Raw genomic sequence first — 56,090 nt, forward strand, 5'->3', positions numbered from 1 at the left:
CTCCCCCTCCAGGGATCGGTACCTGGAGGCATGCTGAGGGCCCGCGACAGGCCGGCGGTGCCGGGGTGCTGGGTGACAGACAGCACTTCGGAAAAACGGATGCTGGGTGAGAGCCGGCATCGCGGAAACCGCGGAGAAGCCGCTAGGGCTTTTCCTTCGGCCCGGCAAAGACCACCCCCTTCATTGGGTGCAGCCGGGGCGGAAGAAAGACCCGAGTGACCGGCCAATGTCGGGACAGCGGCCGGCGGGGCGCGTGGGACGCGCCACGATTAACTAACAGAGAGGCACGGATCACGCGCCCCGCTTCCCACCTTCTTCAATGGCCAGACGGCGATAGCCGGGCGAGGCGGCGATGACGCATGCCCTCCGACTACCCGGCCAAAATCTCCACCCAGCTGGGGATGCGGCCGGTGGGGATCGTATGGCGCTTGTCGAGCCCCCCGGTCCCAGGATCGATGGCGAAAACGTCCATGAGCCCGCTCGCCTCGCCGAGCGCCAGGAGGAAGCGTCCATGCGGATCGAGGTTGAAAGAACGCGGCCAGGGCGCGGCAAAGGTGATTTGCCTCCGCTCGATAAGTCCCGTCGCCCCGTCCACGGCAAAGCCGGCGATCGAGTTCGCGCTGCGGTCGGACGCGTAGAGGAAGCGCCCGTCCGGCGTGATCCGGATATCCGCCGCCCAGCACTTTCCGCGCCAGTTGTCGGGCATGATCGAGAGCGACTGCAGCGGCTCGCGCGTCAGGGACTTCCCGTCGAAGCCGAAGACACCCACCGTCGAGGCCTTTTCCGTGAGCAGGTAGCCGAACCGCATCGACGGGTGGAAGACGAAATGCCTTGGCCCGCTGCCCGCGGCCGACCCGGCACGCTCCGGCTCGAGCGTCAGCTTTCCGGCCGCATCGAAGCGGTATTTCAGGATGAGGTCGCTGCCGAGGCTGGTCGCGAAGAACGCATCCGTGCCGGGGAGGGGAACCACGCAATGCATGTTGGGCTCGGCCTGGAGCGTATCGCTCGGCCCCTGCGCCACGCCGTCCGCCGCGATCGGGTTTATGCTGACCTTGCCGCCGCTATAGGAGGCCGAGAGAAGAAACCGGCCGCCTTCATCCGTCGCGATATGCGCCATGTTGTCCGCAAGCGGGCTCTTGCCGAGGAACTCGACCGATCGTCCTGCCGCATCCACCGCATAGGTGAGCACGGCGGGCGCGGCGCCGCGATAGGCGACATAAAGCTTGCTCCGGTCCGGGCCGAGCGTCATCGGATAGGAGCCCTTGGACTCCTCGAGGCCCGGAAGGTCGGCGTCCCGCAGGTGCGACAGCGCACCGGACCCGTCCAGTTCGTAAAGGCCAAGGCGGTTGTCGGCGGCGTTGCAGACAATCACGAAGCAGGAACTGGGCATGTCTTCCTCGGTCGGGCAGGAGCGTCTCCTGCCGGCAGTCTATGCGGGAACGCTGCGGGCCGCCATCTCGGCTGCGTGGAGTTCGCGCGCCGCGGCCCTGATGTCCTCGTGCTCCCCGGCGGCAGGCGGGCTCAGGAGGGGCAGCATCGGCCCGAGATCCGCGACGCCCGAATAGGTGACGGCCTGGTGGAGCACACGGATCGCGCTGGAGCGCTCGCGCAGCGCTTCGAGCCTGAGGAAAGGCTGGAGCAGCTTTTGCGCGCCAGCCCGGTCGCCGGCCTGCAGCGCCTTGAGGTAGCGCATCGACAGCGTCGGGGCGATGCAGACGCATCCCGCCGTGAAGCCGGCGAGCCCGAAATCGAGCAGATGCGGGAGGGCGGGCGGCTCGCCGAAGCCGCTGACGATTTTCTCCCGTCCGATCGCCGCGATCAGCTCGTCGAGATAGGGATCGACCAGGGGATCCTTGCGCGGCACGGCGTATTTTATGCCGAACACCACCCCCTCTTCATGAAGGCGCGCGATCGCCTTGGCAGGCACATAGCCGTCCGTCTTGATATAGACGATGAGCGGCACGCCCGACCGTCCGGAGAATTCCTCCAGCCCGCGCACCACGCCCTCGGGCGTCTGCGGCGCGATCAGCGGCAGAGCCATCGCGACCGGGAGTTTCCGGTGCTTCAGCACGGCGGCCATGTCCAGGAGCTTGCCCCAATCAGGGCCCACCGAGGGGATCAGCCAGCTGTCCGCCCCGGCGCTCTCCTCGAGGACGTCCAGCCATTCGTCGAATTTGGAGACCTGCCAGTTGTGCACATTGGCATTGCCGCCATAAAGCAGCGTCGTCACGCCGCCGGCTTCCAGATGCCGGATTTGCGCGGCATTGGCGGCGCGGTTGATCTCGAGGTCGGGCGTGAGCGCCAGCGGCGGCACGGCCAGGACGGATCGGGCCAACGCTGAATATGTCACCTTGGTTAACATGGCTGGCTTCCGTGCTGCCCCGACTGCGGGCGTATCTGGCCCGTTATCCAGCGTGAGTAGCGCTCCGAGGGCGACATTGTCAATCAACTTATCAAATCTGTTGCGGCGAGCGTCCTATTATGGTTGTAGTTTCAGAGCGGCCGCATGGCGGGTTTGGCGGAAGCATGCCCGGCCGTTGGACGCTAAAAACGTCGGTTCAGGTACCAAATGGCTCCGCCGCCGGCGGCTGGGCAGAGGGAGAAGCAGGATGGCTGAAGCAAGGCGGCGTTATGCGCTGGTCGGCACCGGCAACCGGGGCACCAAGATGTGGGGCAGGGACCTTTTGGCGGGATGGTCCGATTTCGTCGAACTGGTGGCGATCTGCGAGACCAATCCGCTGCGCGGCGAGCGCGCCCGTGCGATCATGGGATCGACGGCCCCGATCTATGCGGATTTCGACCACCTGCTGGCGGAGGCGAAGCCCGACCTGGTAATCGTCTGCACGCCGGACTACACCCATGACGACATCATCGTGAAGGCGCTGGATTTCGGCTGCGACGTCATTGCGGAAAAGCCGATGACCACGACTCCGGAGAAAATCCGGCGCATCATGGAGGCGGAGAAGCGGTCCGGCCGGAAGGTCGACGTCTCCTTCAACTACCGGTTTGCGCCTACCTCCGCCAAGATCAAGGAGCTTTTGAGCGCGGGCGCCATCGGCACCGTCACATCGGTCGATTTCCACTGGTATCTGGATACGCGGCACGGCGCCGACTATTTCCGCCGCTGGCATGCCTATCGGAAGAATTCGGGCAGCCTCTTCGTCCACAAGTCGACGCACCACTTCGATCTCCTCAACTGGTATCTCGATACGGAGCCGGAAGCCGTCAGCGCCTTCGGCGAGTTGCGCAACTATGGCAAGGCTGGGCCGTTCCGCTGGGTGCGCTGCAAGACCTGCCCTTACAAGGCCGAGTGCAACTACTATTTCGATCTCGCCTCCGATCCCTTCCTGGACGCGCTCTATGAGGAGCCGTCACAGCATGACGGCTATTTCCGCGATGCCTGCGTCTATCGCGAGGACATCGACATTCCCGACACGATGACGGCGACGATCCGCTACCGCAACCAGGTGACCGCCTCCTATTCCGTGAGCACCTATATGCCGATCGAGGGGCATTTCATCGCCTTCAACGGCACGATGGGCCGGCTGGAACTGCGCCAGTACGAGGACCAGCCGTGGGAGACGCCCCCGAGTGACGAGATCCTGCTGATCCGCAATTTCGGCGGCGGCGTTGAGCACATCTTCGTGCCGCATCAGCCGGGCGGTCACTATGGCGGCGATGACCGCATGCGCAACATGATCTTCAAGCCGGGCATGGAGGACGCGCTGAAGCAGCGTGCGGACTCGCGCGCCGGCGCCATGTCCGTGCTCTGCGGTGTTGCGGCCATGGAGAGCGTGCGCGCTGGCCGCATGGTCCGGATCGGCGACCTCATGCCCGAACTCGCCGGATGAACGCGTAGGATGTAGATACCCTATTTGCAAGACTTATTGACAAATTCCAGGGTGAAGTCTAACCTTTGAAGATCGAGAAGGGCGCCGCGTGGGATGCGGGGCGCATCAGGCTTCGCTCGGGAGGCGCTGCCATTCTCGGGACGGTAGACCGGAACAGAGCGCCGTCTTTGACTCGATCTCGGATCGACGGATCGCAAGGGAGGAATTCGACATGGCTCATTCATTCACACGCCGGACATTCCTGCACATGGCGGGAGCGGCCACCGCGCTGACGGCGGTGCCGGCTTTCGGGCAGGAGCGTCGCCTGCGCGCCTTCTGGTGGGGCGGGCAGGACCGTCTGAAGCGCACGCAGCAGGCGATCGCCGATTTCGTGGCGCAGAATCCGGGGCTCACCGTCGACAGCGAGTCGGTCGGCTTCGATGACTATATCACCCGGGTGTCGACGCAAATCGCCGGCGGCAACGGCCCCGACCTGTTCCAGATGGACTATCGCTATATCAGCGAATACGCCCAGCGCGGCGCGCTGGAGCCGCTGGACGACTATGTCGGCGAGCTGCTCGACCTTTCAGACTGGCCGGCGCCGACGGTGGACAGCCTGCGCGTCGACGGCAAGCTCTATGGCGTTAATCTCGGCAACAACACCAACGCGCTCTTCTTCGACAAGGAAGCGTACGGTAAGGTGGGGATCACCGAGATCCCGATCGGCACCACCTGGGAGCAGTTCCTCGACATGGCGCTGCAGGTCACCAAGGCGCATGACGGAAAATATTTCGGCTGCAACGATCCGAGCGGCAAGGCGGCTGCCTTCGACAACTACATGCGCCAGAAGGAGTTTGCCTCCTATGATGGCCAGTCGATCGGCACGCCGGTGGATGCGGTCACCGAATGGTTCGAGATGTGGGCCAAGGCCCGCGCCGACGGCGCTTCGCCGCCCGCCGACGTCGCCGCCCTCGACAAGGACACCGTGGATGCGAACCTGATCACCCAGGGCTATGCGGGCGCCGCCTTCGTTCACTCGAACGGCCTGGTAGGGTACCAGAAGACGACGCCGAAGCCGCTGGGCATCACCGCCTATCCGCAGGGTGCCGGACCGAAGAACGGCCAGTACCTGAAGCCGTCGAACTTCTGGAGCATCTATTCGGGCTCCAAGCTGAAGGAGGATGCCATCAAGCTGGCCAACTACACGGTCATGAACCCGGAAGGCGTCAAGGTTCTGGGCCTGGAGCGAGGCGTCCCTTGCTCGCCGAGGATGCAGGAGGTCGTCGCCCCGACCCTCGACGAGGTGAACAAGGCGTCCCTCGATTTCGTGATCGAGGCGACCAAGGTGGTGAGCCCCATTCCGCCGCCGCCTCCGCGCGGCGCAACGGAAGTCGAAGCCCTGCTTCGGGAAGTGAGCCAGCAGGTCGCCTTCGAGCAGATGACGCCCAAGGAGGGTGCCCAGCGTTATGTCGACGAGGGCAATGCGATTCTCGAGCGTGCCTGACCTTCCCAAGCAGAAGCGAAACTCAAAGGCCTGCATTGCGGGCCTTCTTTTTTGAGGGGCGGCAAATGGCAGGGCGGATTTTCCGCGCCGCGGCGATCGGCGACACCGGGCATTTCGACAAGGCGGGACGCTATCTCGGCTTTGCCGGCGGCCATGGCCTGCATCTTCCCTACCAGCATCTTCCGCAGGTGGAGATGGTGGCCGTCGCCGATGCCGATCCAAAAGCACGGGAGGAAGGCAGGATCGCGGCCGGTGCCGCGCGCGCCTATGCCGACTATCGCGAGATGCTGGAGAAGGAGCGGCCGGACATCGTTTCCATCTGCTCCCGCCATGCCGAGCGGCACGAGGCGGTGATCTCTGCCGCGGCGGAGGCGGGTGTGCACATTTATGTCGACAAGCCGATGGCGCCGGACCTCGAAAGCGCCGACCGGATGATCTCCGCTTGCGAAAGACGGGGCGTGCGCCTCGGCGTCGCGCATCAGAGCCGATATGTCGAGCCGTTCCTCACGGCCAAGCGCATGCTCGACGCAGGCGAGATCGGCACGCTTCTTTCGATGATCGGCCGCGGCAAGGAGGATCATCGCGGCGGCGGGGAGGATCTCATGTGCTGCGGCGTGCATACGCTCGACGCCATGCGCTTCTTTGCCGGCGATCCGCTCTGGGTCCAGGGCAGCTGCACCGTCGGCGGAAGGCCGATGGCGCGGCAGGCCGCCTATGAAGGAAAGGACTGCAACGGGCCGGTGGGCGGCGATTCGGTCTGGGGCATGTTCGGCTTCGCTGGCGGCGTGATCGGCCATGCGGTGAGCGTGCGCAACCAGCACCTTCACGGCGACCGATGGGGCCTGACGCTGATCGGCACGAGGGGCGTGCTTTCACTGCGCTACGGCGATTTCGAGCGCCGCACGACGCTGAAGATCTCGAAGGCGCCGTGCGTGCCGGAGGAGGCGGTCCTAGAGCACGTCGAGGCGCCCTTCGAGCCGGTCGTGCCCGGTTCGGAGGAATTGGGAAGCGTGCATATGCCGACGCGCGGCAACCGGCTCGCCGTCTGGGATATCCTCACATCGGAGCAGCCGCGGTCGAGCGGCCATGACGGGCGCTGGACGATCGAAATGGTGCACGGCATCTATGCTTCGCATCTGACAGGGCGTCGCCTGACTTTCCCTCTCGCCGACCGGCGCCATCCGCTCGCCTTCGGCTGCGAATACTGATTGCAGCCTGGCAGGCCAGAGTAGATCAATTTGTCTAGAAACTTTGCAAATCGGGTTGACAACTTCGTTAGGAGGCCTAAACCTTTGGCCGGCACTATGCGGCGGCTCCTGGCTGAGGCGCCTGCAGCGCTGCCGGCGGCTCGCCGGCTGACGTGGAGGAGCGGCGCCGGCGAGCCGGACGCGCTCAGGGAGTTTTCTGGACAGCGGCCGTCGCCCGTCTGCCCTCGGCTGCCCGCGCAAGGCGGCGGCCCAAGACCGGGATTGGAATCTCATGCCGAAGAAGATTTATCGCGCAGCTGCCATCGGGCACACCGGCTATGGCGAATATGGCCATCAGCTGCACATGCCCTATCAGTTCCTGCCTTTCACCAAGATGGTGGCGATCGCCGACCCGCACGAGGAGGGCCGCGCCACGGCCATGGCCGAGGCGAAGGCCGAGCGCTCCTATGCCGATTATCGCGAGATGCTGGAGAAAGAGGAGTTGGACATCGTCAGCGTCTGCCCGCGCCAGTCCTTCGAGCACGAGGAGATGATCACCGCAGCGATAGAGGCCGGCTGCCACGTCTATACCGACAAGCCGCTCGCCACGAGCCCGGAGGAATGCGACCGCATCATCGCGCTTGCCGAAAACCGCGGAGTGAAGATCGCGGTGGCGCACCAGAGCCGGTATGTCGAGCCGTTCCTGACCGCCAAGAAGATGCTCGAGCGCGGCGAAATCGGCGCGCTCACCAACATCATCGGCCGCGGCAAGGAGGATCGACGCGGCGGCGGCGAGGACACGATGGTACTCGGCTGCCATGTGATGGACGCCATGCGCTTCTTCGCCGGCGACCCGATCTGGGTTTCCGGCCGCGTCACCGCCAACGGGCGCGACATAACGAAGGCCGACTCCTTCATACCCCAGGAGAAAAACGGCCTGATTGCCGGCGATTCGGTCAACGCCTTCTATGCCTTTCCGAATGGCGTGGTCGGCCATTTCCAAAGCCGGGCGAACATGGAGAAGCGTGGCGAGCGCTGGGGCATCACGCTGATCGGCACGGAAGGCGTGTTGTCGCTGCGCTACGGCGACTGGACGCGGCGGACCACGCTCAAGCTCTCCAAGGCTGCGTCCGTTCCCGAGGAGGCCAACGACTTCACGGCCGTCGACGCGCCCTTTGAGCCGCCGGTGCCGGGCTCGCCCGATCCCGACACGGTGCATATGCCCACCCGCGGCAACCGGCTGGCGATCGCCGATCTCGTGGCGGCGGTCGAGGAGGACCGCGAGCCGATCTGCAGCGCGCGCGACGGGCGCTGGGCCATCGAGATGGTTCATGGCATCTATGCTTCGCATCTACACCGCCGGCAGGTTTCCCTGCCTTTGGAATTCCGCGGCAATCCGCTCGCCTTCTGAAAGGAAAGAACAATGAAGCGCCTAAGGCATGTCTTCATCGGCGTCGGCGCCGGCATCTTCAGGAACAGGCACAAGAAGGTTCTCGACCTTCCCACGCTTGAAGTGGTGGGCGTGAGCGATCTTCTCGGCGACCGCGCCAGGGAGCAGGGCGAGGAACTCGGCGTCCCCTGGTATGTGGATCATAGGGAGATGCTGGCGGCGCTGAAGCCGGATGTGGCGGTGATCACCACCTCTCATCCTTCCCACGCCTCGATCGCCATCGACTGCCTCAATGCCGGCGCGCATGTGCTGACGGAAAAGCCGATGGCGGTGCGCATCGCCGAAGCGGACGCGATGATGGAGGCGGCACAGCGCAACGGCAAGCTCATCTGCGTCAGCTACCAGCAGCGCTTCCGCGCCGATTCCCGGACGGCAAAGCGCATCATGGACGAGGGCGTTCTGGGCAAGATCCAGCATGTGGACATGATCGTGCCCTGGCCGCGCACGAGGCAGTACTTCACCGACAAGCCTTGGAGCGGCAAATGGAAGACCGAGGGCGGCGGCGTGCTCATCAATCAGGGGCCGCACAATATCGATCACCTGATCTATCTGATGGGCATGCCGAGCCGGCTCGTCGCCTGGAACCGCAACCTGCTCCACGATATCGAGACCGAGGACACGGTGCATGCGATGGTGGAGTGGGAGAGCGGGGCGCTCGGCTCCATCCACATCTCGACGGCTGAAGCGGGCCGCGAGGAACGGCTGGAGATCGTCGGCACCAAGGGCTCGCTGCAGGTCATCAAGGACGGGCATTTCCGCCTAAAGCTGCTCGAGGAGGATTTCCGCGACTACATCCTGCGGGACGGGGTCACCACCAAGCCGCCCGCTGTGAAGGAGGTGCCGGTCGAGTTCGAGAATGGCAATGGCGACCATCGCGAGGTCTACGAGAACTTCCACTCCGCCATTTTGAACGGCACGCCGCTCATCAACAATGGCGAGGAAGCGCGCATGTGCGTGGAGTTCTGCAATGCCATGATCTACTCGAATTACCGGAAGAAGGAGGTGCGCTTCCCGCTCGACCGCGCCGACTTCGAAGCGCTGTTCGAGGAACTGGTCGCCGGGAAATATCCCGACAAACGAGTCTAGCACGATGGTAGGGGTCAGGGCGGCGCTGATCGGGGTCGCCGGTTTCGGGCGCGTTCATTGCGCCGACCTCCTGCGGCTGAGCGAGCGCGGCGAGGCGAGGATCGCGGCGGCAACGATCCGCGATGAGGCGCGTGCCCCGGAGCATGCCGCGGCCCTGCGGGGAGCGGGTGCAAGGATCTTCTCCGACTATCGCGAGATGCTGGCCGCGCTAAAGGGAGAGATCGACCTCTGCTTCATCCCCACCGGCATCCACCTGCACGAGAAGATGACGGTCGACGCGCTGGAAGCGGGCGCCAATGTCTTCGTGGAAAAGCCCGCGGCCGCCACCATTGGCCAGGTGGAGAGGATGCGGGCGGCGGAAGCCACGGCCGGCCGCTTCGTCGCCGTAGGCTACCAGACCATGTACGCGCCCGAAACTCTCACGATGAAGCGGGCTATCCTGGACGGCACGATCGGAGCGCTTGAGGCGGTGAAATGCCGTGGTCTGTGGCCGCGTCCCGACACCTATTATGAAAAGCCGTGGATCGGCCGGATCCGCGAGGGGAATATCTGGATTCTCGATTCCCCCTTCAACAACGCTTTTGCGCATCAGCTGAACATGGTCGCCTTCCTGGCGGGCAGGGAACTTGCCCGGACTGCCGAACTGGCGGCGATTGAAGCCGAGCTCTACAGCGCCCGCGACATCGAAACAGCCGACACGGCGGCCATGCGCATCAGGACCAGGGACGACGCGCCGCTCTATTTCTTGGTCAGCCATTGTCCGGAAGGCGTGCTCAATCCTGAGATCGTCGTGCGCGGGAGCCGCGGCCGCATCCACTGGACGCCGGAGCGGCTGTTGATCGAGCGTGACGGCGCCGTCGTCACCGAGATGGAGTGCCTCACCGGCACGGACCTGCGCGACACGATGCTGCGTGCTGTGCTGAAGCGGATTGCCGAACCGCAACATTTTGTCTGTACGCTGGAGGTCGCGGCGGCTGAGACGCTTGCCGCCAACGGCGCGCATCTTTCCTCGCCGGTTCACCCGGTGCCGAAGGACATTGTCCGCCGCGTGCCGCAGGATTCTTCCATGCGCACTGTGATCGCCGGGCTGGACGAACTCATCGCCAGGGCTTTCACGGAGGAGAAGCTGCCGAGCGAACTTTGCGTGCCCTGGGCGGCGCCGGGCAAGAAGGTCGCGCTCGACCAGGCGGCCATTGCCGCGGCCTATCCCGAAACCGAAGAAAGCCCATGAAAATCGAGCATCTTGCGATCAACACGCCCGACCCGCGCGCGGCCGCGGACTGGTACGCGCCTCATCTCGGATTCAAGGTGGTGCGCTCCGGCCCGGCGCCGAAGCATGGCCGCTTCCTTGTCGACGATCGCGGCATGGTGATCGAACTCTACGACGATCCCGCCGACCGGCATCTGGACCTGGCCAAGCTCGGGGAGACGACTTTCCACCTGGCCCTAGCATCTGAGGATATCGAGCGGGACATTGAGCGGCTCTGCGCCGCTGGCGCCCGGCAGGTGGGCGACATCAACGACACGCCCCGGGGCGACCGGCTCGCCTTCCTGCGCGACCCGTTCGGCCTGACGCTACAGCTTGCGCAACGCAGGGAACCTCTTGCCTAGAACTCTGGCGCGGGGATTGTCAGGCAAGTGTGCATATGTCTAGTTGGGCCAGAAATGCCCGAGAGGCCGTGAATGGTTGGACTGCAGCTGACGCCGCCGCGCAAGGAACGCCTGGCCGATATACTCTATGGCCAAATCCTGGAGCAGATCCTTGCCGGCTCCTTCCGGGAAGGCGATCGCCTTCCGACCGAGCATGAGATCAGCTCCGCCTTCAACGTCTCGCGGCCGGTGGTCCGCGAAGCGCTCATCCGTTTGCAGGCCGATGGCCTGATCTATGCGCGCCGCGGCGCCGGCACTTTCGTGCGCGCCGTCCCTTCCGTCGCCATCACAAATTTCGCAACGCCGGCGAACATCTCCGGCTATCTGCGCTCTTTCGAGGTGCGGCTGGCGCTGGAGGCGGCCACAGCGAGCCTCGCCGCCGAGCGGCGCAGCCCCGCGCAGCTGAGCAGCATCGAGGAAGCCAACAACCGCATGCGCGAGAAGATGATGCGGGGCGAATCGGCCAATGAGGAGGATTTCGCCTTCCATCGCGAGATCGCCGTCGCCAGCGGAAACGAGCTCTTCGTCTCCCAGTTCGAGAGCCTGCGCCGAGAGGTCGGCGGCTCCATGAGCGTGGCGCTCGGCCTGACCAAGCTTGGCTCGGAAGAGCGCCGCAATACCGTCATGCGCGAGCATCAGCAGATCATCGAGGCAATCCGGGCGGGAAATGGCGAACTGGCGGCGCTCTATATGCGCTATCACCTGGTGCAGGCGCGCGAGCGCATCACCGACTCCCACCGCGATACCTGAAGCCTCAGTGGATCTCCGGCTCAGGGATCGGATCGGTGCCGGTCAGGAAATCGAAGTCGCAGCCGTCATGGGCCTGCGAGATGTGCTGCGCCGAAAGGAGGCCGAAGCCGCGCGGATAGTCGCGCGGGGGCCGGACATAGTCGGCAAGACGCCGGGCGATCTCCTCGTCCGACAGATGCAGCTCGATGCTGCGCCGGCTGACGCTGATCGTGATGAGGTCGCCGGTCCTGACCGCGGCGAGCGGGCCCTTGACGTAGCTTTCCGGCGAGACATGGAGCACGCAGGCGCCGTAGCTCGTGCCCGACATGCGCGCGTCGGAGATGCGCACCATATCGCGCACCCCCTGCTGCAGGAGCTTTTTCGGGATGGGCAGCATGCCCCATTCCGGCATGCCCGGCCCGCCGACGGGGCCGGCGGTGCGCAGCACGAGGACGCTGTCGGCGGTCACGTCCAGGTCTTCGCGGTCGATATTCGCCACGAGGTCGTTATAGGTTTCGAACACGACCGCCGGGCCGGTATGCTCCAGGAGCCGCGGCTCGGCGGCGGCCGGCTTCATGACGCAACCCTCCGGCGCAAGATTGCCGCGCAGCACCGCCAGCCCTCCCGAGCCCGAGACGGGGTTGGAGAGCGGCCGGATGACGTCCGGGTTGTAGTTCTGCGCAAATTCCAGCGCCTCGCCCAGGCTTTTGCCGGAAGCGGTGGGAACCTCAAGGTCGAGGAGCGAACCGAGTTCCTTCTGCAGGGCAAGCAGCCCGCCGGCATAGAAGAAGTCCTCCATGAGCCAGGCGCCGGAGGGGCGCAGATTGGCCAGCACCGGCACTCGTCCGGCCACCCGGTCGAAATCGTCGATGGTGAGGTGAACCCCCGCGCGCCGCGCCATGGCGATCAGGTGGACGATGGCGTTGGTGGAGCCGGCGAGCGCCATGTGAACCACCAGAGCGTTCTCGAAAGCCTGCGGCGTGAGGACGTCGCGCGGCTTGATGTCCTGCCAGACCATTTCGACCACCCGCGCGCCCGTGCGCGCGGCCATGCGCGAATGACCGGAATCGGAGGCGGGAATCGACGAAGAGCCGGGCAGCGCCATAGAGAGCGTCTCGGCAAGCGCGGTCATGGTGGAGGCGGTCCCCATGGTCATGCAGGTGCCGTAGGAGCGGGCGATGCCCTGCTCCATCTCCAGCCATTGCGCATCGGTGATGTTGCCGGCCTTGCGCTCGGCCCAGTATTTCCAAACATCGGAGCCGGAGCCCAGGATCTTTCCGCCCCAGTTGCCGCGCAGCATCGGGCCTGCGGGCATGAACAGGGTGGGAATGTTCATGGAAATGGCGCCCATGATCGTGGCCGGCGTGGTCTTGTCGCAGCCGCCCATCAGCACCGCGCCATCAGCCGGATGCGAGCGCAGAAGCTCTTCCACCTCCATGGCGAGAAAGTTGCGGTAGAGCATGGAGGTTGGCTTCGTGTAGGTCTCGTCCAGCGTCATCGCCGGGATCTCGATGGGGAAGCCGCCCGCCTGCCAGACGCCGCGCTTCACATCCTCGACGCGGCGCTTGAAATGCGTATGGCAGGGATTGATGTCGCTCCAGGTGTTGATGATCGCGATGACCGGCTTGCCTTTGATCTCGTCGAGAGAATAGCCCATCTGCACCAGCCGCGAGCGGTGGCCGAAGGAGCGCAGGTCGTCGTGGCCGAACCAGCGGAAGCTGCGGAGTTCTTCAGGAGACTTTGGCATTGGCTTCTCTGTTTGCGGCGCGATCCGCCCGCTTCGGGCAGGCGTTCCCATGCCTTCCTAGGCGATCCGAGGCAAAGATGTAAAGTGAATTTACTTTTAGCAGTTGCGGTAAGCTATTGGTAGCGATGCTGCCGGGAGAGGACAGCCCGAAATAGAAACCGGGGAGGGAGTCCAATTTGGCCGATCGACCAGCGGACGAGGTCAATTGCGGATTTGGTCCGAACCGGCTACTCAAACTCATCCGCAGTTCCGCCCGTGCGGCGCTTGTCCGAGATTCCGAGGATTTGAGGCGTGCTCATCAAGCAAGCAGTCCTGGAAGGCATTGCGCGCGGTGAAATCACGCTTGCCTTCCGCCGCTGGAAAAAGCCGACCGTGACACCGGGCACGGCGCTGCGCACCGCCCTCGGCGAGTTGTCGATCCGCGCGGTCAGCCTGGTCGAGGAAGCATCACTCACCGAGGAGGACGCCCGACGAGCGGGTTTCGCATCGCTCCCGGAACTGAAAGAAGGTTTGCGCCGGGACGATGGACGCGCGCTCTATCGCATCGAGTTCTGCGGCCTCGAGCCGGACCGCCGAACCATGCTGCGCGAGGAGCCGCTCGATAGCAAAGAGGCAGCGAGCCTCGCCGCAAAACTTGCACGTTGGGACAAGGCCGGGGGCGAGGACGGTTACCATCGGCGTGTGCTGGAGCTCATCGCGGCTGAGCCCGGGATTCCGGCCGGCCGGCTGGCGGGCAAGCTCGGGGTCGAAAAGCTGAAATTCAAGCGCGACGTGCGGAAGCTTAAAGAGCTTGGCCTGACCGAAAGCCTCAAGGTCGGCTATCGGATTTCGCCACGAGGGAAAGGGCTGCTCGACATGCTGGGGACAGGGGCTTGACCACTTTCACTCCGACAAACCCGGCGGAAGCGCTCAACACGGTCCGCTGGGCGGCGGCCGACGAAACGCCACTCGAGGTGGTGGGCCACGGCTCGAAACGCGGCATCGGCCGCCCGGCGCAGACCGAGCATGTGCTGGATCTGTCGAAGCTCACTGGCGTCACGCTTTACGAACCGGAAGAGCTGGTGCTCTCCGCCAGAGCCGGCACCCCGATCGCCGAGATCGAGGCGCTGGTTTCGGAGCACAACCAGCAGCTTGCCTTCGAGCCGATGGATTATGGACCGCTGCTCGGCGGGGCCGCCGGGCGGGGGACCATCGGCGGGGTGCTCGCCGCCAATCTCTCCGGGCCGCGGCGCATCAAGGCCGGGGCGGCGCGAGACCATGTGCTGGGTGTGCATGCGGTGTCGGGACGGGGCGAAGCGTTCAAATCCGGTGGCCGTGTGGTGAAGAATGTCACCGGTTACGATCTTTCCAAGGGTCTGGCCGGATCCTGGGGCACGCTCGCAGTGGTGACGGATGTCACTTTCAAGGTGCTGCCCGCGCCGGAAACGGAAAAGACGCTGGTTCTGACGGGGCTTGACGATGCCAAGGCCGCAGCCGCCATGGCGGAGGCTATGGGATCGAGCGCCGAAGTCTCGGGTGCCGCCCACCTGCCCGAAGGGGTAGTTGGGCGCTTCCTCGGCGGCGCTCTGTCGGGCGGCGCGCGCACTCTCCTGCGCATCGAAGGTGTCGGCCCGTCCGTGGACTATCGCTTCGATCTGCTGGCGCGGCTCTTGCGGTCCTATGCGACGGCCGAGGCCGTCGAGCGGGAGGACTCGCGCAGTCTATGGCGCGAGGTCCGCGACTGCCGGCCCTTTGCCGACGGAACGGCCGCGCCGGTGTGGCGGGTTTCCATGTCCCCCACCGAGGGGCACAGGATGGTCGACGCGTTTAGAAGGCTCGCCGGCGCCAACGCCTACTACGACTGGCAGGGCGGGCTGATATGGCTGCGTATGGAAGCCGACCCGGAAGCGGAGGGCCTGCGCGGGCTGATCGGCCATTTCGGCGGCGGTCACGCGACACTGGTCCGCGCGCCGGCGGGGGTCAGGGCCGCGGTTCCCGTCTTCCAGCCGCAGCCGCCGGCGCTCGCCGCCCTGGCGGCGCGGCTGAAGGAGCAGTTCGACCCCAAGAACATCCTCAATCCGGGACGGACGGCCGCCGGCTGACCCCATGCTAAGGTGAGCCCCCTCGAAGCGGGAGAAGATCATGAGCGACATGAACCAGGAACCGACACCCACGCGGGGAAGCCCCGGCTGGCTGGAGCCCGGTCCGGCCAATGTCCAACTCGTCTACATTCTTTACCTGGTAAGCCTCGTCGTCGGGATTACCGCTTTGATCGGCGTGGTCATTGCCTATATGAACAGGGGAAAATCGGAGGCATGGGTCGAGACCCACTATACCTGGGCTATACGCACCTTCTGGATCGGCCTCCTCTTCGGGCTTGTTTCGGCGATCCTGATGGTGGTCGGCATCGGCTTCCTGCTCTTCCTGGCAGTGGCCGTCTGGGCGATCGTGCGCATCGTGATCGGACTGCAGGCGGTAAGCCGGAACGAGCCGATCAGGAACCCGGAAAGCTGGATGCTTTAGAAAGAGATGCAGACCAATTTCACGCCCGAGCAGCTGGCCGACCCGCAGACCGCCGAGTCCGAGACGATCCTGCGCAAATGCGTGCATTGCGGCTTCTGCACGGCCACCTGCCCGACCTATGTCGAGCTGGGCAATGAGCTCGACAGCCCGCGCGGGCGCATCTATCTCATCAAGGACATGCTGGAGGACGGGCGGTCCGCCGACCGCGAGACGGTCACGCATATAGACCGCTGCCTCTCCTGCCTGTCCTGCATGAGCACCTGCCCGTCAGGCGTGAACTACATGCACCTCGTCGATCATGCGCGGGCGCATATCGAAAGGACCTACCGCCGGCCCTTCTTCGACCGGCTGATCCGCGCCACGCTGGCGCGCGTTCTGCCCTATCCCAAGCGCTTCCGGGCTGCGCTCAGGCTCGCGCAATTCGGGCGGCCGCTGATGCCGCTATTCCGGGCTGTTCCCGGCCTGAAGCCCGTTGCAGCCATGCTGGAGCTTGCGCCGACCGGCATACCCGCCGCTGGCCAGCCAGAGGCGGGCAAACCCGCCGGAGCTGCGCGCGGCCGCGTGGCGATTCTCGCTGGTTGCGCCCAGTCGGTGCTCGATCCCGGCATCAATGCCGCCACGATGCGGCTGCTCACGCGTCTCGGCGTGGAGGTGGTGCGGGCGGAGGGTGAGGGCTGCTGCGGCGCGCTGGTGCACCACATGGGCCGTGAGGACGAGGCGCTCGATTTTGCCCGGCGCAATGTTGACGCATGGACGCGCGCCATCGAGGATGGCGGGCTCGATGCGATCGTCATCACCGCATCGGGCTGCGGCACGACGATCAAGGACTATGGGCATATGCTGCGGCTCGACCTTGCCTATGCGGAAAAGGCGGCGCGGGTATCGGCGCTGGCGAAGGACGTCACGGAGTACATTTCCTCGCTGAACCTGCCCGAACCCGAGATTCTGCCAGGCCTGGCAGTTGCCTATCACTCCGCCTGCTCCATGCAGCACGGCCAAAGGATCACGCGTCAGCCGCGCGCCTTGCTCACGCGTGCCGGCTTTGTGGTGAGGGAGCCGCGCGAAGGGCATCTGTGCTGCGGCTCGGCCGGCACCTACAACATCCTGCAACCGGAGATCTCGCGGCGGCTGCGCGACCGCAAGGTCACGAACATCGAGGCAACCGCCGCCGCGGTGATTGCCACCGGCAATATCGGCTGCATCACCCAGATCGCATCGGGCACGAAACTTCCCATCGTGCACACGGTGGAACTGCTCGATTGGGCCTATGGCGGGCCGAAACCGGCAGGGGTTCCGGAGCCGGCGCCGCAAGCGGCAAGGCAGCCCGTCGCCGCGGCATAAGGAAAAGGCAGCGCCCCTTTGGAGGCGCTGCCTTCCCAAGACGACGCCGGCAAGACCCCTCCGGCCGGCTCGTCCCCCGCAGATGGAATCAGATTACCACGACCTTGGTGCCGACGTGAACACGTCGATAGAGGTCTATGACATCTTCATTACGCATGCGGATGCAGCCGGAGGAAACGGCCTGGCCGATGGTCCAGGGTGCGTTGGTGCCGTGGATGCGGTAAAGGGTCGAGCCCAGATAAAGGGCGCGGGCGCCGAGGGGATTGTGCGGCCCGCCCTTGACATAGGTCGGCAGCACCTTGCCCTTTTTCCGCTCGCGCACAATCATCTCGGCTGGCGGGCGCCAGTCCGGCCATTCCCGCTTCCTGGTGATCGTATGCGTGCCGGCCCACTGGAATCCGGGCATGCCCACTCCAACGCCGTAGCGCCGCGCCTTGCCACCGTCGAGGATGAGGAACAGGAAGCGCTGGTGGGTATCGACGACGATCATGCCCGGCTTGTGCGGCCCCGTATAGACTACCTCCTGCGGCAGGAATTTGGGGTCGATGACGCGTTCCGGGGGCGGAGCCGCTTTCGGCACCACCACTGCCGTGTGCACATGGGGCTGGATCACGTGTCGCCGCTTGACCACGCGGTGCTTGACCTGCGGCTGGACGTAGTAGACGCGCCGCTGCACATGATGCGGTTCCACCGGCGCCCGGCGCAGCTGCAGGATCCAGGGAGCGGCCAGGTCCGGGCTTACGAGCACCGGCGGCCGTTCGACATAGCGGTCCTGCGCCTGGGCGGCGCCGGAAAGGAAAAGGGCGGCAACGAGGCCAGCCAGATACAAAAGGGATTTCATCGACCTGCTCTCCGCACGAACCTGCCGTTCGGACGCGCCTCCGCCCCCTCAGGAAACGGGTTGCGCCTCCGGAAAGCGCATGTATGCGCTCCTGTCAGGATGCTGCATCAACAGGCCGAGGGAATGGTGAATCCGCTTTCATAAAATGCGATACCGGAACGAAACCGTCGGGCGTGGTTACCGGCCGGTTCGAAACGCTGGTGAACGGCCCCTTAATGGGCGTAGGGTGAAATGAGCGAAGAAAGAACGGGACTGGTTGAGGGCGCCGACGGCAGGACGCGCTGCGCCTGGCACGCAAACCTGCCGGACTACATGGCCTATCACGACCAGGAATGGGGCTGGCCCGTCGCCGACGATCGCCGGCTCTTCGAGAAGCTCTGCCTGGAGGGCTTCCAGTCCGGCCTTTCCTGGCTCACGATCCTGCGCAAGCGCGAGAATTTCCGCGACGCCTTCGATGGCTTCGATATCGAGCGCGTCGCCCGGTACACCGAGGAGGATGTTGAGCGGCTGCTGAGGAACCCCGGCATTATTCGCCACGGCGGAAAAATCCGTTCCACGATCAACAATGCGCGCCGGGCAATCGAGCTGTGCGAGAAGGAGGGCTCGCTAGCCCGCTATTTCTGGCGGCACGAGCCCAGCCCCGAGGAGCGGCCGGCCAGGATTGATTTCGCGACATTGAGGGCCAATCCTACGACCGAGATCTCCACGCGCATTTCGAAGGATCTGAAAAAACGCGGCTGGACCTTCGTGGGGCCGACCACCGTCTATGCCTTCATGCAGGCTATGGGGCTAGTGAATGACCATATCGAAGGATGCTTCGCGCGCGACGAGGTGGAAAAGGACCGGCAGCGGTTCCAGCGGCCCATCTGAGGCTGGCAGCGGATAGCAGCGGATGACGATCGAGTTCAGGGCTGATCCCTATCCCGCGAACGGAGCCATGAATGATCTCTGGCGGCAGGCCTGGGGCGCGACGGAGCTGCGGGATTTCGCGCCCGTTCTCACGCGCAGCCTGGCGCATGTGGGTGCCTATGCGGAAGAGCGGCTGATCGGCTTCGTGAACGTCGCCTGGGACGGTGGCGTCCACGCCTTCATCCTGGACACCTGCGTGCACCCGGATTTCCGCCGACAGGGCATCGGCGTGCGCCTAGTGCGTGAGGCGGCGCGCCTTGCGCGCGGACGCGGCGCCCACTGGCTGCATGTCGACTTCGAGGCGCATCTGGAAAAATTCTACCGCGAATGCGGCTTTGAACCGACCAAGGCTGGCCTGATCCGCCTTCGTCCTTGAGAAGGATGTAGCCTTCCGTGGCCTGCCGGACGCGCCATTCGCAAGCTGGAAAAATAGGTGGCCGACACCCATAATGAGGTCCTGGCGACCGGCCGCACCGATGGAGCGGAAAATGGAGCAATTTGCGCGTATCACCCAGAGCCCGGACGTAATGGGGGGCAAAGCGTGTGTCCGGGATACCCGTGTCACGGTCGGCACGATTGTCGGCCAGCTCGGTTCCGGTTATAGCATCGAAAATATCGTAGCCGATTATCCCTATCTCGAGCGCGAGGATATTCTGCAAGCAATTCGCTACGCCGCATGGCGTGCTGATGAGCGGGAGGTCGAACTCGCCGCCACATGAAGCTTCTTGTCGACATGAATTTGTCGCCGCGCTGGATAGGCATTCTCGCCGGAGCGGGCTTTGAGGCAGTGCACTGGTCTACCTGCGGGAATGCCAGCGCATCCGACAGGGAATTGTACAGATCCGTGCGGCGGACCTGAATCCTGATGTGATCGGCACCGCTGTCATTCAGGCCTTGCACCAAATGGCAGACGAACTGGCTAGAGGTGCGCTGCTCACTATCGAGCCAAGCCGCACCCGCCTGCGGATTTTGCCACTGCCGGCTGCCGCCAGAGAATGACCTGCGGCTCTGGCGTCGCAGCCGGCTCCGAACCTTTGCTTGACTCTCGCGGCTGCCCCGACTATCTCGGCCGCTGTTAGCACTCTTGAATGGCGAGTGCTAAAGACCCTCCGCCATGAGAGGCGGAGGAAAAGCCTTTTTCAAAGTCCGAATCAAGGGTGCAAGACATGGCCAGCACGAATTTTCGCCCGCTTCATGACCGCGTGGTCGTTCGCCGGGTCGAATCCGAGGATAAGACGGCCGGCGGGATCATCATTCCCGACACCGCGAAGGAGAAGCCGCAGGAAGGCGAGGTCATCGCCGTAGGCCCCGGCGCGCGCGACGAGAGCGGCAAGCTCGTTCCACTCGATGTGAAGACGGGCGACCGCGTTCTCTTCGGAAAGTGGTCGGGAACGGAAGTGAGGCTCAATGGCCAGGATCTCCTGATCATGAAGGAGTCCGACATCATGGGCATCGTCGGCTGATCACTGGCCGCCGGTAGCTGAACGAAACCGGGCCCCGCCCGAAAGCCAGGAGCAACAGACATGGCTGCAAAAGACGTAAAATTTTCCCGTGACGCCCGCGAGCGCATGCTGCGCGGCGTCAACATCCTCGCCGACGCGGTGAAGGTCACGCTCGGCCCCAAGGGCCGCAACGTCGTCCTCGACAAGTCCTTCGGCGCGCCCCGCATCACCAAGGATGGCGTGACCGTCGCCAAGGAGATCGAGCTCGAGGACAAGTTCGAGAACATGGGCGCGCAGATGGTGCGCGAGGTGGCCTCGAAGACCAACGACATCGCCGGCGACGGCACCACGACCGCCACCGTTCTCGCCCAGGCGATCGTGCAGGAAGGCGCCAAGGCGGTTGCCGCGGGCATGAACCCGATGGACCTGAAGCGCGGCATCGATCTCGCCGTGAATGACGTCGTCGCGTATCTCACCAGCGCTTCCAAGAAGATCAAGACTTCGGAAGAGGTCGCCCAGGTCGGCACCATCTCAGCCAATGGCGAGAAGGAGATCGGCCAGATGATCGCAGAGGCGATGCAGAAGGTCGGCAATGAGGGCGTGATCACGGTCGAGGAAGCCAAGACCGCCGAGACCGAACTCGAGGTCGTGGAAGGCATGCAGTTCGACCGCGGCTATCTCTCGCCCTACTTCATCACCAATCCGGAGAAGATGGTCGCCGAGCTCGATGATGCGTACATCCTCCTGCACGAGAAGAAGCTCTCCAACCTCCAGTCGCTGCTGCCAGTCCTCGAGGCCGTCGTCCAGTCGGCCCGTCCGCTCCTCATCATCGCCGAGGATGTAGAAGGCGAGGCGCTTGCCACCCTCGTGGTCAACAAGCTGCGCGGCGGCCTGAAGATCGCTGCCGTGAAGGCTCCCGGCTTCGGCGACCGCCGCAAGGCCATGCTCGAGGACATCGCGATCCTCACCGGCGGCCAGGTGATCTCCGAGGACCTCGGCATCAAGCTCGAGAACGTCACGCTCGACATGCTGGGCCGCGCCAAGAAGATCTCCATCGCCAAGGAGACCACGACCATTGTCGATGGCGCCGGCAAGAAGCCGGAGATCGAGGGCCGCGTTGCCCAGATCAAGGCCCAGATCGAGGAGACCACCTCAGACTATGACCGCGAGAAGCTGCAGGAGCGTCTGGCCAAGCTCGCCGGCGGCGTTGCGGTCATCCGCGTCGGCGGTGCGACCGAGGTCGAGGTGAAGGAGAAGAAGGATCGCGTCGACGACGCGCTGAACGCCACCCGCGCTGCGGTCGAGGAAGGCATCGTGCCCGGCGGCGGCGTGGCGCTGCTGCGCGCCTCCACCGCCATCCAGGCCAAGGGCGAGAATCCGGATCAGGATGCCGGCATCAACATCGTCCGCCGTGCCATCCAGGCCCCGGCGCGCCAGATTGCGTCCAATGCGGGGGCCGAAGCCTCCATCGTGGCGGGCAAGATCCTGGAGAACACCGGCGTCACCTTCGGCTACAATGCCCAGACCGGCGAATATGGCGACATGATCGCGATGGGCATCGTCGACCCGATGAAGGTCGTTCGTACGGCGCTTCAGGATGCCGCGTCGGTGGCTGGCCTGCTGGTCACCACGGAAGCGATGGTCGCCGAGCTGCCGAAGAGGGAATCGGCGCCTGCCATGCCCGGCGGCGGCATGGGCGGCATGGGCGGCATGGATTTCTAATCGTCCAGGAACATTCGGTTTTGGAGGGCGGCAGCAATGCCGCCCTTTTTTGTGGGCCCGCGGGGTGTCTTTGGTGGATCGGCCCTCGAGAAATGAAATATGGTTCTCCCGGTGCGCCGACGAACGCAACGATCGAGCCTTACCCGGCTCGCGGGTCACGTCTAGTTTCGCGTCGTTCGTCAGAGGTGGGATTGATCGTGCAGGAATTTCTTCTGTTCGCGGGTGTCGGCTTCCTCGCCCAGATCATCGACGGCGCTCTCGGCATGGCCTATGGCGTGGTCTGTTCCACCGTGCTCCTGAGCTTCGGCGTTCCGCCGGCGCACGCTTCGGCCTCGGTGCACGCTGCGGAGCTCTTCACCACTGCCGCTTCGGGTTCGGCTCACCTCTACCATCGCAATATCGACTGGCGGCTTTTCGTGCGGCTCGCTCCCTTCGGCATACTGGGCGGCTGCCTCGGCGCCTACGTGCTCACCTCTTTCGAGGGGGATGCGATAAAGCCCTTCGTGACCACCTATCTGGCACTTGTCGGGGTCTGGCTTCTTTTCCGGTCCTTCAGGAAAATCCCCACCAATCCCGTTCCTACGGGGATCGTTGCGCCTCTCGGTGCGGCCGGCGGCTTTCTCGACGCGGCAGGTGGGGGCGGCTGGGGTCCCATCGTGACCACCGGCCTGCTCGGCGCCGGCGGGGCGCCGCGCTATGTTATCGGAACGGTGAATGCCAGCGAATTCCTGATCACCCTGTCGGTCTCTGTCACCTTCCTTCTCGCCCTGCTTACCGGTCACTGGGAGGCAGGCGGCAGCTACATGGAGCATGCCACCGCCGTGGCCGGGCTGATCGTGGGCGGTATCCTTGCCGCGCCCTTCGCCGGCTGGGTCATAAAATCCGTGCCGGAGCGTGTCCTGCTGCGAGCGATCGGCTGCCTGATCGTGCTGCTTGCGACCTGGCAAACCCTGCAACTGCTCGAGCTTGTGTGAGCCTTCAGGCACGGTGACCGCATTTAATCGGTACAAATGGGCAGGGTCCTCGCGCACGGGCTAGCAAAAGCCATGTCCTTGGAGCATATGGCGGAAAGACTATTGGAGTGGACCCTCGCATGACGAAGACCCGGATCGAAACCGACACTTTTGGCCCGATCGAAGTGCCCGCGGATTGCTACTGGGGCGCGCAGACGCAGCGCTCCCTCACCAATTTCCGCATCGGGGTGGAGAAGATGCCGGTGCCGCTGATCCGCGCCCTCGGCCTTCTGAAGCTTGCCGCAGCCGAGGTGAACATGAAGCTCGGCAAGCTGGACCCCGAGCTCGGCGAGGCGATCGTGTCGGCCGCGCGGGAGGTGGCGGAGGGACGGCTTGACGCCCAGTTCCCGCTCGCGGTGTGGCAGACCGGATCGGGCACCCAGAGCAATATGAACGCGAATGAGGTGATCGCCAACCGCGCCATCGAGATGCTCGGCGGACAGATGGGTTCGAAGAAGCCGGTGCATCCGAACGACCACGTGAATATGAGCCAGTCGTCCAATGACAGCTTCCCGACCGCCATGCACATCGCGACAGCGCAAGAGGCTGTCACGCAGCTTCTGCCGGCATTGGATCATCTGACGGCGGCGCTGGAGGAGAAGGAGCGCGCCTTTTCCAGCATCATCAAGATCGGCCGCACCCATACCCAGGACGCAACGCCGCTCACGCTGGGGCAGGAATTTTCCGGATATGTGGCGGCGCTGAAACTTGGCCGCAGGCGCATCGAGGCGGCCCTGCAGGACGTCTATGCTCTTGCTCAGGGCGGCACCGCCGTGGGAACCGGCCTTAATGCCCCGAAGGATTTCGACAGGGCGTTTGCCGAGCGGGTGGCGGCGATCACCGGCCTGCCCTTCCGCACGGCGGAGAACAAGTTCGAGGCTCTGGCGAGCCATGGCGCGCTCAATTTCTTCCATGGAGCGCTGAACGCGCTTGCCGCGGACCTCTTCAAGATCGCCAACGATATCCGCTTCCTGGGCTCCGGTCCGCGTTCCGGCCTGGGCGAGCTCAAGCTGCCGGAGAACGAGCCCGGCTCCTCGATAATGCCAGGCAAGGTGAACCCGACCCAGGCGGAGGCGCTGACCATGGTGGCGACCCAGGTGATGGGCAATCAAACGGTGGTCAGCGTCGCCGCGAGCCAGGGCCATTTCGAGCTCAACGTCTTCAAGCCCGTGGTCGCCAATGCGGTACTGCAGTCCACCCGTTTGCTTTGTGATGCGATGCGCTCCTTCGCCGACAACGGCGTGAAAGGGATCGAGGCCGACGAGACACGCATCAGGGAGTTGATGGAGCGCTCGCTGATGCTTGTGACCGCTCTCGCCCCTGCAATTGGCTACGACAATGCCGCCATGATTGCAAAGAGCGCGCACAAGAACGGCACGACCCTGCGCGAGGAAGCGCTGAAGACTGGGCTTGTGACAGCGGAAGATTACGACAGACTTGTGCGCCCGGAAGACATGATCGCCCCGAAGTGATCGCGGAGCCAAACGGCTCCTGCGCGAAGACACAGCGTCAACCGGGATGGCTATAGGCGTGCGCCGCCAAGCTGGCTATGTACCGCCACCCACAACAGCGAGTCGCACCACATGTCCAATGACGTTATCGTTCTTCTCGGCCGCATTCTCCTGGCGATCATTTTCATCTTCTCCGGCTTCGGCAAGCTGACCGATCTCGGCGGCACCGCCGGCTATTTCGGGGGTCTGGGGCTTCCGCTGCCGCAGGCCACCGCCTGGTTGGTAGCCCTGGTCGAATTCCTGGGCGGTCTCGGCGTCCTTGTCGGCTTTCAGACCAGGATCTCCGCCGTCCTGCTTGCCATCTTCACCTTCGCTTCGGCCTTCATCGCCCATTTCAATTTTGCCGACCAGATGCAGCTCATCCAGTTCCTCAAGAACCTTGCCATCACCGGCGGCTTCCTGGCGTTGATCGCCCATGGTCCCGGCGCGCTCTCGATTGATAGCCGGCGCCGCTGACGGACGGCTTTCTCCTCGAAGGACCCGCCGAACGCGGGTCCTTTTTTGATTCCATGGCGGGTCTCCTCTTCAAAAGCCGGTGATAAGCTTGCCTCCCGGGTCAAAAGCCCGTGATGCGGGCGGATTGCTGATTGCACACCCCGCCCGCGCGGTCATCTAAGGATGGTGAGCGTCGGGGTGGGAAGGCTGGAGCGATGGGGAGGCCGCGGGCCGCGGAGGACAGGAAGCTAAGACCATGGCGGTTCCTGCCGCTCGGGCTGCTCCTGCTCGGGCTCGCAGCAGCCTATGCCATGGGCTGGCACGAGCATCTCAAACTCTCCGCGCTTGTGGAGCGGCGGGCGGTGCTGCAGGCCTGGATCGGCGCGCATCCCCTCCTTTCCGCCGGCGGCTTCACACTTCTTTACGCGGCCGCCGTGGCGATGGCCTTTCCGGCAGCCTCGCTCCTTACTATTGCGGCCGGCTTTTTCTTCGGCTGGCTGGTGGGCGGCATCCTGGCGGTCGTCGCGGCGGTTCTGGGCTCGGCGGCGCTATTCCTTGCAGCCCGATCCGCCTTCGGCGATATCCTCAAACGGCGCATAGGGGGCCGGGCGGCGCGATTGGCGCAGGGTTTTGAGGAGGGCGCCTTCGGTTATCTGCTTGTGCTCCGGCTCGCTCCCATCGTTCCCTTCTGGCTGGTCAATATCGTGCCTGCCTTCTTCAATGTCCCGCTGAGGATTTTCGTCACCGCCACCGCGCTCGGGATTTTACCGGGCGCGTTTGCCTATGCCTATCTCGGGCACGGCCTCGAGAGCGTTCTCCTTGCGGCTGCCGCGTCCGGAGAGGATATCGAGCTTCATGACCTGGTGACAGCAAAGCTGACCTTGGCCCTGGCAGCGCTGGCGGTCCTGGCCGCGATCGCGATGGTCTTGAAAAGGAAATGCGCGGCGAAGCTGCCGTGACGCATCAGGGAACGAGAACCGATGCCGATACTGCATAGACCGGATATCTGTGTGATCGGCGCCGGGTCAGGCGGCCTGACCGTCGCCGCGGCTGCGGCCTCCTTCGGCGTGCCGGTGGTGCTGATAGAGCGCGGAAAGATGGGCGGCGACTGCCTGAACTATGGCTGCGTCCCCTCCAAGGCGCTCATCGCCGCCGGAAAACAGGCGCACCGCCTGTCGCAGGCTGCTGCTTTCGGTGTTTCGAGTCCCGCGCCCGAAATCGACTTCGACGAAACGATGCGGCATGTGCGCCGCGCGATCGCCGCCATCGCGCCGAACGATTCGGTGGAGCGCTTTACCGCCCTTGGCGTCACCGTGATTCCGGCGGAGGCGCGTTTTACGGATCCTCGCACCGTCGTTGCGGGCGATCACGAGATCCGCGCGCGCCGCTTCGTCATCGCCACCGGTTCATCGCCGGTCGTCCCGCCGATCCCCGGCCTCGATGGCATCCCGTTTCTGACGAACGAAACCATTTTCGAGCAGGAGAGCCGGCCCGGGCACCTCGTCATCATCGGCGGAGGCCCCGTGGGAATGGAGCTTGCCCAGGCGCACCGTCGACTAGGCTCCGACGTCACCGTCATCGAGGCCGGCGTCGCTCTCGGTAAGGAAGACCCGGAACTTGCGGCCGTCGTGCTCCGCCAGATGCGTACCGAAGGAGTGGAGATCATCGAGCACGCCAAGGTGCTGCGTGCCGAAAGAAACGGTGTGGCCGGCATTCGCGTCCATGTGGAAGGGGCGGAAGTGAGCCGGACCGTCGAGGGGTCGCATTTGCTTGTCGCCGCCGGCCGCCGCCCGAACCTCGAGGCGCTGGCGCTCGAGCGCGCGGGGATCGCATACGATGCCAAGGGCATCCAGGTTTCCGGCAAGCTACGCACGACCAACCGGCGAGTCTATGCCATCGGGGATGTGGCCGGCGGGCTGCAATTCACGCATGTAGCGAACCATCATGCGGGGCTCGTGATCCGCGCCCTGCTGTTCCGCCTTCCGGCGCGGCAAAGGCCCGGCCTGATCCCCCGCGCCACCTTCACAGATCCGGAGCTTGCCCATATCGGCATAACGGAAGCTGAGGCGCGCGAGAGCGGCGGAAAGGTCACGGTCCTGCGCTCGCCCTTCGCCGAAAACGACCGCGCGCAGACAGAGCGGCTCACGCAGGGCTTCATCAAGCTGATCGCCGGGCCGCGTGGCCGCATTCTGGGCGTCTCGATTGTCGGACAGGGCGCCGCGGAGATGATGCATTTTTGGTCGCTTGCGCTGTCCAAGAGGCTGACGCTGCGGGACATCGCCGGCTATGTCGCTCCCTATCCGACACTTGGTGAGGTCGGGAAGAGGATGGCGCTCTCCTATTATGCCGGCGTCGCCGGAAATCACCTTGTCCGTAGACTGGTGGGTTTTCTGCGCTTATTTGGATAGAATATCGAAAAGCCGGCGCAGCATGCGCCGCGGCGAGAACCAGGGAATGGCCGAGGAACCGCATCGCGATGGAGGCGGAAGACAAGCCGGCGCGGCCTGCACGGCATCGCTGACGCGCGGCCTCTCGACCAAGATCCTGCTCCTCACCATCCTGTTCGTGATGGCCGCGGAGGTCCTGATCTTCATCCCCTCCGTCGCCAATTTCGGCCGGGAATGGATGGAGCAGCGGTTGCGTGAAGCGTCCATCGTCGGGCGCGTTCTTCTCGAAGGGGATCCGGACAGCCTCAGCCAGGAGGCGACCAGGGATGTTCTGGCGACCGCCGGCGTCAGCGCGATCGTAATCCGCGACGGCGACGCTTCCCGTCTGGTGGTCCCTGGTGTCCCGCCGGCGGTGGACCTTCACGCCGATCTGGACACTATGGGTCCTCTCACGGCGATTCGGCAGGCCTTCGGCACCCTTTTCTTTGGCGGCGACCGCATCCTGCGCATCTTTGGCCATGTCGAAGACCGGCCGATTCAGTACGAGGTGATCCTGCCCGACCGCAAGCTGAGGTCGGCCATGTTGGTTTATGCGCGCAACGTCGCCCTGCTCTCCCTGCTGATCTCGCTGATCACGGCGACGCTCGTCTTCTACGCTATAAACCGCATCATGATCCGCCCGATCCGTGCGATGACGCGCTCGATGCTCTCCTTTGGCGCGGCGCCGGACAATGCGGAGCATATCATCGAGCCCGAGGATCGCGACGACGAGATCGGTGTTGCCGAGCGCGAGCTGGCCGAGATGCAGAAGACGCTGCATCGCACGCTGGGCGAACGCAAGCGCCTCGCCGAGCTCGGCCTGGCCGTGTCGAAGATCAACCACGATATGCGCAATATGCTGTCATCGGCCCAGCTGATCTCCGATCGGCTCGCCATGAGCGCCGACCCGACGGTGCAGTCGCTTGCGCCTAAGCTGGTGCGCACCCTTGACCGCGCGGTCACCTATTCGCAGGGCGTGATCGCCTATGGCAGGGCGCACGAGGCTCCGCCGGCGCGCCGCCGGCTGCGCCTGGCGCAACTTGTGGAGGAGGTGCAGTCGGCGCTCGCGATCGATCCGATGAGCGGCATCGAATTCCTCAACCAGGTGGAGCCGCTGCTCGAGATCGATGCGGATGCGGAGCAGATGTTCCGTGTGCTTTCCAATCTGTGCCGCAACTCCGTTCAGGCGATGACGAACGAGGCAGATGCGGTGCTGGTTCGCCGCATCATTGTTTCGGCACGTCGCGAAGAGGGAACGGTCAGCATCCTCGTGGCCGATACCGGACCTGGCCTGCCTCCCAAGGCGCGCGAGAACCTCTTCACGGCCTTCCGCGGTTCCGCGAGGATCGGGGGAACGGGCCTCGGGCTCGCCATTGCGCAGGAGCTGGTGCGCGCGCATGGCGGAGAGATCCGTCTCGTTGAGACGGGCAGTGGCCGCACCGTTTTCTCGATCACGCTGCCTCATATAGCCGGCCAGGAGAGCCGCACCGGGGCGGCAAGCGGAAAGCCAACCGGCTTCGGCGAGGGCGAACAGCGCGAGGCTGCGCAATAGCGAGGGCTCGGGCGAAACTGGTGCCAAAATGCGAGCCAGGATCGCGCGGGCGTAAAATCCCTATCGCTATCTTCAAAAGTCTCGGCCCCGCCGCTGTGCATCCGTCAGCATAGCAAGAGGGTAGCGGCCGCACTTACGTGGAGCGGCACGGTTCAATGACGGAAATGCAAAGTGAACGCTTGCTTTTGCCGGCTTCAATCGCTAGGTAAGCGGCGTTCGGTCGTCACCTGCACGACCGCGCTGCCGCTTGGCAGCCTGCGCGCCCGTAGCTCAGCTGGATAGAGCACCAGACTACGAATCTGGGGGTCAGAGGTTCGAATCCTTTCGGGCGCGCCATTTCTTCCAGCACTTGGCTAAGCCGCGCGCGCTTTGAGAGCGGTTCTGAAAATCGGCTCATCGTTGAGGCGCAACATGACACAGGCCGCTTGAGGGGAGGGCTTGCCAGTCTTCTATATGTCGATTAGTCTCGACACATGGAAAGAGCTATCCTCGCTTTTGCGGCCCTGGCCCAGCCGACACGCCTCGACGTATTCAGGCTGCTGATGGTGCACGAGCCGGACGGACTGCCCGCCGGCGAGATCGCGCGGCGCATGGACGTGCCGCACAATACCATGTCCTCGCATCTGGCGATTCTTGCGCGCGCCGGACTGATCGAGGCCGAACGCCGGAGCAGATTGATCATCTACCGGGCGAGACTGGAGGCGGTAAGGGCGCTCGCCAGTTTTCTCGTCAAGGACTGTTGCGGCGGCCGGCCGGAGATTTGCGCGCCGCTGATCGCGGAGCTTTCTCCCTGCTGCCCGCCACAGAAGTTCGCCGCCGAGGAGCTCGCGCATGACTGATCGCATCTACAATGTCCTGTTTCTCTGCACCGGCAACTCGGCGCGGTCGATCCTGGCCGAGAGCATTCTGCGCAAGGATGGTGCCGGTCGCTTCCGGGCCTTCTCCGCCGGCAGTCAACCGAAGGGCGCCGTCAATCCGCTCGCGCTGAAGGTACTGCGGAGCTTCGACTACCCTTCGGAAGGGTTCAGGTCCAAGAATTGGGAGGAGTTCGCCAGACCCGGTGCACCCGTGATGGACTTCGTCTTCACGGTCTGCAACAGCGCCGCCGGCGAGGCCTGCCCGGTATGGCCCGGTCAGCCCATGACGGCGCACTGGGGCATCGAGGATCCCGCAGCGGTAGAAGGTACGGCCATCCAGAAGGAAGCCGCCTTCGTCGCGGCCTTTCGCTCTCTGAAGAACCGGATTTCCGTGTTCACCGCGCTGCCGATAACGAGCCTCGACCGCATGGCCCTTGGCGCCGAGCTCGTCCAGATCGGGCGGCTCCAGGGCGCCACCGAGCCGCGCCCGAGCATGGCCTGAGCCAAGCGCGAATCATTATCGTCAGCGCGGAGACTTCGACGCTTCCGGATTTGCCGGCGCCCCGACAAGCGGGATGCATCGGAGGCAGCGCGCCCGCGTAGTCTCACCGGCGCTTCAGCGCGGTTACCTCCAGTTCCACCTTCATGGCTTCCTCGGCGAAGCCGCAGATGATGGTTGTGTTGGTCGGGCGCGGGTCTGAAAAAGTCTCGCCCAGCACGCGCGAAACCTTCATCACATCCGCGCGGTCGGCGATGAAGACCCGCACGCGCACGATGTCGGCGAGGGTGGCTCCGGCTTTCTCCAGCGCCTGCGCGATTGTCCTCAGCGATTGCCGCGTCTGCTCGGCGGCGTCGTCGGAGATGGTGCCGTCCTCGAAATTGTATCCTGCCGTGCCGGAGACAAAAATCCACTCCCCGTCAATCACCGCGCGCGAATAGCCCGCCATCTCTTCGAACCTCGAGCCGGAACTCACCGTCCGCCGCTTCTCCTGCGTCATAGATCTCAACCTCAAAATATCTTGACGTGATCACGTGATCACAACTACCGTTCCGGGTCAAGAAACGAGGGGACGGGAATGGACGCAGGCTCCCCAACAGGGGGATGGAAGCGGAGCGCCACAGCCGGGAGGCTCGAGGTTCTCGAAGTCACTAAGAGCTTCGGGGCCAACCGGGCCGTGGACTGCGTCAGCTTCGTCGCAGAGCCGGGCAAGATAACCGGGCTGATCGGCCCCAACGGCGCCGGCAAGACCACGCTCTTCAACGCTATTGCCGGCGAACTGCCCATCGACAGTGGAGAAGTGCGGCTCGACGGCGTGCGCATCGGCTCCCTGCCGCCCTACAAGATCTTCTCGCGCGGCCTGGCCCGCACCTTTCAAATTCCGCGGCCGTTTCCGGGCATGACGGTTCTGGAAAACGTCATGCTGGTTCCGCAGGGCCAGCACGGGGAGCGGTTCTGGAACACCTGGCTGCGGCCTGGGCTCGTCGCGCGCGAGGAAAGGGAAAACCGCGAAAAGGCGCGCGCCATCATCGAGTTTTGTGGGCTTTCTCCCGTCGAACGTCAACTCGCTGGCGCGATTTCCGGCGGCCAGCAGAAGCTGGTGGAGCTTGCCCGCGCGCTCATGGCCGACCCGAAAATCGTGCTGCTTGACGAGCCAGGGGCAGGCGTGAACCCGGCGCTGCTCGACACGATCGTCGATCGGATCGTCGAACTCAATAGGCGCGGCCTGACCTTTCTCATCATCGAGCACAACATGGATTTCGTCATGTCTCTCTGCGACGAGATCGTGGTCATGGCGACCGGGAAGGTGATCGCGAAGGGAACGCCTGAAACAGTCATTGCGGATCCGCAGGTGCTTGAAGCTTACCTCGGCGGTGCAGTCGCATGAGTACGCCGCTGCTCGAAGTGGAAGACGTGGTGGCGGGCTACCGGCCGGATCTGCCCATCGTGCAGGGTATTACGCTCAAGGTAGCGGAAGCCGAGATGGTGACGATCATCGGGCCAAACGGCGCCGGAAAGTCGACGCTGATAAAGGCGGTCGCCGGCATCGTGCAGGTTTCCTCAGGTAGGGTTAGGCTTGCAGGCGCCGAGATCACGCGGCTGCCCACCCACAGGCTCGCACAGGCAGCTATCGCCTATGTGCCGCAGACGGCGAACGTCTTCACCACGCTGACGATCGATGAAAACCTCCTGGTTGGCGCTTCCACGCTTGCCAAGGGCGAGGCGCGGCGGCGAATGGACCGCAGCTATGAAAACTTTCCTGTGCTGAAGGAGTACCGGCAGAAGAAGGCGAAGGTGCTTTCGGGCGGGCAGAGGCAGATGCTCGCGGTCGCCAGAGCGCTTCTGACCGAGCCGCGGCTCTTGATGCTGGACGAGCCGAGCGCCGGCCTATCGCCGCTGATGGTATCCGAAGTCTTCCAGCGCCTGAAAGCGCTGGTGGAAGGCGGCGTCGCGATCCTCATGGTTGAGCAGAACGCCAAGGCGGCGCTTGCCATCTCTCACCGCACCTATGTTTTTGCCGAGGGGCGAAATCGCATCGATGGGCCTTCGGCCGCGCTGGCGCAGGATCCGCAGGTCGCATCCATCTATCTGGGCGCCGGAGGTCGCAAGCGCTGATGTTGCAGGCTCTGGCAGACGGCATCTTGAGCGGCTCGATCATCGCCCTTGGCGCTATCGGGCTCACCTTGACCATGGGCATTCTCCGCTTCGCCAATTTCGCCCATGCCGAGCTCGTTACCTGGGGCGCCTATATGGCGCTCGCCGTACTGGCGGTGACCGGTACATTCATGGGGCCGATCGCACCCTTGTCCTTCGGCATCCCGCTGATCCTGGCCATCGTCGTGGCTGCGGCGCTTACCTCTCTGCTGGCGCTCGCGATTGACTGGCTGGTCTATCGCCCCCTGCGCCGGCAGACGAACCATCTGACCTTGGTGTTCGGCTCCTTCGGCATATCGCTTCTGGTGCGCATGGTGATCCTGCTGATCTTCGGCGGCGCGGCGCAGTACTATTCAACGGCGCTGCAGATCGCCATCCCGGTGGCGCCGGGTCTGCGCATCATGCCCGACCAGCTTTTCACGCTGGCAGTGACCGTTGTGATCGTCGTGGCGCTGCACTTCTTCCTGCAGAAGACGCGGCTCGGCCTTGCCATGCGCGCGCTGGCGGAAAATCCGGAGCTTGCCCGCGTCAACGGTATCGACACCCGGGCCGTGGTCCGCTGGACCTGGGTCATCGGCGCTTCGCTCGCCGCGGTGGCGGGCGTACTCTATGGGCTCACCATCCAACTCCGCCCGGAGATCGGTTTCCACCTGATCCTGCCGCTGTTTGCAGCCGTGATCCTCGGCGGGGTCGGAAATGTCTTTGGCGCCGTGATCGGCGGGCTGGTGATCGGCCTCGCCGAGTCGCTCGCCGTGCTGGTCGTACCGTCGGGATACAAGATGGCGGTGCCGTTCCTGATCCTGCTCGCTGTCCTTTATCTGCGACCCACCGGCATCTTTGCCGGAACAGTCGGAGGCGTGAAATGAGCGGGTTTGCGGCTTATCTCGTCTTCTTCCTCATTGTCGCGCTCACCTATTCCATCGTGACGATGGGCCTCAATCTCCAGTGGGGCTATACCGGGCTATTCAATGCGGGAGTGGTGGGTTTCTTTGCAATCGGCGCCTATGGGACAGCCGTGCTCGTCGGCCCCGACCGGGCCCAGCTCATCGGCGGCTTTGCCCTGCCGTTCCCGGTCGCAGTTGTCGGCGGAATGGCGCTTGCGGCGCTGGCGGCACTCGTCGTCGGCCTCGCCACGCTGAAACTGCGCGAGGAATACCTGGCGATAGCCACCTTCGGCATCGCCATCAGCATCCAGCTTGTGGCCCTCAATTTCGAGGCGCTGACCGGCGGCGTCAACGGCTTGGTGGGCCTGCCGCGACCGCTCTTCACTGCCTTCGGCTCTCCCGGAGCCTACAATCTCTTCTATCTCGCTGTCGTCGCTTCGGTCGCTCTCCTTGTCTATGTCGCGCTCGAAGTAGCGGTGCGCTCGCCGTGGGGCCGCGTGCTCAAGGCGGTGCGCGAGGACGAGACCGCCGCGCGCTCGCTCGGCAAGAATCCGGCCGCGATCCGCCTGCAGGTCTTCGTGCTTGGCTGTACGCTGATGGGGCTCGCCGGCGGGCTCTATGTGGGCTTCATCGGCTATGTCAGCCCGTTGGACTTTCTGCCGATCCTCACATTCCAGATCTGGGCGATGCTCATCGTTGGCGGCAGCGGCAATAATCTCGGGGCCATTGTTGGCGCTGTGGGCGTCTGGGCTCTCTGGACCATGAGCGGACTTGGCGTCAGCCGGCTTCTGCCGGTCGCCTACCAGTCGCAGGGCGGCGCGATCCAGGTGATCATCATCGGGCTGCTCATCGTGCTGACGCTGCTCTTCCGCCCCCGCGGGCTGATCGGCGAGGCCGAGGCCGTTTCAAGGCACGCGAGGTGAGCGTGGAGCAGGGCGCACCCGATACGCTCTGGCGTGCGACGGTAGGACCGAAGCCGGTCTTCCACCGCCTCGACGGGCCTGCCGAAGTGGAGGTCGCCATTGTCGGCGGCGGCTTCACGGGCCTGAGCGCCGCGCTGCATCTCGCCCGGCGTGGCGTGGAGGTGCTGCTGCTGGAGGCGCGGGAAATCGGCTGGGGAGCGAGCGGCCGCAACGCTGGCTTCGTGGTGCCGAATTTTTCCAAGGCCGATCCCGCCGCCGTGATGGAAAAGCTGGGCCGGGAAAACGGGAAACGTCTGCTCGACCTGGTCGGGCGCGGCGGCGACCGCGTCTTCGAGATCGCGCGCGAGGCAGGGTTGGGCCGGCAGGCCGAGCAGACGGGCTGGCTGCAGCCGGCGCATTCTCCCGCGGTGGCCAAGACGCTGCAGGGCCTGGTGGAGGCGTGGCGGACGCTCGGGCGGTCCGTTCACTGGATCGACGCTGCCGAGACGGCGCGCCGAACCGGCATGGAGATCTACCACGGCGCGCTGGCCGATCCTTCGGGCGGCATCATCAATCCGCTTGCCTATGTGCGGGCGCTCGCGAGCGCCGCGGCGGAAGCCGGCGCCCAAATAGTGGAAGACGCTGCGGTGACCAAGGTGAATTCAGCCGGAGGCGGTTGGCTTCTCGAGACCACACAAGGGAACGTTCGCGCTGCAAAGGTGCTTCTGTGCACCAATGCGGAAGAGGAGGGTGCGGCTTCCCTGCTCGCCCGGCTGGTGATCCCGCTCAACGTCTACCAGATCGCGACCGAGCCGCTACCGAGGCAGGTTACGGAGCGGTTTTCGCCGCTACGCGAACCTGTCTCCGACACACGTTCGAATATCTTCACCTTCCGGCTTGATGCGGACAACCGGCTAATTTCCGGCGGCATGGCTATCCTTCCCATCGGAGCCGAGCGCCGCATGGGCTTGAGGATCGTCCGACGCCTTGCCAGCGAGCTCAACCTGACGGAGGTGCCGTGCCTGGCGCATGTCTGGCGCGGGACGGCGGCGGTCACCACAGACTTCCTACCGCACATCTTCCAGTTAGGCCCAGGATTCCTGGGTGCTGTCGGCTGCAACGGCCGCGGCATCGCCATGACGACCATGCTCGGCGAAGTGCTCGCCGACGCCGCCACCGGTGTAGCACTCGAGGCGCTGCCGGTGCCGGTGACCGAAGCAGCGCCGATAGCCTTCCGCCCGCTCGCCCGCGCTGCTCCATCAGCCTTCCTGTTGCGGGGGCTGTGGGATGACTGGCGGACAACCACAAGAAGAACAGCCGCAAAGGCCGAAAACGCTCCAACCTTGAAAGGGGAAGTGTCATGAGACATCTGCTTGCAACGGGCGCCGTCGGCGCCGTCCTCCTCCTGGGCTCCGCCGGTACGGCGAGCGCCCAGTCCTGCGCGACCTCCGTCGGAGCGGTGCTTTCCATCACCGGTTCCATGGCGGCTATCGGCTCGGCGATCGGCGATGCCGGCAAGCTCGCCGTCGACCATTTCAACGAGGCGGGCGGCGTCAACGATTGCACCGTCCGCTATATCCTGCGCGACGATCAGGGCTCACCCAATGTGGGTGTCGATGCCGCCAAGACGCTGGTCGAAATCGAGAAGGTGCCGGTGCTCCTCGGCGCAATCCAGTCGGGTGTGTCCATGCCGATCCTCAGCTCGGTGACGGTACCGGCCAAGGTGACGCAGATTTCCTGCTGCTCCAGCGCGCCGTCCTTCACGGCACTTTCCGCAGAAGGCGGGACCCAGGGCTACTGGTTCCGGACGCTGCCGACGGATCGCCCGCAGGCAGCGGTGCTCGCCAGCATTGCCGCCGAGCGCGGCTACAAGAAGATAGCCATCATTCACGTCAACTCCGACTACGGCAACAGCCTTGCGGGCAGCTTCAAGAAGGACGTGGAGAAGCTCGGCGCAACTGTGACGAGCGTCACCGCCTACAATCAGGAGCAGGCTTCCTATCGGGCCGAAGTGAATGCTGCGCTGCAGGGAGAGCCTGAGGCGCTGTTCCTCGTGGCCTTCCCGGCGGACGGGGCGACGGTCACGCGCGAATGGATCTCGTTCGGCGGACCGCAGAAATTCATCTTCAGCAATGCGCTGCGGGCCGACGAGTTCGTGAATTCGGTGGGTGCGCAGTACCTGACGGAAGCCTTCGGCATCGACAATGCGCAGGTGGAGGGCGAATCGGTAGACGCGTTCAACAAGTCCTGGGAAGCGACATTCGGAGCAGCGCCGAACGGCCCCGGCCTCCACACGATGTATGACGCGGCCGCGGTTGCGCTCCTCGCCATGGAGCAGGCCGGCAAGGCGGACGGAACCGCCATCCGCGACAATATCCGCAAGGTGACGGGCGGCGAGGGCGAGCCGGTCTATCCGGGTGCCGAGGGCTTCAAGAAAGCCAAGCAGCTGATCGCCGAGGGCAAGCCGATCCGCTATGTCGGCGCCACCGGCCCATTGGAATTCGACGAGAATGGCGATGTCACTGGCCCTTACCTCATCTGGGGGGTGAAGGATGGTGCTCTGGTAACGCTGGACAAGTGGGACAACGCCCGGGTTGGCGGGGCTCTGGCGGCCGTCGAGAACTGAACTCAAAACGGCGGCGGCTCTGGCCGCCGCCCCTCAACATTGTGCGGGGCCATTTCTAACGCCGCGCGGGAGACTGAATTTTCATGCCGAGATTTGCGCGTCGCATCACCCAGACCTCCAGGAAGAGCTACGGCATGTTTGCCAGGGCGGCGGGCATGGCCAAGGATGGGCGCGATCTGATCCACCTGGAATTGGGGCAGCCGGTGCACGACACGCCGGAGCACATCAAGCAGGCTGCGATCCGGGCGCTGCAGGCGGGGCAGGTGCACTACAGCGACCTTCAGGGGCTGCCGCAGGTCCGCGAGGCCCTGGCCGCCAAGGTCCGAGATTACAATCACATCGATGTCTCGGCATCCGAGATCATCGTGACGAACGGGCTGACACAGGCTTCCTTCGCAGCGTTTATGAGCCTTCTGGACGACGGCGACGAAGCGATCTTGCTGGAGCCCTATTATCCCCAGCACGTGGGGAAAGTGGAGATGGCCGGTGCGCGGCCGGTGATGGCGCCGCTCGACAAGGCGGCGGGCTTCCGCATCCGCCGCGACCTCATCGCGCCGCTGATCACCTCGCGCACGCGGATGATCGTGCTGGTCAATCCCTCCAACCCGACCGGCCGCGTCTATTCACGCGAAGAGCTTCAAGTCCTGGCGGATCTCGCCATCGAGCACGACCTCGCCGTCGTTTCGGACGAGGTCTACGAGCAGATCGTCTTCGACGATGCGCGGCACACAAGCATCGCCTCGCTCCCCGGCATGAAGGAGCGCACGGTGAGCCTGTTCGCCTTCACCAAGGCCTATGCCATGGATGGCTGGCGGCTGGGCTATCTCGCCGCCGACAAATCCATGATCCCGGCGCTGATGAAGATCACGACGACCGAGGTCACCCACGTCAACACCTTCATCCAGTATGGAGCGCTGGCGGCCGTCACCGGGCCGGCTGTGGTGCTCGACGAAATGGTGGACGACGACCGCCGCAAACGCGACCTCGTGGTGAGCCGGCTCAACCAGATGCCGGGCGTCGTTTGCCCGCGCCCGGAGGGCACGATCTACGCCTTTCCGGATATCAGCGGCACAGGCCTGAAGGCACAGGAAGCGGCCGACCGCATTCTCCAGGAGGCCGACGTGGTGGTTGAAGCCGGGACCTTCTACGGCCCGCTTGGAGAGAATCACCTGCGCGTCTGCTTCGGCTCCCAGAGTTACGAGCGGCTTGAAGAAGCCATGGACAGGCTGAGCAGGTTCTTTAATTCTCTCTGAGCGCAATGGGCTGCTGGTGCAAATGGACGGTGTCCTCTAATCAAGGGCAACAGCAACGGAGAAGGAGGCGAGGGCGATGCTTGACGGTTCACTCGGGCCTGTCTCCTCGCGCGTCACCATTGGCGACGGCGTCTACTTCCAGCTGCGCAACGCGCTGATCACCGGGCGCTTCGATCCGGGCCAGGTGCTCACCATCGCGGCGCTAGCGAAGTCCTTCCAGACCAGCCACATGCCTGTGCGCGAGGCGCTCCGCCGGCTTGGCGCGGAGAACGCCCTCGAGATGGCCTCGAACGGCTCCGCTTGCGTGCCGAAGGTTTCAGTCGAACGCCTCGACGACATCTGCCGCGCCCGCGTGGCGCTGGAAGGGCTCGCGACTGAAATCGCCGCTGCCACGGTCCGCCCGGAGGAGATCGCCGCCGTCAAGGCGCATATGGCCGAGCACGAGGCGATCAGCGCCAGCGGCAATGTCTATGACATGCTGCTCAAGAACCGCGATTTTCACTTCGCCATCTACCGCTCGTCGCGCTCCGAGGTGCTGGTGCAGCTGATCGATTCCCTGTGGCTGCGCTACGGCCCTTACATGCGCATGCTTTCGTCCTACATCGCCCCGCAGATGGCGACGGGCCTGCACGAGCCTTTCTCCAATCACCACCATGCCATCGTCGAGGCGCTGCGCCGGCGCGATGGCGCGGCCGCGCGCGAGCACATGATCGCCGACATCACCGGCACGCAGATGCTGCTGCGTGAGCTCTGCCGCGGGGAAGCGACTCAGACGGGCTGAGCGGAAGGCGAGCTGCCGAGCGGCAGGTCAGTCACGAGCATGTGCCCCGGCGCATGGGTTATCGCCAGCGGCAGCTTTGCCCGCTGCAGCGCATATTGGGGCGTGACGCCACACGCCCAGAACACCGGCACCTCTCCCTCCAGTACATCCGTGAGGCCGATGCCGTCGATGGGCTGCGTAAGGTCCACGCCGATGAGGGCCGGCTCGCCTATATGGACGGGGGCACCGTGCGTTTCGGGATGGGCCGCGGTGATCTCGCGCACCAGTTCCACATGCTCAGCGGGAACCGCGCGCATGCTTGCAACCAACGGGCCAGAGAACGGCCCCGCAGCAGTGGTTTCGATGGTGCTTTCGAACGCGGAGCAGGAGGCATCAGGCGCAAAGCAGCGCAGATGCACGCCGGCGCTCAACAAGGCTGCCTCGAAGCCCAACGAGCAGCCGAGCGCAAATGTCACCAGGTCCTCGCGCCACGGATGCGTGACCTGGGTCGGGTCTTCGGCGATCACGCCGTGGCGAAAGACGCGATAGCGCGGCAGGTCCGTCCTGATATCGATCTCCTTGCCTAGCGTTGGAAGCGACGGGTCGCCGGCTCTGCCGACCGCCAGCAGTGGGCACGCCTGCGGATTTGCCTGCACATAGGCGAGGAAACTATCCGCCACATCAGCGGGCACGATCACGATATTGGCCTGCTGATAGCCCGGGGCGAGGCCAGCTGTCGGAGCAGCGAAGGTTCCCGCGCGCGCTGCACGCCTGATCTCCGCTGGCGTAGCGTTCTTCATCTAAGCGCCTGCATCGGATCCCAGTGTCATGGCCGCGGCTTCGCATTGCGCCTTGATGAGCAGGATCTCGGCCTCATGGGTCGCGCAGAGGCGATGCCAGCGCGCGTCGTCCATTTTGCTTCCGCGCCAAGCTGTGAGTGTCACGTAACATTGCGACGGCTCAAGATCGCAGGTTTCGGCTGCGACTATGCGGGCGGAGATGCGCGGCACCATCCGCTCGGGTGGACCCAGCAGGTAATCGACGATCAGCCGCTCGGGATCCGCCGAAATCCTGAAAAATCCTTCGCTGCCGTCAAAGAGAGATCGGCCGGAAAAGATGTCGCCGCTCCCTGTCGGACGCGTATCCATGCAGCCGAGCGACCAGCGCCCAAGGGCGATTGGATCGGACATGAAAGCGAAGGCGATTCTTGCCGGCACATGGAGCAGTGCCGTGACGCTGTGCGAATAGTTTGCCGAAGGGTTCACGACCGGCGTCCCAAAAGCATGCGCAGCGAAGCAAAGAGGCGGCTCACGCCTTCCTCCGTCGTGATCACGCCAGGCGAGAGCCGCAGGACGCGGCCGCGCGCGTCGGCGAACACACCGGCCTCGCGCAGGCCATCCACCACCGCGCGCGGCTCCGCGCCCTCCGGCAGGCGCAGCATGATGCTCCCGCCGCGCCGTTCCGCCTCTCGCGGGCTGGCGAGATCCAGCCCCAAACGGCCAGCCTCCTCGATGATCATCGCACCGAGGTTCCTGTTGTGGTGAAGCATGGCCGCGTGGTCCTGCTCCGCATGCCATTTCAGGGCCGGGACCGAACCGATACAGGCGAGCACGGATGGCGTTCCATGGTCGAAGCGCCGCGCGTCTGAAGCATAGGCAAAGGCGTCCAGATCCCAGGAGAAGATGTTCTCCTGGCTGAACCAGCCGCGCAGTTCCGGACGGCAGGTTTTCAGGAGCGGTTCAGCGACGTGAAGGATGCCGGCGCCAGGCGTGCCGCACAGCCATTTCAGCGTCGTCGAGACGGTGAAGTCCACTGCTGGCGCATCGACACGGAAGGGAAGCAGCCCGACACCCTGGGTAATGTCCACACCGACAAGGCTGCCCACGCGGCGGGCGTGCGCGGCGAGCGCCGACAAGTCCGGGCGGTGCGAGGCCGTCGAGGTGACCATTGTGACGAGGGTGAGGCCCACCCCTTCGTCCCAGGCAGCGATCATGTCCTCGTCGCGGACCCAGTTTTCTCCCGGCCGCAGCGGCACTGTTTGAAGCGTGAAGCCCAGGCGCGGCGCGAGCCCGGCCAGGAGAAAGTGCAGGCTCGGAAAACAATCTGCCGCTACCAGAACCCGCCGCCCCTCCAGATGCTCCTTCGGTAGGGCGCCGATGAGGCTATAGAGCGCCGTGGTCACGTTTTCAGCCGATGTCAGCGTTCCCTTCTCCGCGCCGATGAGTTCGCTCCAGCGATCGATGAATTCCTGCCGGGCACTAAGTGCCCGCATCCACTGACCGTCGTCGTAGGCACCCCAACTTTGCGAGAAGGCTGCGAACGCCTCCGCCATCGCTTCGGCCTTGCCCGGATACATGCCGATGGAGTGGTAGAGGAAATAGGCGGAGCCGGCAGCTTGATCTTCTGAGCTGTTCATGTCCGATCTTCCTTTCTAGAATCCGAGTAGCCGCGGCAGGCCGAGGCTGAACTCAGGCACCGCCGCCACCAGCATCAGCCCGATGATGTTGACGAGAATGAAGGGCGCGATGGCGCGCAGCAGTGGGACAAAGCCGCACTGGGCGATCCGCTCCGCGGCGAAAAGGCAGACGCCGAGCGGCGGCGTCAAAAGCCCGATATTGAGGTTGAGGATGGCCACTGCACCAAAATGCAGCGGATCTATCCCGGCATGAACCGCGGCCGCCGAAAGCAGCGGGCCAAAGAGGATGATCGCCGTGGTCGGGTCGATGAACATGCCGAGGATGAGCAGGATGATGTTGAAGACGAGCATCGTGCCAAAATAGCCGAGCTCCCAGCCGGAAATGGTGGCCCCAACCATGCTCGGGACGTTCTCCATGCCCATGACCCAGGAAAAAGCGGCGCCGCAGCCCACGATGATAAGGAGCTGCCCCGAGAAAAGAGCGGAGCGGCTGAAGACATCTGCGAGGGCGCGGAGGCGAATGGAGCGGAAAAGGAGGAGCGAGACGGCGAGCGCGTATGCGGCGGCGACTCCGCCCGCTTCCGTCGGCGTCATGATGCCGGCAAGCATGCCGGAAAGAATGATGACGGGGATCATCAGCGGCACCAGCGCATGGCCGGTCACTTTGACGAGCGCTCGCGGCGAGCGGTCCATCCTGACGGGCTCGAAGCCATAGAGCCGTGCCTGGACGGCCACGAGGATCATCTGCACCAGGCCGATCAGGAGTCCTGGAACCAGCGTCGCCATCATCAGGGCGCCAATCGAGAGGTCGGTCATCGAACCATAAATCACCGCGATGAGCGACGGCGGCACCATCGGCCCGATAATCGAGGACGAGGCAGTAACGGCCGCTGCATATGCTGCGGTGTAACCCTGCTTGACCATCGCGGGGATGAACACGCGCCCCAGGGAAGCGATATCGCCAAGAGCAACGCCGGTGATCCCGGCAAAAAGGATCGAAGCCCCTATGTTCACCTGGGCCAGTCCGCCGCGCATCCATCCGAACATGGCGTTGGCGAAATTGATCAGGCGGTCCGTGATCCGCCCCTCATTCACGAGCTCGCCCGCAAGAATGAAGAGCGGCACGGCCATCAGCACGAAGGAGTCCATGCCCTGATAGAGGCGCTCGGCGACAATGGGGAGGAAGCTCCAGTTGCCGGTCTGCACCATCCAGGCGAGGACCGCAGCGATCATGGCCCAAGCAATCGGCAGGCCGAGGAAAATCAGCCCGAGGAAGCTGCCGATCAGCACCGCAAGAGAAGCGCTCATGGCTGCCGGAGCTTCTCGACGAGTCGAAGGATCGCGAACGCCGACGCGAAGAAGAAGGCCACCGGCACCGCCGCATAGGGGTAGGAGAGCGAAATGCGCAGCCCATCGCTCGTCTGCCCGGCGGCGAAAATCGTCATGTCGATGCCGTACCAGAGCAGGACCAGAAAGGCGGTGAGAGAGATCACGTCAAGCACCGCCTCCAGCACGAGCTGTGTTGGGGGCGACGCTACGCCAAGGGCGGTCGGAACGAAGTCGACGCGGATATGGCTTGCCTCCCGCACGCCGACCGCGGTTGCGAGTAGCGCCATCCAGATCATGGCGTAGCGCGCCACCTCCTCGGTGAAGAAGGGGACGCTGCCCAACCCGTAGCGCAGAAAAACCTGCGCCACGACCAGCGTCGTCAGCACCGCCAGGCAGAGCGCCGCCACGGCGCGCAGCGCCGTCTCCACCAGCCCCACGACGCGCATCATTACTGAACGGCGTCGACCGCGGAGATCGCCTCCTCGATCATGCCAGGCGTGTCGACATTTCCCCGCAGCCACTCGATTGCCGGCGGCTGCATGACCGTGCGGAATGCCTCGCGCCCATTCTCATCAAGCTCGACGATCTCCACACCCTTCTCCTTCGCGAACTGGATGGCCGCACCTTCCACCTCGCGCGATTTCATGCGGTTGAAATCGATCGCCTTGGCAGCTGCGTCGAGGATCACCTTCTGCTTGTCCTCGGGAAGCCCGGAGAAGAAGGCATCGTTGATGCCGAGCGGGCCGAAGGCATAGGTGTGGCCGGTGAGCGCCAGATGCGACTGCACCTCGTAGAGCTTCACAAGATTGAAGGTGGAGACCGAATTGTCCTGCCCGTCGACGACGCCTGTCCGCAGAGCGGTGTAGAGTTCGCCGAAGGAGACGGGCGCGGCCGAGGCTCCCATGGCCTCGACCGGAATGGTGGCGAGCGGACCCAGGACGCGCATCTTCAGGCCTGCCATGTCCTCGGGCTTGGTAATCGGCTTGTTCGCGCTGAAATGCTTGAATCCTCCCGATTCCCACCAGCCGAGCACCCGGATTCCGGTCTTCTGCCGCAGCTCTTCCGCAAGCTTCTGGCCAAACGGCCCGTCGAACACGGCCCACGCGGTCGGCTCGTCCGGGAAGAGAAAGGGCATGTTGAGGATCTGGATGTCGCCGTGGATCGTAGCGTAGTTGCCGTCGGCGGCGTCCGTCATCTGGATGACGCCGCGGCGCATCTGGTTCAGGCGTTCGTTGGGCGCTCCGAGCGCGCCGCCAAAGACGAGATCGACTGTCATCTCGGAATTCGCCTCAACCTCTTCCTTGAAGGTCTTGTACATGCCGTTGACGAAGTCGAAGCCCACCACATTCTCCGGAAGGGAAAGGCCGACCTTGATCTCCTGGGCGGCCGCGGGGGCTGCCGCAAGTGCCAATCCGGCAATCAGGAACGCACCAACTGCGCTACGCATCGTTATCTCCATCGCTGCGGCCTTGTGCGGCAAGTAGACGCCTCTGGCCTGTTGGGTTCAGTTTCCCCCGCGAATCGGGAAGGGGGTTGGAAGAAGCTTTCCCGCCGCTCTCCAGCAACGGCAGTCCAGTCGTGCTCGGCTCGTCCTCGAACATCACCTGGCGGCCATCTGCTTCTTGCTCCGCTCCTCCAGGTAATTCACCAGCCGCACCAGCGGCCACAGGAAGGCGAGGTAGATGAGAGCCGCTCCTATAAGCGGCGTCGGATTGGCCATCAGCGCCTGCGCGTCCGTCGCCTGTTTCAACAGGTCCGGCATGGCCACGACGGAAGCCAGCGCCGTATCCTTGTAGATCGAGACGCAATTGCTTGTGAGCGGCGGGATCACGACGCGCAGCGCCTGCGGCAGGATCACCTTGCGCATGGTGGTCCAGAAATTGAGGCCGAGGGCCGAAGCTGCCTCGAACTGTCCGCGCGGAATGCTCTCGATCCCGGCGCGGCACACCTCCGCCGTGAAGGCGGAGAGCACGAGCGACAAGGCGAGCGTCGCCGAGGTGAAGGATGAAAACCGGATGCCGACAAAGGGCAGGGCATAATAGATGAGGATCAGCAGAACGAGGATCGGCATCGCCCGCAGAACGTCGATATAGCCGATTGCAAAGAGCCGCACCGGCTTGGCTCCGTAGAGCCGCATCAGGCAGACGAAGAGGCCGGCAATGCCGCCGAAGAAAATGCTGGCGCAGCCGAGCAGCAGCGTGTTGCCGACGCCCCGCATCAGCATCGGGAAGGAGCGGACGAGAACTTCCCAATTGAAGAAAGTGCTGATCAAATCCATCGCAGGTCCGAAGGCTGGGGCACCGGCCGCCGGGGAGGCCGGTGCTTGGGTCCGCTTCTCGGAAGCGCCTACTCGGCCTTCGGAAGCGGCATTACCTCGACGGTGCTGGTGCCGGGATCGGGATCGACACCGAACCACTTCTTGTGGATGGCCGCGAGCGTCCCGTCCTGTTTCATGGCGGAGATCGCGTCATTGGCCTCGACGATCAGCGGGTGGTCCTTTCGCGCCATCATGGCGAAGCGCTCGCCGGTGGGGATGCGCACAAGGATCTTCAGCCCCGGCGTCTGCGTCATGGCATATTGAAAGCCGGCAATCTCACCGGCGCCGCCCTCGATGCGGCCGTTCTGCACCTCCAGCAGCAGGTCTTGCTGGGCGTTGTAGCTGCGCACCTCCGCAAGCCCGAGCTTGTCCTTGTTCTCGTTTGCCCATTTCTCGCCGGTGGTGCCGGCCACCACGCCGATCACCTTGCCCTTGAGGTCATCGAGGGAATCGACCGTCGAATCCTCCCGCCCCACCACAGTCCCGTCGCTGTCGTAATAAGGCTGGGTGAACGACTGGTTCTGCAGTCGATCGTTGGTGATCGAGATCGAAGAGATGGCAAAATCGATGCGGCCGGAGCTGGTGGCGGCGAAAAGCGCCTGGAAACCCATATCCTGGAACTCGACCTCCCTGCCGAGCCGCTTGGCGACCTCGGTCGCCACATCGACCTCGAAGCCTTCGAAGGCGCCGCTCTCCGTCTTGTATTCCCAGGGCGGATTGGCCGGGTAGGCGCCGACAACGATCTTTTCCTGCGAAGCCGCAGGCGCAGCCAGGGAAAGGGCGATTGCCGCCGCGATGCCCGCAATGGAAATACGAATTCTCATGCCAGTCCTCCTTCGATCAGGCCGGCGGCCGTCCTGTGTAAGCCGCGGGCAGTTCCCCTTTGTGCCGGCAGCACGCCGCCCTCGGGAGAGCGCGACGGCCGCTTCTTTTCACACCAGTTCTGCTCAAATGATCACGAGAATTGACGGCGATCAACGAAAATCCTTCAAGCATGAAACTTTTCGCCAATTACCCCACCATCTAAGCAGCCTCCGCCGCTCGCCGAGCCGACGTTTGCAACTGCATGTTTTGCCGACTGACACACAAGCGGGGAAACGGTTGGCCTCCCACCCTGTGGGCCAATGCTGATCAGGCTTCACCTCGTGGCGGACTACATTTATTCCTGTTGGCCGCCCGAGACTAAATTTGCAGATGCAAATAAATCCGTCTAGTCTCTTCCGCGGAATGCGCAGGTGCTCCGGCGAGGGGCCGGTGACATGGAGGGAAGAAATGTCTGCTGCAGCTACATTGGGTCAATTTGCCGAACAGCTCCTGAGCGGCGAGATTGAGGTGGTGGACCTTACTGCTCCACTCGGGCCCGACACGCCGATCATAAAGCTGCCGCCGGAACTGGCGGTCGACACCCCGAAAGTGGAGATCCACACCATCTCCGAATATGACGACAAGGGTCCGTTCTGGGCGTGGAACTGGCTGAAGCTGGGTGAGCATTCCGGAACGCATTTCGACGCGCCGCACCACTGGATCACCGGCAAGGAATTTTCCGACGGCTTTACCGACACGATCCCGGCGACGAATTTCGTCGCGCCGGCGAATGTGATCGACTGCTCGGCCGAGAGCGCGGGAAATCCCGACTTTCTGCTCACGGCTGACGGCGTGCGGGCCTGGGAGGCCAAGCACGGCCCGATCGGCAAGGGCGAATGGGTGCTGATGCGCACCGACTGGGACCGGCGCAACGGCTCGGAGGAGGAGTTCCTCAACGCCGACGAGAACGGCCCGCACTCCCCAGGTCCCAGCGTCGACTGCATCGAATATATCCTGGAACGTGGCGCGATCGGCTGGGGCACACAGTGCATCGGCACCGATGCCGGCCAGGCAGGCGGCATGGAGCCGCCGTTCCCGGCGCACAATCTCGTGCACAAAGCGAATAGGTATGGCCTTGCAAGCCTCTGCAACCTCGACAGGCTGCCGCCCAAGGGCGCCATACTGATCGCCGCTCCGCTTAAGATCGTGAGGGGGACGGGCAGCCCCGTGCGCGCACTGGCGCTCGTGCCGAAGGAGTAGCATGCAGGCGGGGGATCTCGTAACCGCCGGCGGTCGGCACGCTCCGATCGCATGTCCTGCCGCTGTGCGGGCTTGGCAGCCGGCCGGCGGGCAGTCGGCTCGCCCTGCGGAAGAGGAGTTCTGATGAACGATCACGCGATCATCGGTGTCGGTCAGGACGGGCCGCGGCTCGGCGAAATCGGCCTGCAGCAGTTCGCGCCCTATCTCATGAACCGCATCATGGGGCGCTACAACGCCTCGCTGAGGGCAGAGCTTGCCAGGATGGGGCTCACCACGCCCAAGATGCGCACGCTGGCGATCCTGTCGGTGATCGACAATCTCGCCATCAGCCAGCTTGGGGTCTATGCGGTGGTGGATGTCTCGACGCTCAGCCGCGCGCTCGATTCGCTCGAAGCCGAGGGGCTCGTGCGCCGAGTCCCCGATGCCGAGGATAGCCGCTCCACGCGGGTGACGATCACGGAGGAAGGCCGCATCGCCTTCGAAAAGCTGTGGCCGACCATGCGGCAGAGCTATGAGCGGATGTTCGTGGGCATCGATGCCGCGGAGCGCGCGGCCTTCGTGGCGACGCTGCAGAAAATTCTCGTCAACATCCGCAAGCACGATTTCTGAGGAGAAATGCGATGGCTGAGCGATCCTTTGCCAAGGAGGTGCAGAAGCTCAGGCTTGGCGCGGGGGAGGAATTTTCCGGCGAGGGCATTCTCGCCATCACCAAGGCGCTCCTGCAATGCGGCGTCGGTTATGTCGGCGGCTATCAGGGCGCGCCGATCAGCCACTTGATGGACGTACTTGCCGACGCGCAGGAGATCCTCGGCGAACTCGGCGTGCATTTCGAGGCAAGCGCCTCGGAGGCGACCGCAACAGCCATGCTCGCCGCTTCGGTGCACTATCCGATCCGCGGGGCGGTTACCTTCAAATCCACCGTCGGCACGAACGTCGCCTCCGACGCGCTCGCCAACCTCGCCTCCGGCGGGGTCACCGGCGGCGCGCTCATCATCGTCGGCGAGGATTATGGCGAAGGCTCCTCCATCATGCAGGAGCGCAGCCATGCCTTCGCCATGAAGAGCCAGGTCTGGCTGCTCGATCCGCGACCGAACCTGCCTTCGATCGTCTCGGCCGTCGAGCACGGGTTCGAGCTGTCGGAGGCCTCGAACACGCCGGTGATGCTGCAGGTGCGCATCCGCTGCTGCCATGTGCATGGCTCCTTCACCGCCAAGGACAACCGCCGCCCGCCCATGACGGTGGCGGACGCGCTGGAGAATCCCCGGCGCGACACGCAGCGCATCGTACTGCCGCCGGCCTCTTTCCTGCACGAGAAGGAGAAGATCGGAAAACGCCTTCCCGCGGCGATCGACTACATCAAGCGTCACAAGCTCAACGAGACCTTCGGGGGCGCCGGCAGCGTCGGCATCATCATGCAGGGAGGCATGTATAACGGCGTGATCCGCGCCTTGCAGAGGCTGGGGCTCGCCGACGTCTATGGCGACACTGACGTGCCGCTTTACGTGCTCAACGTCACCTATCCGCTCATCGAGGACGAACTCCTGGAGTTCTGCGCCACGAAGGATGCCGTGCTGGTCGTGGAGGAGGGGCAGCCGGACTATATCGAGCAGGCGCTTGGCGCGATGCTCTACAAGGCCGGCGCCACCGTGCGGCTCGAAGGCAAGGGCATCCTGCCCATGGCCGGCGAATACACCGGCGACGTGATGCTTTCCGGGATCGGCACGTTCCTGCGCAAGCACGCGTCCGACATGCTGGCACCGGCAATCCGCGCGCCGAACGTGCCCGCGCCGCCGCTTTACGAGGACCTCGCCAAGGCGGTGCCGATGCGGCCGCCGGGCTTCTGCGTCGGCTGCCCCGAGCGGCCGATCTTCGCCGCCACCAGGCTCGTCGAGCAGGAGCTCGGAAAACACCACATCGCATCCGATATCGGCTGCCACCTCTTTTCCATCATGCCCCCCTTCGACCTGGGGGCCACCACCATGGGCTACGGCCTCGGGCCCGCCTCGGCTTCCGCCTTCAATTCGCCGGACGCAAAACGGCGCTCGATCTCCTTCGTCGGCGATGGCGGCTTCTGGCACAACGGCCTCACCTCCTCGATCGGCAATGCCGTCTTCAACAAGAATGACGGGGTGATCGTCGTGGTCGACAACTTCTATTCGGCGGCCACAGGCGGGCAGGACATCTTGTCGTCCCGCGCCGCCAATCCGACGAGGACGACCAACAACCCCATACCGGCAGCGCTGAAGGGTATGGGCGTGAAGTGGATCCGCCATATCGAGCGGACCTATGACGTCGGAAAGCTGCGGGATACGCTGAAGGAAGCGCTGACAACGGAGGAGAGGGGGCCGAAAGTCATCGTCGCCTCCTCCGAATGCATGCTCAACCGGCAGCGGCGGGAGAATCCAATCCGCCGCAAAGCTATCGCCGACGGCAGACGCGTGGTGAAGACGAAATTCGGCGTGGACGAGGATGTCTGCACGGGCGACCACGCCTGCATGCGTCTTTCCGGGTGTCCGTCGCTGACGGTCAAGCATCTGGACGACCCGCTGCGCGATGATCCGGTGGCGGCCATCGACGAGAACTGCGTCGGCTGCGGCAATTGCGGCGAGGTGGCGGATGCGGCCGTGCTCTGCCCCTCCTTCTACCAGGCCGATGTGGTGAACAATCCAGGCAAGTGGGAGCGCTTCTGGTTCTCCCTGCGCCAGCGCGCCATCGGATGGCTGCAGGCGCGGCGCGAGAGCCGCAGGCTCGTCTTTACGGAGAGCGCCGCGTGAGGCTTGGACTGCCCGCAGGCCCGGACTCCACCCAGGGCATCATAAAGCTCGCCATCCTTGCCGTGGGCGGGCAGGGCGGCGGCGTGCTCACCAACTGGATCACCGACCTTGCCCAGCGCTGCGGCTGGCATGTGCAGGCGACCTCGGTCGCAGGCGTGGCGCAGCGCACGGGCGCCACGATCTATTATCTGGAGATGATGCCGAAGGACCCTGCGTCGCCGGAGCGGCGGCCAGTCTTCGCGCTCAGTCCCGCGCCCGGCGACGTGGATATCGTGATCGCCGCCGAGCTTGCGGAGGCGGGCAGGGCCGTCCTGCGCGGCTTCGTTACGCCGGAGCGCACGGCGCTCATTGCCTCCAGCCACCGCATGCTGGCCGTATCGGAGAAGATCGTGCCCGGCGACGGGCGGGCTGATGCCACGAAAGTGCTGCAGCGGGCCGCCGAAGCCTCGCGCCGGTTCATCCACTTCGACATGGAGGCGATTGCCCGGAGAGCGGGCAGCGTGGTTTCCGCGAGCCTTTTCGGCGCTCTGGCTGGTTCAGGCGAACTGCCTTTCCCTCGCGCAGAATATGAAGCGACGATCAGGGCCGGCGGGCGCGGGGCGGAAGCGAGCCTTGCCGCCTTTGCCGCTGCCCATGAGCGCGCGGCAGCACCCGCGGCACCGGAACCCATGCCTTCGGCCCCGGCCCAACTCGTTCATGGGGCGAGCGGACCCCGGCGACTTCAGGAGGAATGGACCGCGCTTTCACGGCGCGTGGCCACGCTGCCGCTGCCTGTTCGCGAACTGGCCGAGCCCGGCCTGCGCAAGGTGGTGGATTTCCTCGACTGCGCCTATGGCAGGGAATATCTCGACCGGCTCGAAAGGATCGTCGCCGGCGACAGGGATGAAAAGGGTTTCGCCTTCTCGCGGGAAGCCGCGAAGTATCTCGCCAATGCCATGGTCTATGACGACATCATCCGCGTCGCCGACCTGAAGACGCGCTCCTCGCGCGCCGAGCGTGTGCGCCGCGAGGTCCGCCTTGCCGAAGATCAGACGCTCGCCACCACGGAATATTTCCACCCGCGCATGCAGGAGATTGTCGGCTTGCTTCCGGCGCGGCTCGGTGCGGGCATAGCAGGAAGACCCGCCATGATGGGACGCCTCGACCGTTTCGTTGACCGCGGGCGCCGTATCCGCACGGATGGCATCTTCGGATTCGGCATGCTTTGGGTGATCGCAGGACTGCGGCGGTTCCGGCGCGCCCTGCTGCGGCACCAGGTCGAAACGCAGCATCTTGAGAGTTGGCTGGACCTGGCCCTGCGGGAACGTGCGCAAAACTACGATCTCGGCGTCGAGGTGCTGAAATGCCGGCGCCTGATCAAGGGCTATTCCGACACCCATGCCCGCGGCCATTCCAAGTTCGACCGGGTTCTCGCCTGCCTGCCGATGCTGCGCGGACGCCTGGACGCGGCCGACTGGATCAGGCGCTTGCGCGAGGCGGCTCTCGCGGACGCCGAGGGTACCGCCCTCGAAGGCGCGATCCGCACAGTGCGCTCCTTCGCCGAGGAGGCGAGGGAAGACGCAATCTGATCTGGCGTCTGTCGCCCCCTGGCGGTTTCCGTGACGGAAGAGCTTGACGGATCGGTGGTGCAGATGCCTGAAATGCGCTCCTCGAGAAGGTCAGGATAGCAAAGTCGGACTCATGAGATCAGCTGCCGAAACGAGCAATGAAAGGATCCTCGTTGTGGGCGGCGGCCAGGCGGGCTTCTCCCTGGCCGCCAAGCTGCGCGCCCTGGGGCATGCGGGCCCGATCGCCATAGTCGGCGAGGAGCCGCACATGCCCTATCAGCGGCCGCCGCTCTCGAAAGCGTTCCTACTCGGGGATCTGGAGCGGGACCGGCTTGTCTTCCGGCCGGGCGATTTTTTCGAGAAACAGAATATTGAGCTCGTGCTCGGCTCGCCCGCCAGGGAGCTTGACCCGAAGGCGCGCAAAATCGCCCTAACAGACGGGCGCGAGCTTGCTTATGACGTGGCGGTGCTTGCCACCGGCGCCGAGCCGCGCCGCCTTCCCGAGGCGATGGGCGGCTCGCTTGCCGGCCTCTATTATCTTCGAACCATCGCCGATGCGGAGGCGCTGGCGCCGGCGCTTCAGCCCGGCCGCCATGCGGTGGTGATCGGCGGCGGCTATATCGGCCTGGAAGCGGCCGCGAGCGCCCACAAGCACGGGCTTACCGTCACCCTGGTCGAGGCGACGGAGCGCATCCTGCAGCGCGTTGCCGCGCCGGAGACCTCGAATTATTTCCGCCGGCTCCACAGCCAGAAGGGCGTGCAGCTTTTGGAGGGCGTGGGCGTTTCGGCGCTGATCGGCAGCGGCGGCAGACTTGTCGCCGTCGGCCTTTCCAATGGCGCGGAAATCCCGGCCGATCTTGCCATTGTCGGCATTGGGGTCAGCCCTCGCACAGAGCTTGCCGCGTCGGCTGGCCTCGCAGTGGAAAACGGCGTGATGGTGGACGAGTTCTGCCGAACCTCCGACGAGCGTATCTTCGCGGTTGGCGACTGCGCGTCCTTTCCCCATCGCGGCATGCGGCTGCGCCTTGAAAGCGTGGGCCATGCCATCGATCATGCCGAGCGCGCGGCGGAAATCATCATGGGCGGCGACACGCCCTACAGGGCAAAACCATGGTTCTGGTCCGACCAGTTCCACTGCAAGCTGCAGATCGCCGGCCTCAATCACGGCTATGACGGGGTCTTCGTCCGCCCGGGCACGCACAACGAGTCGGTCTCCCACTGGTATTTCCGCGGCGAGGAGCTTCTGGCGGTCGATGCCATGAACGAGCCGAAGGCCTTCATGCTCGGCAAGCGGATGCTCGAAGCCGGGCGCCTTCCCAAGCCGGAGCAGGTGGTCGATCCTCAGATGGACCTGAAGGCGCTCCTCGGCTGAGGGGGCTCAGAATCTCGGTATGTCCGGAAAGGGCACCTTGCCGCGATGGATATGCATGCGGCCGAGCTCGGCGCATCGGTGGAGCTGCGGGAAGACCTTTCCGGGATTGAGCAGGTGGTTCGGGTCGAAGGCGCATTTGACGCGGATCTGCTGGTTGAGATCCTCTTCCGAGAACATCTCGGGCATCAGGTCGCGCTTTTCCACTCCCACGCCATGCTCACCCGTCAGCACGCCTCCCACCTTGACGCAGAGCCGCAGGATATCCGCTCCGAAAGCTTCCGCCCGCTCCAGTTCGCCCGGCTTGTTCGCGTCATAGAGGATAAGCGGATGCAGGTTGCCGTCACCCGCATGGAAGACATTGGCAACGCGCAGCCCGTATTTCTCCGAAAGCTCGCGCATGCCGGCAAGCACCCGCGGCAGCTCTTTCCGCGGGATCGTGCCGTCCATGCAATAATAATCGGGCGAGATGCGGCCGACGGCGGGAAAGGCCGCCTTGCGTCCGGCCCAGAAGGAAAGGCGCTCCTCGTCGGAACTGGACACGCGGCTTGTCGTGGCTCCGTTGGCCCCGGCGATCGCCTCCACGCGCCCGATCAGGTGATCCACTTCCGCCAAGGGACCGTCCAGCTCGACGATCAGCAGCGCCTCCACGTCGAGCGGATAGCCAGCATGGACGAAATCCTCGGCGGCGTGGATCGCCGGCCGGTCCATCATCTCCATGCCGCCGGGAATAATGCCGGCGCCGATGATGTCGGCCACGCACTGGCCCGCCTGCTCGCTTGAGGGAAAACCGATGAGGAGCGCGCGCGCCGTCTCCGGCTTCTTCAGGATGCGCACCGTGACTTCCGTCACCACGCCGAGCAGGCCCTCCGAGCCGGTCATCAGCCCGAGCAGGTCGTAACCTTCCGAATCCAGATGCTTGCCACCGAGGCGGATCACCTCGCCATTCATCAGCACCATCTGGATTCCAAGTATGTTGTTCGCGGTGAGCCCGTATTTCAGGCAGTGCACGCCGCCCGAATTCTCCGCCACATTGCCGCCGATGGAGCAGGCGATCTGCGAGGAGGGATCGGGCGCGTAGTAGAAGCCTTCATGCTCCACCGCATGCGTGATGCCGAGATTGGTGACCCCCGGCTGCGCGACTACGGCCCGGTTGGCAAAATCGATCTCCAGGATCCGGTTGAAGCGGCTCATGACGAGCAGAACCGCATCCTCAAGCGGCAATGCGCCGCCGGAGAGCGATGTGCCGGAGCCGCGCGGCACCACGCGGATATTGCGCTCGTGGCAGTATTTCAGGATGCGCGAGACCTGCGCCACAGTCTCCGGCAGGACGACGACGAGCGGCATTTGCCGATAGGCGGTGAGCCCGTCGCTCTCGAAGGCGCGCATCTCGTTCTCGGCATCCACCACGCCTTCGCCGGGTACGATGATGCGCATATCGGCCACGATCTCCTCGCGCCGGGCGAGGGTGGCAGCATCCGCTTTGGGCATATGCAGTCCGGACATGGAAACTGTCCCGGTGGCCAGGCGAGCGCGAAGTTTTTCCGCCCGTTTGCCAACTGGTTAAAACATTTGACCAGTGAGCGTCAATCTCGTTAAAGTGCTTTGGCAACCCGATACAGCGTTCCCGTGACCACCATCTATACCAAGATAGAGCACGCCCGCACGGCCGATGCCGTTGTGCGCCAGATCGAGGGGCTGATCCTCGAAGGCGTGCTGCGCGACGGCGATCGCCTGCCCGGCGAGCGGGAGCTGGCGGCGCGCATGGAAGTGTCCCGCCCCATCCTGCGCGATGCGCTGAAAGTGCTGGAGGGAAGGGGGCTTCTGGTCACCCGCCAGGGCGGCGGCACGCAAGTCGCCAATGTGGTGGGCGAGGTCTTTGCCGAGCCCATGCGGGCGCTGATCGCCCGCTATCCCAAGGCCACGGCCGACTATCTGGAATACCGCCGCGAGATCGAGGCGGTGGCGGCCGAGATGGCCGCCCGTCGCGCCACAGAGGCCGACAAGGCGCTGCTTGCCGGGATCGTTTCGCGGATGGAGCATGCGCATTCGGCGGCGGATTTCGACGGCGAAGTGGCTGCCGACGTGGAGTTTCACAACGCGGTCGGCGAATGCACGCACAATTTCGTTTTCCTGCATACGCTGCGCTCCTGCTATCGGCTCCTTGCCGAAGGCGTGTTCTACAGCCGCGCGCATATCTACGACCTGCCGGGCACGCGGGACGCGCTGCTTGCCCAGCACAAGGCCATTTTTGCCGCCATCCGCGATGGCGATCCGGCTGCGGCGCGGACCGCCGCGGTGGCTCACATCGCCTATGTGGAAAAGGTGAATGCCGAAGCCGAGCGCACCGGCGAATGGGAGCGCGTCGCAAGCCTTCGCCTGCGCCACCGCTCGGAGCCGTCGGGCGGCGGACAAAAGCCGAGATCCCGTTCCTCCGCCGGCCGTTCCCCGGCCCCAGTCCGTTCATGACAGGATGATCCGTTGACCGAAGACATGATGAAAAAGCCGCGCGTAGGCTTGTTTGTGACCTGCCTGGTCGATCTGTTTCGGCCGGCTGTAGGCTTCGCATCCGTGAAGCTGCTGGAGGAGGCCGGCTGCGAGGTCGAGGTGCCGATGGCGCAGACCTGCTGCGGCCAGCCCGCCTACAATTCCGGCGACCGGGCGGATACCATCGCCATAGCCAAGAACACGATCGAGAGTTTCGAGGAATATGACTACATCGTCGCGCCCTCGGGCTCCTGCGCAGGGATGCTGAGGAAGCACTACCCCGGCCTCTTCAAGGGCGACGCCCACTGGGAAGCGCGCGCCGCCGCCTTCTCGGCAAAGGTGCACGAGCTCGTCAGTTTCCTGGTCGATGTCATGGGTGTGGATCGCGTCACCGCGGCGCACAGCGGCAGCGTGACCTATCACGATTCCTGCTCGGGCCTGCGCGAGCTTGGCATCCGCGAGCAGCCGCGCCGGCTGCTCGCCACCGTATCTGGCCTGAAGATCAAGGAAATGAGGGATGCGGATGTCTGCTGCGGATTTGGCGGAACTTTCTGCGTGAAGTACCCGGACATCTCCAACAGGATCGTCGAGGAGAAGACGGCAAACATCAGGGCCGCGGGCGCGGACACGCTGATTGCCGGCGATCTCGGCTGCCTGATGAACATGGCGGGAAAGCTTCAGCGCGAGGGCAGCGACATCGAGGTGCGGCACGTTGCTGAGGTCCTGGCCGGGATGGACGATCGCCCGGCGATCGGAAGGGGGCAAGGCTGATGCAGATCACCTCGCCGGCATTTAAGGAAAACGCGCGCGCCGCGCTCGCCGATGCGCAATTGCAGAAGGCCCTCGGCAATGTCCGCGAGGGCTTTATCGACAAGCGCCAGAGGGCGGTCGACGCACTGCCTGAATTCGACGCGCTGCGCGATTCCGCCCGCTCCATCAAGGACCATGCGCTCGCTCATCTCGACCTCTATCTGG

At 64.5% G+C, this 56,090-nt stretch carries 56 protein-coding genes and 1 tRNA gene (1 of these 57 running past the window's edge); 43 read left to right on the forward strand and 14 right to left on the reverse strand.

Annotated features, from left to right (window positions below):
• Positions 1–370: 370 nt before the first annotated feature.
• Positions 371–1,390, reverse strand: a complete 1,020-nt coding sequence (locus RIN79_RS06220) for a lactonase family protein (protein WP_309083770.1) — start codon at positions 1,388–1,390, stop codon at positions 371–373.
• Positions 1,391–1,429: 39 nt separating this feature from the next.
• Positions 1,430–2,335, reverse strand: a complete 906-nt coding sequence (locus tag RIN79_RS06225; RefSeq protein WP_309083771.1) for a dihydrodipicolinate synthase family protein — start codon at positions 2,333–2,335, stop codon at positions 1,430–1,432.
• A 274-nt stretch (positions 2,336–2,609) separates the two neighbouring features.
• On the opposite strand from RIN79_RS06225, the gene RIN79_RS06230 reads away from it, so the two are divergent.
• The 8 genes from RIN79_RS06230 to RIN79_RS06265 all read left to right on the forward strand — a co-directional run bounded on the left by RIN79_RS06230 (position 2,610) and on the right by RIN79_RS06265 (position 11,457).
• Positions 2,610–3,851, forward strand: coding sequence for a Gfo/Idh/MocA family oxidoreductase (locus RIN79_RS06230; protein WP_309083772.1), 1,242 nt, complete (start codon positions 2,610–2,612; stop codon positions 3,849–3,851).
• A 211-nt stretch (positions 3,852–4,062) separates the two neighbouring features.
• Positions 4,063–5,334, forward strand: coding sequence for an extracellular solute-binding protein (locus RIN79_RS06235; RefSeq protein WP_309083773.1), 1,272 nt, complete (start codon positions 4,063–4,065; stop codon positions 5,332–5,334).
• 65 nt (positions 5,335–5,399) lie between these two features.
• Entirely contained in the window at positions 5,400–6,542 is a 1,143-nt protein-coding gene (locus tag RIN79_RS06240; RefSeq protein WP_309083774.1) for a Gfo/Idh/MocA family oxidoreductase, read from the forward strand.
• Between the two features lie 271 nt (positions 6,543–6,813).
• On the forward strand, positions 6,814–7,932 hold the full coding sequence (locus tag RIN79_RS06245; protein WP_309083775.1) for a Gfo/Idh/MocA family oxidoreductase: 1,119 nt from the start codon (positions 6,814–6,816) through the stop codon (positions 7,930–7,932).
• Positions 7,933–7,944: 12 nt separating this feature from the next.
• Positions 7,945–9,057, forward strand: coding sequence for a Gfo/Idh/MocA family oxidoreductase (locus RIN79_RS06250; protein ID WP_309083776.1), 1,113 nt, complete (start codon positions 7,945–7,947; stop codon positions 9,055–9,057).
• A 4-nt stretch (positions 9,058–9,061) separates the two neighbouring features.
• A complete protein-coding gene (locus RIN79_RS06255) occupies positions 9,062–10,288 on the forward strand; it encodes a Gfo/Idh/MocA family oxidoreductase (RefSeq protein ID WP_309083777.1) in 1,227 nt (408 codons plus the stop codon).
• On the forward strand, positions 10,285–10,668 hold the full coding sequence (locus RIN79_RS06260) for a VOC family protein (RefSeq protein WP_309083778.1): 384 nt from the start codon (positions 10,285–10,287) through the stop codon (positions 10,666–10,668). Before RIN79_RS06255 ends, RIN79_RS06260 begins: the two co-directional genes overlap by 4 nt.
• A 72-nt stretch (positions 10,669–10,740) precedes the next feature.
• Positions 10,741–11,457, forward strand: a complete 717-nt coding sequence (locus RIN79_RS06265; RefSeq protein WP_309083779.1) for a FadR/GntR family transcriptional regulator — start codon at positions 10,741–10,743, stop codon at positions 11,455–11,457.
• Positions 11,458–11,461: 4 nt separating this feature from the next.
• Here the strand turns inward: RIN79_RS06265 and araD are convergent, their stop codons facing one another.
• Entirely contained in the window at positions 11,462–13,183 is a 1,722-nt protein-coding gene (gene araD / locus RIN79_RS06270; RefSeq protein ID WP_309083780.1) for an L-arabinonate dehydratase, read from the reverse strand.
• Between the two features lie 291 nt (positions 13,184–13,474).
• Between araD and RIN79_RS06275 the strand changes: the two genes are divergently transcribed.
• Genes RIN79_RS06275 through glcF form a run of 4 tightly spaced genes read left to right on the forward strand, consistent with a single transcriptional unit; the run spans position 13,475 to position 17,026 of the window.
• Positions 13,475–14,059, forward strand: coding sequence for an ASCH domain-containing protein (locus RIN79_RS06275; RefSeq protein WP_309083781.1), 585 nt, complete (start codon positions 13,475–13,477; stop codon positions 14,057–14,059).
• The gene (glcE, locus tag RIN79_RS06280) at positions 14,056–15,264 is read left to right on the forward strand and encodes a glycolate oxidase subunit GlcE (RefSeq protein ID WP_309083782.1); all 1,209 of its coding nucleotides are present in this window, start codon (positions 14,056–14,058) and stop codon (positions 15,262–15,264) included. Before RIN79_RS06275 ends, glcE begins: the two co-directional genes overlap by 4 nt.
• 40 nt (positions 15,265–15,304) lie before the next feature.
• On the forward strand, positions 15,305–15,685 hold the full coding sequence (locus RIN79_RS06285; RefSeq protein WP_309083783.1) for a DUF4870 domain-containing protein: 381 nt from the start codon (positions 15,305–15,307) through the stop codon (positions 15,683–15,685).
• 6 nt (positions 15,686–15,691) lie between these two features.
• The gene (glcF, locus tag RIN79_RS06290; RefSeq protein WP_309083784.1) at positions 15,692–17,026 is read left to right on the forward strand and encodes a glycolate oxidase subunit GlcF; all 1,335 of its coding nucleotides are present in this window, start codon (positions 15,692–15,694) and stop codon (positions 17,024–17,026) included.
• An 88-nt stretch (positions 17,027–17,114) separates the two neighbouring features.
• Here glcF and RIN79_RS06295 read toward each other — a convergent pair whose 3' ends face one another.
• Positions 17,115–17,867 carry a L,D-transpeptidase gene (locus RIN79_RS06295; RefSeq protein ID WP_309083785.1) on the reverse strand — a complete coding sequence of 251 codons (753 nt, stop codon included), beginning with the start codon at positions 17,865–17,867 and terminating at the stop codon, positions 17,115–17,117.
• Between the two features lie 231 nt (positions 17,868–18,098).
• Between RIN79_RS06295 and RIN79_RS06300 the strand changes: the two genes are divergently transcribed.
• The 15 genes from RIN79_RS06300 to RIN79_RS06365 all read left to right on the forward strand — a co-directional run bounded on the left by RIN79_RS06300 (position 18,099) and on the right by RIN79_RS06365 (position 30,236).
• Positions 18,099–18,737, forward strand: a complete 639-nt coding sequence (locus RIN79_RS06300; RefSeq protein WP_309083786.1) for a DNA-3-methyladenine glycosylase I — start codon at positions 18,099–18,101, stop codon at positions 18,735–18,737.
• Positions 18,738–18,759: 22 nt separating this feature from the next.
• Complete coding sequence (locus tag RIN79_RS06305; protein WP_309083787.1) at positions 18,760–19,152, forward strand: GNAT family N-acetyltransferase; 393 nt, start codon at positions 18,760–18,762, stop codon at positions 19,150–19,152.
• Between the two features lie 112 nt (positions 19,153–19,264).
• Entirely contained in the window at positions 19,265–19,495 is a 231-nt protein-coding gene (locus tag RIN79_RS06310) for a DUF433 domain-containing protein (RefSeq protein ID WP_309083788.1), read from the forward strand.
• A 14-nt stretch (positions 19,496–19,509) separates the two neighbouring features.
• Positions 19,510–19,635, forward strand: a complete 126-nt coding sequence (locus RIN79_RS21550) for a hypothetical protein (protein WP_375165885.1) — start codon at positions 19,510–19,512, stop codon at positions 19,633–19,635.
• A gap of 307 nt (positions 19,636–19,942) precedes the next feature.
• On the forward strand, positions 19,943–20,239 hold the full coding sequence (gene groES / locus RIN79_RS06315; protein WP_309083789.1) for a co-chaperone GroES: 297 nt from the start codon (positions 19,943–19,945) through the stop codon (positions 20,237–20,239).
• 60 nt (positions 20,240–20,299) lie between these two features.
• Positions 20,300–21,940, forward strand: coding sequence for a chaperonin GroEL (gene groL, locus RIN79_RS06320; protein ID WP_309083790.1), 1,641 nt, complete (start codon positions 20,300–20,302; stop codon positions 21,938–21,940).
• A 197-nt stretch (positions 21,941–22,137) separates the two neighbouring features.
• Positions 22,138–22,914, forward strand: coding sequence for a sulfite exporter TauE/SafE family protein (locus tag RIN79_RS06325; protein WP_309083791.1), 777 nt, complete (start codon positions 22,138–22,140; stop codon positions 22,912–22,914).
• 119 nt (positions 22,915–23,033) lie between these two features.
• On the forward strand, positions 23,034–24,425 hold the full coding sequence (gene fumC / locus RIN79_RS06330; protein ID WP_309083792.1) for a class II fumarate hydratase: 1,392 nt from the start codon (positions 23,034–23,036) through the stop codon (positions 24,423–24,425).
• 111 nt (positions 24,426–24,536) lie between these two features.
• Complete coding sequence (locus RIN79_RS06335) at positions 24,537–24,920, forward strand: DoxX family protein (RefSeq protein WP_309083793.1); 384 nt, start codon at positions 24,537–24,539, stop codon at positions 24,918–24,920.
• 194 nt (positions 24,921–25,114) lie between these two features.
• Positions 25,115–25,858, forward strand: a complete 744-nt coding sequence (locus tag RIN79_RS06340; protein ID WP_309083794.1) for a VTT domain-containing protein — start codon at positions 25,115–25,117, stop codon at positions 25,856–25,858.
• Between the two features lie 21 nt (positions 25,859–25,879).
• The gene (locus tag RIN79_RS06345) at positions 25,880–27,307 is read left to right on the forward strand and encodes an FAD-dependent oxidoreductase (RefSeq protein ID WP_309083795.1); all 1,428 of its coding nucleotides are present in this window, start codon (positions 25,880–25,882) and stop codon (positions 27,305–27,307) included.
• 46 nt (positions 27,308–27,353) lie between these two features.
• Entirely contained in the window at positions 27,354–28,877 is a 1,524-nt protein-coding gene (locus tag RIN79_RS06350; RefSeq protein WP_309083796.1) for a HAMP domain-containing sensor histidine kinase, read from the forward strand.
• A 259-nt stretch (positions 28,878–29,136) separates the two neighbouring features.
• Positions 29,137–29,213: transfer RNA gene (locus tag RIN79_RS06355), tRNA-Arg, on the forward strand.
• A gap of 137 nt (positions 29,214–29,350) precedes the next feature.
• Positions 29,351–29,716 (forward strand): metalloregulator ArsR/SmtB family transcription factor, encoded by a 366-nt coding sequence (locus tag RIN79_RS06360; protein WP_309083797.1) that lies wholly within the window; start codon positions 29,351–29,353, stop codon positions 29,714–29,716.
• The gene (locus RIN79_RS06365) at positions 29,709–30,236 is read left to right on the forward strand and encodes an arsenate reductase ArsC (RefSeq protein ID WP_309083798.1); all 528 of its coding nucleotides are present in this window, start codon (positions 29,709–29,711) and stop codon (positions 30,234–30,236) included. Before RIN79_RS06360 ends, RIN79_RS06365 begins: the two co-directional genes overlap by 8 nt.
• Positions 30,237–30,339: 103 nt before the next feature.
• Here the strand turns inward: RIN79_RS06365 and RIN79_RS06370 are convergent, their stop codons facing one another.
• Positions 30,340–30,732: a RidA family protein gene (locus RIN79_RS06370; RefSeq protein WP_309083799.1), complete on the reverse strand. Its 393-nt coding sequence runs from the start codon at positions 30,730–30,732 to the stop codon at positions 30,340–30,342.
• 78 nt (positions 30,733–30,810) lie between these two features.
• On the opposite strand from RIN79_RS06370, the gene RIN79_RS06375 reads away from it, so the two are divergent.
• From RIN79_RS06375 to RIN79_RS06410, 8 genes are all read left to right on the forward strand, one after another.
• On the forward strand, positions 30,811–31,620 hold the full coding sequence (locus RIN79_RS06375; RefSeq protein ID WP_309083800.1) for an ABC transporter ATP-binding protein: 810 nt from the start codon (positions 30,811–30,813) through the stop codon (positions 31,618–31,620).
• Positions 31,617–32,348, forward strand: coding sequence for an ABC transporter ATP-binding protein (locus RIN79_RS06380; protein ID WP_309083801.1), 732 nt, complete (start codon positions 31,617–31,619; stop codon positions 32,346–32,348). Before RIN79_RS06375 ends, RIN79_RS06380 begins: the two co-directional genes overlap by 4 nt.
• Positions 32,348–33,253, forward strand: coding sequence for a branched-chain amino acid ABC transporter permease (locus RIN79_RS06385; protein WP_309083802.1), 906 nt, complete (start codon positions 32,348–32,350; stop codon positions 33,251–33,253). Before RIN79_RS06380 ends, RIN79_RS06385 begins: the two co-directional genes overlap by 1 nt.
• On the forward strand, positions 33,250–34,194 hold the full coding sequence (locus tag RIN79_RS06390) for a branched-chain amino acid ABC transporter permease (protein WP_309083803.1): 945 nt from the start codon (positions 33,250–33,252) through the stop codon (positions 34,192–34,194). Before RIN79_RS06385 ends, RIN79_RS06390 begins: the two co-directional genes overlap by 4 nt.
• Positions 34,191–35,537 carry an FAD-binding oxidoreductase gene (locus tag RIN79_RS06395; protein WP_309083804.1) on the forward strand — a complete coding sequence of 449 codons (1,347 nt, stop codon included), beginning with the start codon at positions 34,191–34,193 and terminating at the stop codon, positions 35,535–35,537. The genes RIN79_RS06390 and RIN79_RS06395 overlap by 4 nt, the downstream gene beginning before the upstream one ends.
• On the forward strand, positions 35,534–36,799 hold the full coding sequence (locus RIN79_RS06400) for an ABC transporter substrate-binding protein (protein ID WP_309083805.1): 1,266 nt from the start codon (positions 35,534–35,536) through the stop codon (positions 36,797–36,799). The genes RIN79_RS06395 and RIN79_RS06400 overlap by 4 nt, the downstream gene beginning before the upstream one ends.
• A gap of 83 nt (positions 36,800–36,882) precedes the next feature.
• Complete coding sequence (locus tag RIN79_RS06405; RefSeq protein WP_309083806.1) at positions 36,883–38,052, forward strand: pyridoxal phosphate-dependent aminotransferase; 1,170 nt, start codon at positions 36,883–36,885, stop codon at positions 38,050–38,052.
• 76 nt (positions 38,053–38,128) lie between these two features.
• Positions 38,129–38,833, forward strand: coding sequence for a GntR family transcriptional regulator (locus RIN79_RS06410; protein ID WP_309083807.1), 705 nt, complete (start codon positions 38,129–38,131; stop codon positions 38,831–38,833).
• On the opposite strand, the gene RIN79_RS06415 is transcribed toward RIN79_RS06410, so the two are convergent.
• The 8 genes from RIN79_RS06415 to RIN79_RS06450 form a co-directional block, all read right to left on the reverse strand.
• Positions 38,821–39,612, reverse strand: coding sequence for a D-glutamate cyclase family protein (locus tag RIN79_RS06415; RefSeq protein WP_309083808.1), 792 nt, complete (start codon positions 39,610–39,612; stop codon positions 38,821–38,823). The two genes, RIN79_RS06410 and RIN79_RS06415, sit on opposite strands and share 13 nt — an antisense overlap.
• Positions 39,613–40,077, reverse strand: a complete 465-nt coding sequence (locus RIN79_RS06420; protein ID WP_309083809.1) for a hypothetical protein — start codon at positions 40,075–40,077, stop codon at positions 39,613–39,615.
• Entirely contained in the window at positions 40,074–41,228 is a 1,155-nt protein-coding gene (locus RIN79_RS06425) for an aminotransferase class V-fold PLP-dependent enzyme (protein WP_309083810.1), read from the reverse strand. The genes RIN79_RS06420 and RIN79_RS06425 overlap by 4 nt, the downstream gene beginning before the upstream one ends.
• Positions 41,229–41,243: 15 nt before the next feature.
• Positions 41,244–42,536, reverse strand: a complete 1,293-nt coding sequence (locus tag RIN79_RS06430) for a TRAP transporter large permease (protein WP_309083811.1) — start codon at positions 42,534–42,536, stop codon at positions 41,244–41,246.
• Entirely contained in the window at positions 42,533–43,006 is a 474-nt protein-coding gene (locus RIN79_RS06435) for a TRAP transporter small permease (RefSeq protein WP_309083812.1), read from the reverse strand. Before RIN79_RS06435 ends, RIN79_RS06430 begins: the two co-directional genes overlap by 4 nt.
• A complete protein-coding gene (locus RIN79_RS06440) occupies positions 43,006–44,004 on the reverse strand; it encodes a TRAP transporter substrate-binding protein (protein ID WP_309083813.1) in 999 nt (332 codons plus the stop codon). Before RIN79_RS06440 ends, RIN79_RS06435 begins: the two co-directional genes overlap by 1 nt.
• A 153-nt stretch (positions 44,005–44,157) precedes the next feature.
• Positions 44,158–44,835 carry an amino acid ABC transporter permease gene (locus RIN79_RS06445; RefSeq protein WP_309083814.1) on the reverse strand — a complete coding sequence of 226 codons (678 nt, stop codon included), beginning with the start codon at positions 44,833–44,835 and terminating at the stop codon, positions 44,158–44,160.
• A 68-nt stretch (positions 44,836–44,903) separates the two neighbouring features.
• Positions 44,904–45,698 (reverse strand): ABC transporter substrate-binding protein, encoded by a 795-nt coding sequence (locus RIN79_RS06450; protein WP_309083815.1) that lies wholly within the window; start codon positions 45,696–45,698, stop codon positions 44,904–44,906.
• Between the two features lie 448 nt (positions 45,699–46,146).
• Between RIN79_RS06450 and RIN79_RS06455 the strand changes: the two genes are divergently transcribed.
• From RIN79_RS06455 to RIN79_RS06475, 5 genes are all read left to right on the forward strand, one after another.
• The gene (locus RIN79_RS06455; protein ID WP_309083816.1) at positions 46,147–46,938 is read left to right on the forward strand and encodes a cyclase family protein; all 792 of its coding nucleotides are present in this window, start codon (positions 46,147–46,149) and stop codon (positions 46,936–46,938) included.
• A gap of 123 nt (positions 46,939–47,061) precedes the next feature.
• Positions 47,062–47,547 carry a MarR family transcriptional regulator gene (locus tag RIN79_RS06460; RefSeq protein WP_309083817.1) on the forward strand — a complete coding sequence of 162 codons (486 nt, stop codon included), beginning with the start codon at positions 47,062–47,064 and terminating at the stop codon, positions 47,545–47,547.
• A gap of 11 nt (positions 47,548–47,558) precedes the next feature.
• Positions 47,559–49,712 carry an indolepyruvate ferredoxin oxidoreductase subunit alpha gene (locus tag RIN79_RS06465; protein ID WP_309083818.1) on the forward strand — a complete coding sequence of 718 codons (2,154 nt, stop codon included), beginning with the start codon at positions 47,559–47,561 and terminating at the stop codon, positions 49,710–49,712.
• Positions 49,709–51,280, forward strand: coding sequence for an indolepyruvate oxidoreductase subunit beta family protein (locus tag RIN79_RS06470; protein WP_309083819.1), 1,572 nt, complete (start codon positions 49,709–49,711; stop codon positions 51,278–51,280). Before RIN79_RS06465 ends, RIN79_RS06470 begins: the two co-directional genes overlap by 4 nt.
• 112 nt (positions 51,281–51,392) lie before the next feature.
• Positions 51,393–52,631, forward strand: a complete 1,239-nt coding sequence (locus tag RIN79_RS06475; RefSeq protein ID WP_309083820.1) for an FAD-dependent oxidoreductase — start codon at positions 51,393–51,395, stop codon at positions 52,629–52,631.
• 6 nt (positions 52,632–52,637) lie between these two features.
• On the opposite strand, the gene RIN79_RS06480 is transcribed toward RIN79_RS06475, so the two are convergent.
• Entirely contained in the window at positions 52,638–54,134 is a 1,497-nt protein-coding gene (locus RIN79_RS06480) for an FAD-linked oxidase C-terminal domain-containing protein (RefSeq protein WP_309083821.1), read from the reverse strand.
• Positions 54,135–54,257: 123 nt separating this feature from the next.
• On the opposite strand from RIN79_RS06480, the gene RIN79_RS06485 reads away from it, so the two are divergent.
• The 3 genes in view from RIN79_RS06485 to RIN79_RS06495 are tightly spaced (at most 24 nt apart) and all read left to right on the forward strand, a layout consistent with a single transcriptional unit that may run on beyond the window.
• The gene (locus RIN79_RS06485; protein ID WP_309083822.1) at positions 54,258–55,097 is read left to right on the forward strand and encodes an FCD domain-containing protein; all 840 of its coding nucleotides are present in this window, start codon (positions 54,258–54,260) and stop codon (positions 55,095–55,097) included.
• 24 nt (positions 55,098–55,121) lie between these two features.
• A complete protein-coding gene (locus RIN79_RS06490) occupies positions 55,122–55,886 on the forward strand; it encodes a (Fe-S)-binding protein (RefSeq protein ID WP_309083967.1) in 765 nt (254 codons plus the stop codon).
• A protein-coding gene (locus RIN79_RS06495; RefSeq protein WP_309083823.1) for a LutB/LldF family L-lactate oxidation iron-sulfur protein crosses the window boundary here: on the forward strand, positions 55,886–56,090 show its beginning. Its footprint extends 1,232 nt past the window's final position; 205 of the gene's 1,437 nt are visible here — the first part of the coding sequence; it begins with the start codon at positions 55,886–55,888; its stop codon lies beyond the right edge, outside the window. Before RIN79_RS06490 ends, RIN79_RS06495 begins: the two co-directional genes overlap by 1 nt.

Source organism: Chelativorans sp., assembly GCF_031180965.1.
GTDB lineage: Bacteria > Pseudomonadota > Alphaproteobacteria > Rhizobiales > Rhizobiaceae > Chelativorans.

Coding starts and splice junctions, on each gene's coding strand:
- groL (WP_309083790.1), top strand. CDS start 20,300: ATGGCTGCAAAAGACGTAAAATTTTCCCGTGACGCCCGCGAGCGCATG.
- RIN79_RS06390 (WP_309083803.1), top strand. CDS start 33,250: ATGAGCGGGTTTGCGGCTTATCTCGTCTTCTTCCTCATTGTCGCGCTC.
- RIN79_RS06235 (WP_309083773.1), top strand. CDS start 4,063: ATGGCTCATTCATTCACACGCCGGACATTCCTGCACATGGCGGGAGCG.
- RIN79_RS06430 (WP_309083811.1), bottom strand. CDS start 42,536: ATGAGCGCTTCTCTTGCGGTGCTGATCGGCAGCTTCCTCGGGCTGATT.
- RIN79_RS06230 (WP_309083772.1), top strand. CDS start 2,610: ATGGCTGAAGCAAGGCGGCGTTATGCGCTGGTCGGCACCGGCAACCGG.
- RIN79_RS06295 (WP_309083785.1), bottom strand. CDS start 17,867: ATGAAATCCCTTTTGTATCTGGCTGGCCTCGTTGCCGCCCTTTTCCTT.
- RIN79_RS06285 (WP_309083783.1), top strand. CDS start 15,305: ATGAGCGACATGAACCAGGAACCGACACCCACGCGGGGAAGCCCCGGC.
- RIN79_RS06385 (WP_309083802.1), top strand. CDS start 32,348: ATGTTGCAGGCTCTGGCAGACGGCATCTTGAGCGGCTCGATCATCGCC.
- RIN79_RS21550 (WP_375165885.1), top strand. CDS start 19,510: ATGAATTTGTCGCCGCGCTGGATAGGCATTCTCGCCGGAGCGGGCTTT.
- RIN79_RS06425 (WP_309083810.1), bottom strand. CDS start 41,228: ATGAACAGCTCAGAAGATCAAGCTGCCGGCTCCGCCTATTTCCTCTAC.
- RIN79_RS06370 (WP_309083799.1), bottom strand. CDS start 30,732: ATGACGCAGGAGAAGCGGCGGACGGTGAGTTCCGGCTCGAGGTTCGAA.
- RIN79_RS06360 (WP_309083797.1), top strand. CDS start 29,351: ATGGAAAGAGCTATCCTCGCTTTTGCGGCCCTGGCCCAGCCGACACGC.
- RIN79_RS06365 (WP_309083798.1), top strand. CDS start 29,709: ATGACTGATCGCATCTACAATGTCCTGTTTCTCTGCACCGGCAACTCG.
- RIN79_RS06305 (WP_309083787.1), top strand. CDS start 18,760: ATGACGATCGAGTTCAGGGCTGATCCCTATCCCGCGAACGGAGCCATG.
- RIN79_RS06245 (WP_309083775.1), top strand. CDS start 6,814: ATGCCGAAGAAGATTTATCGCGCAGCTGCCATCGGGCACACCGGCTAT.
- glcF (WP_309083784.1), top strand. CDS start 15,692: ATGCAGACCAATTTCACGCCCGAGCAGCTGGCCGACCCGCAGACCGCC.
- RIN79_RS06410 (WP_309083807.1), top strand. CDS start 38,129: ATGCTTGACGGTTCACTCGGGCCTGTCTCCTCGCGCGTCACCATTGGC.
- RIN79_RS06460 (WP_309083817.1), top strand. CDS start 47,062: ATGAACGATCACGCGATCATCGGTGTCGGTCAGGACGGGCCGCGGCTC.
- RIN79_RS06375 (WP_309083800.1), top strand. CDS start 30,811: ATGGACGCAGGCTCCCCAACAGGGGGATGGAAGCGGAGCGCCACAGCC.
- RIN79_RS06415 (WP_309083808.1), bottom strand. CDS start 39,612: ATGAAGAACGCTACGCCAGCGGAGATCAGGCGTGCAGCGCGCGCGGGA.
- araD (WP_309083780.1), bottom strand. CDS start 13,183: ATGCCAAAGTCTCCTGAAGAACTCCGCAGCTTCCGCTGGTTCGGCCAC.
- RIN79_RS06345 (WP_309083795.1), top strand. CDS start 25,880: ATGCCGATACTGCATAGACCGGATATCTGTGTGATCGGCGCCGGGTCA.
- RIN79_RS06455 (WP_309083816.1), top strand. CDS start 46,147: ATGTCTGCTGCAGCTACATTGGGTCAATTTGCCGAACAGCTCCTGAGC.
- RIN79_RS06250 (WP_309083776.1), top strand. CDS start 7,945: ATGAAGCGCCTAAGGCATGTCTTCATCGGCGTCGGCGCCGGCATCTTC.
- RIN79_RS06490 (WP_309083967.1), top strand. CDS start 55,122: ATGATGAAAAAGCCGCGCGTAGGCTTGTTTGTGACCTGCCTGGTCGAT.
- RIN79_RS06465 (WP_309083818.1), top strand. CDS start 47,559: ATGGCTGAGCGATCCTTTGCCAAGGAGGTGCAGAAGCTCAGGCTTGGC.
- RIN79_RS06300 (WP_309083786.1), top strand. CDS start 18,099: ATGAGCGAAGAAAGAACGGGACTGGTTGAGGGCGCCGACGGCAGGACG.
- RIN79_RS06445 (WP_309083814.1), bottom strand. CDS start 44,835: ATGGATTTGATCAGCACTTTCTTCAATTGGGAAGTTCTCGTCCGCTCC.
- RIN79_RS06380 (WP_309083801.1), top strand. CDS start 31,617: ATGAGTACGCCGCTGCTCGAAGTGGAAGACGTGGTGGCGGGCTACCGG.
- RIN79_RS06240 (WP_309083774.1), top strand. CDS start 5,400: ATGGCAGGGCGGATTTTCCGCGCCGCGGCGATCGGCGACACCGGGCAT.
- RIN79_RS06400 (WP_309083805.1), top strand. CDS start 35,534: ATGAGACATCTGCTTGCAACGGGCGCCGTCGGCGCCGTCCTCCTCCTG.
- RIN79_RS06475 (WP_309083820.1), top strand. CDS start 51,393: ATGAGATCAGCTGCCGAAACGAGCAATGAAAGGATCCTCGTTGTGGGC.
- fumC (WP_309083792.1), top strand. CDS start 23,034: ATGACGAAGACCCGGATCGAAACCGACACTTTTGGCCCGATCGAAGTG.
- RIN79_RS06255 (WP_309083777.1), top strand. CDS start 9,062: ATGGTAGGGGTCAGGGCGGCGCTGATCGGGGTCGCCGGTTTCGGGCGC.
- groES (WP_309083789.1), top strand. CDS start 19,943: ATGGCCAGCACGAATTTTCGCCCGCTTCATGACCGCGTGGTCGTTCGC.
- RIN79_RS06340 (WP_309083794.1), top strand. CDS start 25,115: ATGGGGAGGCCGCGGGCCGCGGAGGACAGGAAGCTAAGACCATGGCGG.
- RIN79_RS06350 (WP_309083796.1), top strand. CDS start 27,354: ATGGCCGAGGAACCGCATCGCGATGGAGGCGGAAGACAAGCCGGCGCG.
- RIN79_RS06260 (WP_309083778.1), top strand. CDS start 10,285: ATGAAAATCGAGCATCTTGCGATCAACACGCCCGACCCGCGCGCGGCC.
- RIN79_RS06265 (WP_309083779.1), top strand. CDS start 10,741: ATGGTTGGACTGCAGCTGACGCCGCCGCGCAAGGAACGCCTGGCCGAT.
- RIN79_RS06440 (WP_309083813.1), bottom strand. CDS start 44,004: ATGCGTAGCGCAGTTGGTGCGTTCCTGATTGCCGGATTGGCACTTGCG.
- RIN79_RS06450 (WP_309083815.1), bottom strand. CDS start 45,698: ATGAGAATTCGTATTTCCATTGCGGGCATCGCGGCGGCAATCGCCCTT.
- RIN79_RS06310 (WP_309083788.1), top strand. CDS start 19,265: ATGGAGCAATTTGCGCGTATCACCCAGAGCCCGGACGTAATGGGGGGC.
- RIN79_RS06220 (WP_309083770.1), bottom strand. CDS start 1,390: ATGCCCAGTTCCTGCTTCGTGATTGTCTGCAACGCCGCCGACAACCGC.
- RIN79_RS06405 (WP_309083806.1), top strand. CDS start 36,883: ATGCCGAGATTTGCGCGTCGCATCACCCAGACCTCCAGGAAGAGCTAC.
- RIN79_RS06480 (WP_309083821.1), bottom strand. CDS start 54,134: ATGTCCGGACTGCATATGCCCAAAGCGGATGCTGCCACCCTCGCCCGG.
- RIN79_RS06435 (WP_309083812.1), bottom strand. CDS start 43,006: ATGATGCGCGTCGTGGGGCTGGTGGAGACGGCGCTGCGCGCCGTGGCG.
- RIN79_RS06335 (WP_309083793.1), top strand. CDS start 24,537: ATGTCCAATGACGTTATCGTTCTTCTCGGCCGCATTCTCCTGGCGATC.